This window comes from Saprospiraceae bacterium, from assembly GCA_016716185.1.
Classification (GTDB): domain Bacteria; phylum Bacteroidota; class Bacteroidia; order Chitinophagales; family Saprospiraceae; genus Vicinibacter.
Map to the genome: position 1 here is coordinate 57,672 of JADJWV010000001.1, position 57,671 is coordinate 115,342.

Genomic DNA, 57,671 nt, shown 5'->3' on the forward strand with positions numbered 1-57,671 from the left:
AATCCACGGGAACCTTGGCATCGAAAATAAATTCCTTTCTCCTGCTCAATTCTTTCACCGCTTTCCCCTGATCCCAGATGGCACCATATATTAAACCCGAAGTAAAGTACATGATCCCTTCGCCGTGCGGGGCATGATTGCTCCATTCGCCTTCGTAACGGTCGCCATTAGAATAATAGCAAGTACCTGATCCAACAGGTTCGCCGTCGCGAAAAGAACCCACATATTTTGACCCATCTGCATATTTGAAAACACCGCGTCCGGATTCACAAAATGTAAGATTGCAGTCGGGTAAATCCGATTCGTTTTCCTGATTGTTTTCTAATGCTGATGGCTTAGCCGGATTTTCATGAACTTTAGCGGGTGGTGTTTCCTGTACCTTATTTTCTACAGCGATCTCAACTTGCTGTTCTTTAGAGCTCTCTGTTCTTTCTTGCACTTTTTCTTCTGTTTTTTGCATTTCGCGCGGCACATCTCCAAAAAATCGATCGACATCGGAATTATCTTCAACCACATCGTTGTCGCTTGAATCTTGTGCAGAACCAAATATTTTATCAAAATATTCGTCTTCTTCTGTGAGCTTGGGTTTCGGATTTTCTACGATTTTTTCGCTGTTGTCAGTGCTGACAACAACTTTATGATCCGGCTGTTGCTGATTTGTCGTCGCAACAACAGATGTTGGTTCAAATTGTGGCTCCTGTTTCTTTTCATTCAAATGGACCATTTTATCTGTGTCCCATTCAGCCGCCACTATTTTGCCACTTGCATCGTGAAATTCTCCTGAACCATGCTTTTTACTGGATTTCCATTGGCCGCTGTAATAAGCTCCGGATTTATAGTATAAAGTACCATATCCGGTGAACAATGCATTTTCGAAATCGCCTTCGTAACGTTCTCCGGTTTTAAAATAGTAACTGCCTTTACCATGAGGCTTGTTTGATTTCCAATCCCCGAAATATTTGTCGCCCCGGCCGAATTCCATGGTTCCTTTTCCTTCCATGAAGTTCCTGTTGAATTGGCCCGTATAGACGTCTCCATTGGCAAACTCCATTTTACCTTCGCCATGCCTGGCATCTTTTTGCCACTCGCCCAGGTATTTATTTTGATTTTGATAGTAATAAATGCCTTTTCCCTCGCGGAGTCCGGAGCGGAACTCACCGGTATAGCGACTGCCGTCGGCATAACTCATGGTGCCAAATCCCTGGATGCAATTGCCTCGCAGGCAGACCTGAGCAGATAGTTCAAGTGAAAACAGGAATCCACATAAGATGAAGATGTTCGTATTCATGTTCGGACTGTTTTTAGGTAAAGCTCCGGCTCATAGGCCAATTTATATTAAATAAAAAGCTAATATATAAAATATTTATTTTAACTGCTTAATTACCTTGAAAACACAAATTTGATGCGTATTAGTATCTTTGCGGCCTAAATATTTCGTTAATATGAAACCATATCTTTTCGGGCTGTTCATTTTAGCCCTCGCAAGTTGCAAAAATGAGAAAGCAGCCGAAGCTGCAGGCGAAACCAATCAATCTGGTGTATTGGCCTACTATGGCGACAGTATAAGCATAGAAGGGGCCCTTACTGTTGAAGAAACCATACAGTCACTGGCTGCCAATGACAGCATTATGACTTCTGTAAGCGGTTATGTGACCAGTGTTTGTCAGAAGAAAGGATGTTGGATGGTGCTCAGCCAGAATCCGGACGATTCTACCGGCCTCTTTGTAAAATTCAGAGATTATGAGTTTTTCGTCCCGCTTGATTTCGCCGGAAGTAAAGTGATCATTAAGGGTAAAGCGTTTAAAGAAGTGACCACCGTCGATGAATTGAGACATTATGCGGAAGACGAAGGAAAATCTCCAGAAGAAATTGCAAAAATTACAGAACCATCGGAAGAATTGAAATTTATGGCCGATGGTGTGGCGCATATCGAAAACCCTGCAAAATAATTTGAACTGTAATTTCATAAATGAGCTCGTGAATTTTCTTTAAATTTTTACAAGGAAAATCGGATTTTCTTCGTTTCGTTCATGAATTTATATTTATTCAATTATGCCTAAAACTTCCATTTCAGAATTGTTGGGTAACCAATCGGCTTACTATCTGGATCATGTTTGTAAAACCATTCCAAAATCATCCTTGCATCTTCCCGGAAAAGACCATCTGGATAAAATCTGGTCGGTCAGCAACAGATCCAATCAAACCATTCGCAATCTTGCTCAGCTTCATGATTCCGGACGACTGGGAGGAAGTGGTTATGTAAGCATTTTACCGGTTGACCAGGGAATTGAACACAGTGCCGGAGCTTCGTTTGCTCCAAATCCGGATTATTTTGATCCGGAGAATATCGTTAAACTTGCCATTGAAGGAGGATGCAATGCCGTGGCTTCGACCTATGGAGTCCTCGCAGCGGTTTCCCGCAAATACGCACATAAAATTCCATTCATTGTCAAAGTCAACCACAACGAACTTCTGACTTATCCGAATCGTGCCGATCAAATCATGTATGGTGTGGTGGAAGACGCATGGAACATGGGTGCTGCAGGAATTGGGGCGACTATATATTTCGGATCTGACGAAAGCGCCAGACAAATTGTGGAAGTTGCCGAAGCTTTTGAACATGCGCATCAACTTGGAATGTTCACCGTTTTGTGGTGTTATCTGCGAAATTCATCTTTCAAAAAAGACGGGGTCGATTACCATGCATCTGCAGACCTGACAGGACAAGCCAATCATTTGGGTGTAACGATACAGGCGGACATCATCAAGCAAAAACTTCCAACCAACAACGGTGGATACACCGCTTTGAATATGGGTGGCTCTTCTTATGGGATAACGAATCCAAAAATATACAGCGAACTGACCAGCGATCATCCGATAGATCTTTGCAGGTATCAGGTTGCCAATTGCTATATGGGCCGGGTTGGATTGATCAATAGTGGCGGAGAATCCAAGGGAGCCAGCGATCTATACGAAGCTGTGGTCACCGCAATCATCAACAAGCGTGCCGGTGGAATGGGTTTAATTTCCGGCAGAAAGGCATTTCAAAAACCACTCAAACAGGGAATTGAATTATTGAATGCCATACAGGATGTTTATCTCGATAAAAAAATAAACATTGCCTGATCGGTTCCAATCATATTCTTAATTTCAAAATAAGGCCTGAATGAGCAATTATTAAAGGGGTCAGGTAAAATATATGGGGATTAAGTTGAAATGAAGCAATTTTGGTATCTGAAATAGATAAAATCAGTATGTCCAATTAGTAAACAGATCAGAAATTCAGATCGGCCTTTTTCATTTTAGCTAAAACTGATTTAAAAAGCGTTAAGAACAAAATACTGTTTGAGCTCGCTTAAAGCTATAATAAATCCTTTTTGACAGATAAGCAAAGGGCCAACACGGCAGATCAAGGCGAGTTTATTTTGTTTAGCTTTTTAAGTCAGTTTTAGCGTTAAGAAATGAAAACATATATAATAATAACAGGTCAGCCGCTTCGCGGTTCCTTCACTTCGATGTCCTTTGTGGACATCGATACGCCTTACGGCGTAATCGTTCAGTCATGTATCAAGACAAAAAAGAACAATGAATCTTAGGAATAAGTGAAAGTCAATTGGATAATTTTGGGCTTTTTGAATCCGTGAATTTATTTAAGAATTGACGTCAAAGCTGATTTCTTCCCATATTTTTGATTTGATCCTATTAAAGTCTGTTGTACTTGAAATTGCACAACTGTGATAGCTCAATTCGCTTAAAGAGAAAAGTAAGTCTAATTAAAGTATTGTACCGGTTTCCATATCATCAAACCTGATAAAACAGTACTTGCATTTGAAATTTCAAGTGAGCAAGTCCATTCTTATTTCTTCAAATCTATAAGAGCTACATTCCTACCGATGACCCTGCCTTGTTTGACACCTTGAGCTATGGCAGGCCTGTAATGAATCCCTCCATACAACCTCGAGATGGCAGTTTCTTCGGCAAGATCTGCAAATGAACTGAAGGTCCTGGGACTTCCATTGATATCATTTCTGGAAACATGCGTATTGTCTGTAATTGTATAGTGATAGCCAAAATAATGCTCAAGCACTGTCATTGCAGCACCTGTTTGAACGGAATGACCACTGGTGTGTTCCGGAAATGGAGGCGTTGGTAAAATGGTCGCGAACTGCGGGTCAATAAATTTTTTAATATAAGTTACCGGCCTTACCAAATTATACGCGTATTTACATTTCCAGCAGGACACGAAAGCATCGTGCACCGCCATGCCAACTTTGGAAAATACTTCAGCGGCCATAGCCAGATCTGCATTTTCATTTTGAAGTACAATCGTTGCTATAGACATGGAGTGCCCGGGTGGAGTGCTCGTTATTCCGGGATCATCGCTCCAAAATTTAGCAATATCAGATTGTTCTGCAGTCACATTTAAGACCGCTATATAGACTTCATTGGCTTCTAAATAAAAGACACTTTTAGGATCTGTTGAATAGGTGGTAGGTTGAATAAGAAGATTATCACTGGCGTTCGAACTAACGAATGTTCGTACGTCTCCCCAATAAGGCTGTAAGGGCTTTTGATTAGGAGCTGTAGGTTCCCACTTGCCTGGTATATCTGGTACCGTATAATCCGGAAAATTATTCAAATACGCTTCATCCTGATTGTCTGTTTTTGAATAGTTGTAGACTGCTTCAGCCACTTTTTTCCCAAAATCAACAGAACGATCAATAATGGTCTGATCGGTTTCAGAAGATTGGGCAATGAAACTCTGCTCAAGCTGGTCAATAGCCAACTGATTTGCAGCTGAAGTCGTTTTAAATAAATTTTTCATCATGTAGGCCATGGCTGCATTGGCAGACAGCCCCCAATCGTATTGCTGGTTGGCTTCTACCGCCGGTAAACCAGAGGCATTGAAATTTTGGATCAATCCGGCATACGATACGTTTTCTTTTATTCCAGGGACGACAGATTCATACAAAGCAAGTGCAGCATATCCATAGGCTCTGGCCGCTACAGGGGGTGTAAATCCCGGAGTCGTTTTGACGAGTTCACGCTGCAAAGTCACCCATTGAAGGGCAACATCTGCCGGATAATCGGAAGCCTGGTTGAGTATAAATGGCGTTGCGAGGTCTTCCTTACAAGCCTGGAAGGTAAGCAGGAACCATCCCAGTATAACATAAATGATGTAGCGCATAAACTTGATTTTCAACAAATATATAATCTTAAACCTCACTTGTCAATAAAAAATCGCAATATTTTAGAACTCACAAGTGCAGGTTGATGCATGTTGTTTTTATATAATATAAAAAAACCCGATGCTCAGTACTGTATTCATTGGCACCGGGTGAATCTCGTTCGTTGACCTTTTATTAATTCGGTTTCAAACTTCCTTTAAATTCGTAATTGATGTTATCCTGGCCCTCCTTTCTCCAGACAAATTTTCCCTCAATTGTGTTTTGAGAATAACTTCCTTCGAAATCGATCTCGCCTTCAGACTCACTTTTGGTGGTACATTTAAAGCTCAGTTTTCCATTAACCAATTCCACTGTATAAGGCGCAGGACTAAATCCATATTGATGGCATGCTTCTGAATCCATCTGACCATTTGCAAATGAAACCACATCCGGATCTTGCTTGTCTGGTTTACCTACTTCCCAGGCACCAATCTGAAATGTTTTACCATCCAGACTTTCGGCTTGTTTTTGAGTACAGGACAACAGACTTAATACCAGCAGACTTGTTAATAAATGAAATACTTTTTTCATAATCACAATCATTTAAATTTTATTAAAGTTACCGTTTTCTAGAAACTTCAACAACAATGGCTTTGATGGTGTTTTGGGTTAAGTTCCTTGCAGAGTGCCCTTCTGAGGGGAACACACCTCCAAAACCGCTTTGAAACTCCAGCGTCTCCTTTTTTCCGTCGGCATGGGTGATCTCAAGTATACCCGGAGTTAATACATAAACAGCATGATCCGGATGTTTATGAAAGGCAGCTGACTCACCGGGTTCGAATTCGATCTCAAACAACCGTATTCCAAGCGTATCCGAAATTAGTTTGTAAACATTAGGAGCCGCTTTCGCAACATCCTGTGCTTTCAATTCGATACCAACTGACGATAAACAAAGTACAAAAACAGGCAATAGAAATTTAAATACATTTTTCATAACTTAATTTATTTTAATGACATTATTAATAAAATCTTTTTATTGAATCTTACTTCAATATGTATAACCATTTGGAAGTTATGGCATTCCAACTACATCTCAATTTCTTTGAGTATTTCCCGCGATGAACTTTCCACAAATGGCTTAAATGTTGCATACCAGTTTTTCCAATTGGGTTTTTGCATTTCATTAAACATGGCATTTTCATATTCGCTTAATGACGAAAACCGTGCTTCGAGTATGAGTCGATAAGCATCACCGGTAAAATCGCTTAAGATCCTGAATGATGCTGGTTCAAACAACTTTTCTTCAAAAGCCTTTTTAAGCGTTTGACTAGCCTCCTTGAACATACCAAATTTCAATCTGAATGTGTCTCTAACGATGAACATAAGTTTGTTTTTTAATGATACAAAGATTGGGTGACTTTTAGTTCGGGGCAATCCCATGTATATGGGAATTTGGATTAGCCAAATGGAGATTGCCTGCCAGTATGCTACCGCAAAGAAACGGGCTCAATGGAACAAGAATAAAGTTGTATTGGTCTAAGAAATGGGTTCACTTCTTCAGATGATTCATAATCCCGGGCGAAATACTTTGGCAGCCGCCTCAGTGGCAGAATGTACCTGGAGCTTTTCGTAGATCTTCTTGATATGAGATCGTACGGTTTCGACGGAGACAAAACACTTGTCAGCAATCATTTTATAACTGTGGCCGGTTGTAAGTAACTCTAAAACCTCCATTTCTCTTGGGGTAAGTCCAAATTCATCTGAAGGCTTGACATTTTTCTTTTGAAATGCCTCGATAACTTTACGGGCTATGCTGGAAGTCATAGGAGCACCTCCACTGAGTACATCCCTGATGGCATCAGGAATTAATTTCAATTCTGTACTTTTCAAAAGATAACCTGAAGCACCATTGCAAATGGCTTCCATAATTTTATCGTTATCTTCAAAAACTGTGAGCATGATAACGGGTATTTGCTTATTCAGAATTCTGACTCTTTTCAAACCTTCCAGGCCATCAACACCATTCATCGAAATATCCATGAGCAATACAGATGGATCAAATGATTTTAAATGTTCTGTGATGTGATTGCAGTTTTCAAACGTTCCGCAAACCTCAAAATCCTCAACCCAATTAAGCAAATCTTTCAGAGACTGCCTGTAGTATTCATGATCTTCATAGATGAGGATTCTTATTTTTTTCATTATTCAAAAATATGGAAAATATTCAAAAGGTTTTCAATTTAAACTCCAGAAGGAATTACAGGTTTACAATTTAACTGTTCCCATTGCGTAGCTTAAAAAAAGATCTATCCTATCCATTTTCCTTTTCCGATAAACTGATTTTTATTTTTGTACCATTTCCTATAGAAGTATCCAAATGAAATTCTGCACCCAAATCATCCAAGCGGCTTTTCATATTTTTTAATCCATTTCCCAGTTTAGCAGTGGTCGGGTCGAAACCGATCCCGTTGTCATTAATTTCCAAAACAATTTTATGCTGTGAAATCGAAAAAAGGATAGAACAATATCCCGCTTTTGAATGCTTGGCAATGTTGTTGAGAATCTCTTTATAGACCATTAAAAAATCCTTCCTGACATCCAGGGGTATTGCTTTTCCTGAAAATTGACCGTTTACTTCAAACTTAAAAGGTATTTGGGCTGCTTCTAAAAACTGAGAAGCATACAATCGCATGCGATCAGTCAATTTTTCAATTGAATCGTTTACCGGTTGCAGAGACCAAATGATCTCACTCATCATTTCCATGGAAGACTTGGAAGCATGTTGAATGCGTTCCAGGAATTTTTCCCGCAATGGATTGTCCATGGAACTTTCCAGCATCATCTTACTCGTTAATTGAATTCCACTAATGCTGGATCCCACCTCGTCGTGAAGATCCCTGGCAATTCTAAGGCGCAATTGCTGGATTCGCCTGGCTTCCAGAAATTTTATACGCAGGTAAATTATGCTTATCGCAAGTATAATACCAAAGATCGAAATTATAAAATACTGCGATTTCCAAAATGGAGGAAGAACGCTTAAAATAAGACGGTCTTTACTTTCAAACCACTGGCCATCGTAATTTGCAGCTTTCATCCGGAGCACATACTCACCCCCTTTCAAATTTGTAAAATGCACTTCCGATCTGTTTCCGGTATAGATCCAATCATCGTTTAAGCCCTCGAGTTTATAGGCATAGTTCATCCGGCTGTTGTTTGTAAAATCAATAGCCACAAAATCTACCGAAAATATATTTTGCCGGTAATTTATTTCCACAGGAATCAATTGACCATTCAGACGATTTAAAGGAACATCTTTCCCATAAATCTGAAGATTGGTTATATAGATTTCAGTTGTTTGCTTATTTCTATCGAGCATCGTAGGGTTGCTGATGCTGATTTTACTATGGGTTGAGAAAAGCACTCGGCCATTTTTACTCAGGCAGCTTGCTCCTTCCATCCGGTTTCCTGCAAGTCCGTCCATTTGCGAGAATACCCGGAAACTTCCATCGCTTTGATTAAAATAACACAATCCCCTGCTGGTTGCAAGCCACAAATTTTCCTTGTCATCAGCGGTGATGGAAGATATGTGATTTGCGGGCAATCCTTCATGCGTGGTAAAAGTTCGAAATCTGAAATTCTTTACATCCAAACGAGAAAGCCCGTTTTCTGTGGCGATCCATATCATGCCATCTCTGTCTTCATACAGGTCGAAAATGCTGTTATCGGGAAGGGTATTACTTTCCTTTTTCGAATGTTTGAAATATGTGAATCGATTTTGAACCGTATTCAACATACTGAGTCCGCTGTTTTGAGATCCCAGCCAAATATTTCCCTTGCGGTCCAGCAACATGCAAAATATGGTATTATCCTGTATGCTCTGATCCCCCGATAGGGAGTTGTACCGGAAATTAATACAAGAATTCCCATCCAAAGAAATTCTGAATAATCCCTCCGATGAAGTCGCAATCCAAAAGTAACCTCTCGGATCAAAGATTAATTTTCTGGCAGAACTGAAAAAACAAGGCTCTTTGATTTGCAGCTGGCGGCATTGGGCTGTTCTCCTGTTGTAAATCAATATCGAATGATGAAGCAAAATAAAAAGCGAATCTCCGGCTTCGTGCAATTCATATACACGTTGCCCTAATTCGCAACTCGTATTTTTGCCAAACCTCAGAATGTGTTCAATTTTACCTTGCTCCAAATGCATCTTCATTAAACCCAGACCGGGTACTGTAATAAAAAAACTTTTTCCATCAGCCTGACTCTGGTCTTCATGTATTTGGTAAGGCATTCTGTACACCGATTTTTCATCGCTGAGCACAGGAATGTCGATGGTTGTAAACCTGTGGGAACTTCTGTCGTAACGGTTCAAACCATTATTACTGGCAACCCAGATGATTCCGTCTTTCGCAATCAGGATATCCTGGATATAATCATCCAAAAGACTGAATCCGTTTTCAGGATCGTGCTTAAGTTGATTTACAAATTTCTGAGTGGAAGGTCGGAACCAAAAGACTCCTGCACCAAATGTTCCAACCCACCAAAGGTCTGGCTCGACGATTCCTAAAGATGTTACAATATTAGCTCTGATATCAGTGCTGAATTTATTTTCAAAATGAAGAATGCTCGATTGTAAACCAGGATTTGTAGTGATGAGGTTTAAACCACCCATCCAGGATCCAAGCAAGATGGTATCCTGGGCTAGGGGTACAATAATCCTGCTGGTCGTTGTGCTGGCGATTTTTTTTGAAACAGGAGAATGTACTTCCATAATTTGTATATGGTTTGTGCATAGATCCAGGACATAAACCGTACTTTGATTAGTCCCGATAAACAAATGATCATTTTCATCTGCATAAACAGACTTCAGTGCAATGGAAGGATCATTGGAAACAAAAAAAGATTGAATTGAATGCCCACCATCCAACAATAAATGGACTTTAGTTTTGGTGGAAAACCAAACTCTGTTTTGCTTATCGACATGCAAAGCATGCACTCTGAACAGATCGAGCGATTCAATATTATCCGGTAAATCAATTCTGAAGAACCGGTCTACTCTGTAATCGTAATAACACAAACCTCCATTGGTAGCCACCCATATCCGGTTGGTGCGATCCACCTTGAGATCATTGACTATATCGTTGACCAGACTTGATGGATCGTTTCTATCGCTTTGAAATCTTTTTATTTTTCTTCCATCATACTTTGCCAGTCCATCTGCTGTTCCCAGCCAAATAAACCCCATACTGTCTTGAACAATTTTCCGCACGGGACATGGAACTCCCTGCATCTCCGAAATTCTTTCAAAAGGAACTGAGCCGGATTGTGCATGAATTGAAATTCCACAAAATAAAAGGCTGTAGATGATAAAGAAGATCGTGCATTTTCCTTTTATTTTTGAAAGCATAGGTAGCATAGCGTTTTCAAATGTATTTCTTTTAGACCGGAACCAGAAATTAATTGCCGACTTTTAGGCATTAAGACTTTTGGACCTTTCGACATTTTGGCTTTGAAGCTTCCAGCTTCAAGCTCCATAATAATCACTCTGCACTTTGAATTTTGCTCTATAAACTCTTCGCTTTTCGCTTTAAGCTTTAAGCTTTAAGCTCCAAAATAATCTCTCTGCACTTTGCTCTATTGATATTTCGCCCCTACGGGGCTGGATTTATGATATTTCCATTCTCTATTGACATTCCACCCCTACGGGGCTGGAATTTGGTTAAATTAATGATCCTGTAATCTTTATGTTAATCTCAATTTTCTTCCCGACATAAAGGTGATATATTTCTATTTCAGCAATTTCATGTCGGGACACAATTCTCTATTAATATGTCACCCCTACGGGGCTGGATTTATGTTATTTCCATTCTCTATTAATATGTCGCCCCTATGGGGCTGGGCTTATGATATTTCCATTCTCTATTAATATGTCGCCCCTACGGGGCTGGTTTTTTTATTCTGCATTATCCATTGCTCCTTGCTTTACGCTTATCGCTTTGAGCTTTTCGCTTTAAGCTTCAAGTTCCACAATAATCACTCTGCACTTTGAATTTTGCTCTATAAACTCCTCGCTTTTCGCTTTAAGCTTTGCGCTTTAAGCTCCAAAATAACCTCTCTGCACTTTGAACTTTGCGTTTCGTTCTTCAGCTTTCATGTGTGTATCTAAATCTCAACTCCCCAATCCCTCAATAAATAATCCAACATTTGTGTAGGTTCATTTTTACTTTTGGCCAATTCCACTCCTTTTTTAACAAGTGAAATCGCATCCGATTTTTTTCCATTGTGGTAAAGCATTCGGCCATAGTGAATGCAATATGTTTGATCTTTGCTTAAGGAATACGCTTGCTTTGCTGTTTTTTCAGCCAGAGACATGGTATTTTTGTCATCTTTAAAGTATTTGATGCAGCGCTGCCCGAGGTCTTTGAGTTTTGCAGGATCTTTTTTCGCAACTTTGTCAGCATAGGCTTTTGCTGCCGTATTAAATTTTTCGACATTTCCTGTTTCACCGTAATAGTCAAGGCCGGTTGTCGCTTTAAATTCATCGTATCGCGATGGAATGTTTTTCATTTTTTCCTGAGCCTCTTCGAGAAGAGACTCATTTCTGTAATCCAATGCTTTTCGAACCGTGCGTTTACAGGCCTGATAAATTTTTGATTCGTAGATCTCCAATGATTTCAATTCAACGATGGCTTTTTTATTTTGAACCAGGAAATCAAAGATGCGCGAATCTGCTTCTGTCGTTGCTTCCAAAATGATTTCCAGATTTTCTGATTTGCTCAGATCTGTCTGCGCCGATAAATATTCATTAGCAATGCGCAGGGAAGGTTTTCCAACCTGATTCAGCGACTTGATGTAAGCCAACACCGTTGCGGGTTCGCGGTTGCCTGCTTCGTACAACTTCGCCCAGTCTCCCGAACGGTCAAATTTTTTCAGAGCAGCCCTCCCGAGTTCGATAAATGGTTCTGCAGGACGGGCCCCACCATCTGAATGAACCACTTTTCCATCAGATCCTAAATACAGAAATGTTGGATAGGATCTGACGCCGTATTTTTTGGACAATTCAGGACCTTCCCCTTTTTCCATGTCGACTTTGAGATTTATAAAATTAGCATTGTAGAATTCTCCAACGGCATCATCGGGGAATACATTGGATGACATTCGTCTGCATGGGCCACACCAGGTTGTATATGCATCCATAAAGACGAGTTTGCCTTCTTTCTCCGCTTTGGCTAGTGCTTCTTTAAAGGTACCATGGAAGAAATCGATACCTTTCAATCCGCTGGGTTGCTCCTGGGCAAGGAGCTTGCTATCACAGGTATATACAAAACATAAGCAAATAACTACCATGAACGATGCGATGCTTTTCATGTCTTCTCTTATTTTTACCGCAAATATGATTGAAATCCTCTTATTAAAGCTATTTTGAGTGGGTTGAATTCCCTTAAGAAAATTATAAATGTTGATCAGGCGACAATTTCTTGAACTTATAAGTCAGACCAGTGAAATTCCACAGGGCTTCCAGATCTCCAGGGCTCAAGGTTGTTATCTATTCGACAAAAAAGGGGAATCTTACCTCGATTTGATCTCGGGCTTTGGAGTCAGTAATATCGGGCATGGTGTGCCTGAAGTTTTAGCAGCAATCCGGCATCAGTCACAAAATTATCTTCACAGCAATGTTTATGGCGAACATATCCAGGAAACGCAGGTGAAGCTTGCCGAACGATTGGCCGATCTGCTGCCTCCGGATTTCAATAGTTTTTATTTTCTAAATTCCGGTAGTGAAGCTGTGGATGCCGCGATCAAATTATCGAGACTCGCCACCGGAAGGCCTGAAATCGTCGTTTGCAGAAATGCCTATCACGGCAGCACCATAGGAGCAGAATCTCTGAGGTCGGACGAAGCTCACCGAAATCACTTTCTTCCATTGATACCGGGAATCAGGTTTATCGACTTTGGAAATTTGGATGACCTGGACCAGATTAATCATCGCACTGCGGCAGTGCTCACCGAGTTCATTCAGGCTGAGGCAGGTGTACGCGAGGCCTCCGCATTATATTGGCAGGCTCTGCGCAATAGATGCTCGGGTTGTGGAAGTTTGCTCGTATTCGACGAAATTCAAACCGGAATGGGACGAACCGGAAAACTGTTTGCCTTTATGCATTCAAAGATCAAACCGGACATCCTGCTGAGTGGAAAAGCACTGGGAGCCGGAATGCCACTTTCGGCAGTCATCTCAAACCGGAATTTGATGCAGCAACTTTTCAAAAAACTTCCATTGGCGCATATTTCTACGTTTGGAGGACATCCGGTGTCTTGCGCTGCCGGACTTGCAGGATTAAATTTTCTTCTATCAAATCAGCTGGTTGAAAAAGTTGAAGAACTTGGGCGCTGTTTTGAATCGCTGCTTGACCGTTCAAAATGGAAGGCAATTCGCAGGGCCGGCTTATTTATGGCTCTTGATTTTCAAAGTAAAACAGAACTCTTTCATGCGATTGGTCAACTCTACCGGCACAGGATTCTGGCCGAAGGATTTTTATTTTCTCCATGCAGCCTGAGAGTAGCCCCACCTTTGTGCATTTCCGAAAAAGAACTTGCAGAAGTTGCCGAAAAAATCAACAATTTACCTTCCTAAGCAGAACCGGGGACGGTATTCATCTAAGAAGTAATTCTCCAGGTTTAAAAATACCCGCTTGATTAATGAGAGCAGTACGAACAACTGTTAGTTCATTTTAGAATATTCATAAAATGCATGATGAGCATCAGACGTTTCGACTTTTCGTCCTTTAGACATTTCGACCTTTCGTCCTTTCGACTTTTCGACGTTTCGACTTTTCGTCCTTTCGACCTTTCGACTTTTCGACGTTTCGTCCTTTAGACGTTTCGACGTTTCGTCCTTTAGACGTTTCGTCCTTTAGATTATACTCTATACTCCTCCCGGCATTTAGGTGATGTATTTCTATTTCAGCAATTTCATGTCGGGACTCCATCATCTATCATCTATTCTCTATCATCTATCATCCAACATCTATCATCTATTCTTCTTCATCTATCATCCAACATCTATCATCCAACAACTATCTTTGTCCTCCCATGAAAATACTTAAACAGCTCGAACACCTGGCTTCAGACCGCATTTTATTGCTGGACGGCGCCATGGGCAGTCTGATCCAGACTTTTCAACTGACTGAAAAGGATTTCAGGGGCGAACGATTTTCTGAACATCTGAGGGATGTGAAAGGAAATAATGATCTCCTCTCCATAACCCGCCCGGACGTGATTAAAAAGATCCATTTGATGTATCTCGATGCAGGATCTGACATCATCGAAACAAATACGTTTAATGCCAACGCCATCTCCCAGGCTGATTACGGAATGGAATCCCTCTCGTATGAGATGAATTTTGAATCGGCCCGGGTTGCGAAAGAAGCCGTTCAGGAATACATGTTGAAATTTCCGGGTGCGCTCAGGTTTGTAGCCGGGGCATTGGGACCAACCAACCGAACCGCGAGTTTAAGTCCCGATGTAAACCGTCCGGGATTCCGCAATGCATATTTTGACGATTTTGTAGAAGCTTATTACCAGCAAGCAAAAGGATTGATGGATGGTGGCGCAGATATTTTGCTGGTAGAGACCATTTTTGATACCTTAAATGCCAAAGCCGCACTTTATGCAATTGATCAGTTGTTTGAAGAAACAGGCAAGACTTTACCACTCATGGTTTCGGGGACCATCACCGATGCCAGCGGAAGAACATTATCGGGGCAAACTGTAGAAGCCTTTTATATTTCGGTTTCGCATCTTCCCATGTTTTCGATTGGTTTGAATTGTGCATTGGGAGCACGAGAAATGAGACCTCACCTCGAAGTGTTGAGTAAAATTGCAGATTGCAGAATCAGTGCTTATCCAAACGCCGGATTACCCAATGAACTGGGAGGCTACGATCAAACTGCTGAAGAAATGCAGGTACTCATCGCCGATTTTGCAAAAAGTGGATATGTAAATATCGTGGGAGGGTGTTGCGGAACTACCCCCGAACATATACGGAGTATGTCTCAGGCCATACACGGAATTCAACCGAGGAAAATACCCCATATCGAACCTTTGACAAGCTTATCTGGACTGGAGTCTATGGTATTCCGCCCCGACCTGAATTTTGTAAATGTGGGTGAACGGACCAACGTGACGGGATCCAAACAATTTGCCAAGCTCATCCTACAGAAGAATTTTGATGAAGCACTTCAGGTTGCGAGACAACAAGTCGAAGCCGGAGCTCAGATTATCGACGTGAACATGGATGAAGCATTGCTCAATGGAGAAGAGGCCATGTCTGAATTTTTAAATTTACTCAGCTCCGAACCCGATATCGTAAAGGTTCCGGTGATGATCGATTCTTCCAAATGGAAAGTGATTGAAGCCGGATTGAAATGTATCCAGGGAAAGTGTGTGGTCAACTCCATTTCATTAAAGGAAGGCGAACAGGCATTTTTAGAGCAGGCCAGAAAAGTTCGGCGATATGGAGCAGCGGTTGTGGTGATGGCCTTCGATGAAAATGGACAAGCTGATACCATCGGGCGTAAGTTTGAGATTTGCAAAAGAGCTTATGAGTTGCTCACTGAAAAATTACATTTTAAAGCAGAAGACATCATTTTCGATCCCAATATTTTCGCCGTTGCAACGGGAATCGAAGAGCACAATGAATATGCCATTGCTTTTATAGAAGCTACGAAACTGATTAAGAAAAACCTACCGGGTGTCAAAGTCAGCGGAGGTGTCAGCAATCTTTCCTTTTCCTACCGGGGTAACGAAGTGGTGCGCCAGGCCATGCACACCGCTTTTTTGTACCACGCCATCCAGGCAGGAATGGATATGGGTATTGTCAACGCCGGACAAATGGATGTGTACGACGAGATTCCACCCGAGTTACTGATGCGCGTGGAAGATGTATTGTTCAACAGAAGGCCGGATGCAACCGAAAGATTGACAGCGTATGCCGAACAGATAAAAAATAAAGGGAAAAAAGAAATTCAAAACGATGTACAGGAATGGAGAAAAGAAGCCGTCGAAGGCCGGCTCAGACATGCCCTGGTAAAAGGGATCACAGAATACATCCTGGAAGATGCGGAAGAAGCGCGTATTAAACTGGGCAGTCCGATCCGCGTAATCGAGGGCCCATTGATGGATGGCATGAATGAAGTGGGAGACCTATTCGGCGCAGGTAAAATGTTTTTACCCCAGGTTGTAAAAAGTGCCCGGGTCATGAAACAGGCTGTTGCATATCTCACCCCTTTTATGGAACAGGGTAAACATGCGGCTGCTCGTGCAAAAGGAAAAGTATTGCTTGCAACAGTCAAAGGCGATGTACACGATATCGGAAAAAATATTGTAGGCGTAGTACTTGCCTGCAACAACTATGAAATCATCGATCTCGGAGTGATGGTTCCCTGTGAAAAAATATTGACTAACGCTCGTTCGTTAGGTGTGGATATCATCGGCCTCAGTGGACTGATCACGCCTTCTTTGGATGAAATGGTCCATGTAGCTGAAGAAATGCAATTGGCGGGATTTGATACGCCCCTGTTGATCGGGGGTGCGACCACATCCAAGTTGCACACGGCATTGCGCATTGAGCCCCGGTATAATCAACCAGTCGTGCATGTACTCGATGCCTCCAGGGCTGTCCATGTAGTAAGTCAGTTGCTGAGCGACGACCAGGAGCAGCGAGAGTTGTATTTGAAAAACATCCGGGATGATTACGAACGCACACGCATTCAAAGATTGCAAAGACAACAGGCTAAAACATTGCTGGAATTTGACAGGGCACGAGAAAACCGGTGGACCTGCGATTGGGAAAATTACCAAGTCCCCAAACCGGTTCATTCCGGAATCCATGTTTTGGACAATATAGATTTAAATGTTCTTAAAAATTTTATCGACTGGACACCCTTTTTCCAAAGCTGGGAACTTGCAGGTAAATATCCGGCGATTTTTGAGGACCCCATCGTTGGTACAGAAGCCAAACGTTTGTTTGACGATGCCAGTGCATTGCTCGATGAAATTATTGCGCTTCAAAAAATTCAGGCGAAAGCTGTCATTGGCATATTTCCAGCAGGATCGGTGAATGAAGACATCCATGTTTTTTCTCCGGTAGTTCCCAATTCAAAATGTATGGTACTCCATCATTTAAGACAGCAGGTAAAAAAGACTGAAGGCCAGGCCAATCTTTGCCTTTCAGATTTTATCAAACCTTTGAACAAAGTTCCGGAGGATTTCATTGGCGCATTTGCGGTTTGTGCAGGATATGGGGTTGAAGAGCTGGTGGCTTATTATGAAAGCAAACACGATGATTATCACGCCATCCTTGTGAAAGCATTGGCAGACCGGCTTGCCGAGGCTGGTGCTGAATATTTACACCAACAGGTTCGCAAGGTGTATTGGGGATATGCCATTGGAGAACAACTTTCCAACGAAGAATTGATCTCCGAACAGTATACAGGTATCCGTCCTGCCCCTGGTTATCCGGCTTGTCCTGAACACACCGAAAAACTAAATTTATGGAAATTGCTGGATGTCGAAAAAAATATTGGTCTGACTCTGACGGAGAGTATGGCCATGTACCCAACAGCCGCCGTGAGTGGTTGGTATTTCGCACATCCGGAATCCAGATATTTTCCTGTCAGCGAAATTGCGGAAGACCAGTTTAAGAATTATGCAGAGCGAAAAGGATGGGATGTTAAAACGGCGCAAAAGTGGCTGGGGACATTGTGGCATAGTTGAAGGATTATGGAGTAAGGATTATGGAGAATAGAGATTCTAAATCCAGCCCCGTAGGGGCGAAATATCAATAGAGCAAAGTGCAGAGTGATTATTATGGAGCTTGAAGCTTAAAGCGAAAAGCTCAAAGCGATAAGCGTAAAGCGAGGAGCAATGGTTAATGCAGAATAGAAATTCCAGCCCCGTAGGGGCGAAATATCAATAGAGCAAAGTGCAGAATGATTATTATGGAGCTTGAAGCTTAAAGCGAAAAGCTCAAAGCGATAAGCGTAAAGCAAGGAGCATTGGATAATGCAGAATAGAAATACCAGCCCCGTAGGGGCGAAATATCAATAGAGTAAAGTGCAGAGTGATTATTATGGAGCTTAAAGCGAAAAGCTCAAAGCGATAAGCGTAAAGCGAGGAGCAATGGATAATGCAGAATAGAAATTCCAGCCCCATAGGGGTGACATATTAATAGAGAATGGAAATATCATAAATCCAGCCCCGTAGGGGCGACACATTAATAGAGAATGGAAATAACATAAATCCAGCCCCGTAGGGGTGACATATTAATAGAGAATTGTGTCCCGACTTGAAATTGCTGAAATAGAAAAACATCACCTTTATGTCGGGAAGAAAATGGAGATTAACGTAAAGATTATAGGAACATTAATTTAACCAAAATCCAGCCCCGTAGGGGTGACATCTTAATAGGGAATGGAAATATCATAATTCCAGCCCCGTAGGGGCGACACATTAATAGAGAATGGAAATATCATAAATCCAGCCCCGTAGGGGTGACATCTTAATAGAGAATTGTGTCCCGACATGAAATTGCTGAAATATAAAAACATCACCTTTATGTCGGGAAGAAAATGGAGATTAACGTAAAGATTATAGGAACATTAATTTAACCAAATTCCAGCCCCGTAGGGGTGACATATTAATAGAGAATGGAAATATCATAAATCCAGCCCCGTAGGGGTGGAATGTCAATAAAGAATAGATTATGGATAATAAAAGCAAAACTAACAATCGTTCGTTTTTTTAACATTTTGGCATTTCGACATCCCGATAAAATGTTCGTGATTATTCATTTTGTAAAAACCTATTACATTTTATCGGGACGGCTTTTCGGCAATGAAATTAATTTACGATACTAAAATATCTGGCATTTTACGCTACAAGCCAAAATGATCATGATATTGGTATCTCATATATAATAATCCAAATAACAATTCTTCAGCCTTCAGTCTTTGGCCTTCCGATATCCGCCTTCAGTCCTGAATATTTCTCCTCATAAGCTGCTTCCAGTTGATTGTAAAATTCTTCTCCGAAGCGCCTGATCAGGGCAGATTTCACAAATCTGAATAAAGGCATTTTGTTTTCTTCACCAAACCGGCAGGCAGCCTTACAGATATCCCAGGTATCGTAATTGAGTGCTGTAAATCCGCGCTTTGGGTTTTCGTTTACCCGAACAGGATAAAGGTGACAGGAAATGGGTTTTTGAAAATCCGTTTTTCCATCTTTCCAGGCTTGTTCGATACCGCACTTGGCTATTCCTTTTTCATCGCGGATCATAAACACACAGGAACCATCGGGACGAAGTTGTGTCCCCCAGGACTGCATTTCGCGATAAAACTTGTACGGCCCCGATTTCTGAATGATTTCATATGCCGCAGGATCCAGGTAGTTCTTGAGATTTTTCCAGACGGAGGTGAGGACCGGCAATTCATCCTTAGACAGCGGTGCCCCAAAGTCGCCTTCGTAGCAACAGGCCCCTTTACAAGCATCGAGTTTGCAAACAAAATAGGATTCGAGCAGCTCATCGCTGATGAGTATGTCATCGATCATCAACATAGAAAGGAATTTACTTCAAAGGGATCCATAAAGGGCTGCAATTTATTGGCTTTCAGCTTGCTCATCAAAGTTATTGTTAAAATAATTGTTTTTATTGGAGATCCCTGAAAACATTATACATTTGCGCTTTGTTTTTTGGAAGGAAAGTACCTTAGGTTCATGGATAAGTTAAAAGCCCGATTCAAAGAGCGTTTCAACGCCTCTGCCGAGCAGATTAAAGCCCTGGTAAAATCCCACGGGGATTTAGTTATCGATCAGGTGCAGATTGACCAAATATATGGAGGCATGAGAGGCATCCAAAGTATGGTTTGGGAAACTTCGTCTCTCGATGCACAGGAAGGAATTCGCTTCAGAGGTTACTCCATTCCGGAGTTGCGCAAATTATTGCCTAAAATTAATGGAGCTACAGAACCCTTACCGGAAGGATTATTCTGGCTTATGCTTACCGATGAGATGCCTACAGAGGACGATGTAACCTGGTTGAGCCAGGAATGGTGCAAACGCGCTCACCTGACATCTGCAGATTACGAACTGCTCGACCATTTGGATTCCGCTATTCATCCAATGACTCAATTCAGCATAGCCATCATGGCCATGCAATCGACCAGCCTTTTTGCAAAGGCTTATGAGAATGGAATTACCAAGCATACTTACTGGGAATATATGTATGAAGATTGCATGAACCTTATTGCAAAGCTTCCCCTTGTAGCTGCTTACGTTTACCGGAAAACTTTCTATAACGGAAATCATATCCCTGCTGATCCTCAATTGGACTGGAGTGCAAATTTTGCACATATGCTTGGCAAAGATTCTCAGGAATTTAAAGATCTCATGCGATTGTACATGACCATACATGCAGATCACGAAGGTGGAAACGCATCGGCGCATGCTGTTCACCTGGTGGGTTCGACCCTCAGCGATGCTTATCTGTCTCTGGCTGGTGGAATGAACGCACTTGCAGGACCCCTGCACGGACTAGCCAATCAGGAAGTCATGGACTGGATCTACGACATGATCAGAGATCTTGGCACGAACACGCCTACGAAAGAACAAATTTCAGAATACGTAAAATCAACTTTGGCCAACGGAATCGTCGTGCCTGGATACGGACATGCTGTTTTACGGAAACCCGATCCCAGGTTCCTGGCTCAAAAAGATTTTGCCCAGAAACACTGTCCGAATGATCCAATGGTCCAAATTGTTTGGCATGTTTTTGAAGTGGTCCCAGAAATTTTAGAAGGATTGGGTAAAGTTAAAAATCCCTGGCCAAATGTGGATGCACATTCCGGAGCCCTGCTCGAACATTATGGTCTAAAAGAACACAATTTCTATACAGTGATGTTTGGGGTATCCAGAGCACTGGGTGTATTGGCTCAACTCTGCTGGGACCGGGCCTACAACCTTCCGCTGGAAAGACCAAAATCACTTACCTCTGAGGAGATCCAGACCTTTGTTGCCAGTCAAACAGTCAAAAACATAGTAAACGTATGAACTTTCCAGACCAACTGAAATACACAAAAGAACACGAATGGATTCTGGTGGAAGGCGATCAGGCTACCATAGGAATTACTGAATTTGCTCAATCCGAATTAGGCGATATCGTTTATGTCGAAGTCGATACCGTCGGTGAGGAAATTGCCAAAGACGAAATTTTTGGCACCGTTGAAGCGGTCAAGACAACTTCAGATCTTTTCATGCCTGTTACCGCAAAAGTCCTCGAGTTTAATCCTGCCCTCGATGAGAAATCAGGCAATGATCCAACACTTATCAACTCAGATCCTTACGGAAATGGGTGGATCATCAAGGTAACTATTGTAAATCCATCTGAACTGGATGGGTTGCTGGATGCAGCTGCTTACAAAGAGCTGACCGGACATTAATAATGTTCGTTAAACCCGGAACTTACCGGAAACTGGGATACTTGATCACCGGTTGTATTTGTTTCGGTTCGCTAATACCGGGTAATACCCTTCCCCGTTTGAGTTGGGATCAATTAATTGGCATTGATAAAGTGCTCCATTTGTTGGCATATGGTTCTGCTAGCTATTGCTTTTTAAGCGCACAAATTCAAAAAACTTATTTTAGAATAGCGGCCTTCCTGTTTATGCTTGGGTTACTGTTGGAAGTTTTACAAAAATTGTTACCCGGCGGCAGGTACTTTGATTTAGGAGACTTGCTGGCCAATTTAGCTGGCATCTTATTATCTGTGGTTTACATCCATAGTCAATCCAAACGCATAACATAAGAATAGCGGTTTACTCCATTGAATTCTTATTCAGCTTTTAGTACTTTGCAGTTTCTTAAATCATATGAATCTTAAGTTCAGTCCCTCATTTATTAGTTTTTTATTACTCACTGCTCTTCTTGTGTTCTCGAACTTCAATATTGCCCGTTGGAACGGCTTAAGGGTCATTGATTGGGATGTAGTCGGATTTTATGCATACCTCCCGGCTACTTTCATCCATCACGATTACAAACTGGGATTTGTTAAAGAACGGCCGGAATATGCAGCCGAAAAAAAATTCTGGCCACATACCGCACCGAACGGTGGTATGGTCATCAAACCAACCATGGGATTGTCTTTGTTATACCTTCCTTTCTTTTTTCTTGCCCACTTACATAGTCAGATTGCAGATCTTGAGGCGGATGGTTTCAGCATCCTGTATCATAAATACATCCACCTGTCTGCGCTTTTCTATCTGATCATCGGATTTTATTTTTTAAGACAACTGCTTTTAAAATGGTTTTCAGAGTGGGCTGTAGTTTTCAGTCTTGTCAGTATCGCTTTGGGTACGAATTTATTTTATTATAGCACCACCGAAGCCAGTATGTCCCATGCTTATACTTTTGCACTCTCTTGCCTGTTCCTTTATGCTGTGGTTCGCTGGTACGAAACCTATCAACTCAGATTTGTAATGCAAGCTGGATTTATTTTGGGAATGATGATCCTGATCAGACCAGTCAATATCCTATTTGGACTTTTCCCATTACTTTATGGCATCCCTGCTTTGAGTGCACTAAAGGAGCGAATCCATTTTTTTTGGATGCATAAAAAGCAAATCCTGTTGTTTATTATTTTTGTTTTTTTACCGCTGATCCCTCAATTGCTGTACTGGAAATCCGTTACCGGACAATTTGTTTTTTATTCCTACTTCGACGAACATTTTTTCTTTTTAAAACCTGAAATTTTCAAAGGACTATTCAGTTTTCGCAACGGATGGCTCATTTATACGCCCATGATGATATTTTCTATAGTCGGATTGTATTTTGTGAAATCAAAACACAAAGAATTGTTGTTTCCGATAAGATTTTTATTCATTACCTACATTTACATAGTTTTCTCCTGGTGGTGCTGGTGGTATGTGGGTTTTAGCAACCGTGCCATGATCGATGTATATGCTTTTCTTTCGATCCCTCTGGCTGTTTATTACGAACAGTTGTTAGCTTTTCGGAAAACGTTAAAATTCATGGCTTTCATTGTCGCTTTTTTCTTTTTATGCCTCAACCTGTTTCAAACCTTACAATACCGCCATGGCTTAGTCCATTTTGACAGCATGAATTTCAAAGCATATAAATCATCTTTTGGGACTTTGAAATACAACGATGCTTACAAGCAGGCCTTGCAATCGCCCGACTATGATAAGGCAAAATTAGGGAAAGAATAATTGAATGGTGGTTTGGTGAATTTTTTACCCTGAATCATGGAAAGCACTTCAGAGCTATTTGAATAATCTGAGTTTTGATTGCATTTATTCAATGTAAAGAACCAGTCCTTTTAAATAATTCCCTTCCGGATGAAAAAGATTGACCGGATGATCCGGTGCCTGAGTTAATTTATGTAAAACGCGAATATTCCGCCCCGATTCAATCCCCGCTGAAACAATGGTATTGTAAAACAAGGCTTCATCTACGACCTGAGAACAAGAAAAAGTAAACAGATATGATCCGTTCCTGATTTTTTTCAATGCCAGGTGGTTGAGCCTTTTGTATGCCTGGACCGCCTGATGCCTTTTATCGATAGTCTTGGCGAAAGCCGGAGGATCTAAAACAATCAGGTCATAAACATCCTGAGGAGTTTGTTTCAGAAAATCATAAACATCGGCACAAATTTCACGGTGGTCTTTGAACTCGGGGAAATTATGCTCCATATTTCGAGTACACACCTCCACTGCCTTTTGACTGATGTCGACTGAATCCACATGAAAAGCGCCGTTGCTTGCAGCATAAACACTGAAACCTCCGGTATAGCAAAAGGCATTCAGCAGAGATTTGCCGGAAGCATAGCTCCCCAGGAGTTTGCGGTTATCCCTTTGGTCCAGAAAAAAACCAGTCTTTTGACCATGTAAAGGATCCATTTCAAATTTTAATCCATTCTCCATGGCAATCAGCGGTTGTCCTTCGCCTTTGATGAGCTGATTTTCGATCGTTCTTCCGTAGTTTGGAGGAAGACTTTCTTTGCTTTTGTCCACAATATTCAATTCGATCCAACTAAAACAAAACTCACATGCTTCAGAGATCAGTCTGATTTGTCTGTGCATACCGATGCTGTGACACTGAATCACGACCGTATTCGAATAGACATCTATGACCAATCCGGGAAGCCCGTCGCCTTCTCCATGTATCCAACGAAAACAATCGGTCCCAGGCGCTGTTAAAAGAATTTTTTGTCTGAGATCCAGAGCGGATTTAAGCTTATTTCTCCAAAAATGTTCGTCGTAAACTTCGGACACAAAGCCAAGAATTTTTACCGCTATGCTTCCGTGGTGAAAATGCCCAAATCCCAGTCGGTTTTTTTTGAAATCGAATAATTCCACCAGGTCTCCATCTTCCAGCCCGTCAGTTTTTTCCTGGATGGCTCCTGAAAATAGCCAGGGATGTCTTCTCAACATGTTTTGTTCTCTCCCCTTTTTAAGAATAATGCTGCCCTTAAAGCTCATTTGTAATTTATTCTGGAAGGCAATATACGAAGAAGGGAGAATGGATAGGAAGTGAAGGCTCAAAGCGAGAAGCGTAAAGCGAGGAGCAATGGATTATGAAGTAAATTCAGCCCCGTAGGGGTGGAATGTCAATAGGGAATGGATAAGAAGCTTAAAGCGATAAGCGATAAGCTGAAAGCGAGGAGTGATTTAATGAACATTAATTTAACCAAAATCCAGCCCCGTAGGGGTGGAATGTCAATCGGGAATGGATAAGAAGCTTAAAGCGCAAAGCGATAAGCTGAAAGCGAGGAGTGATTTAATGAACATTAATTTAACCAAAATCCAGCCCCGTAGGGGTGGAATGTCAATAGAGCAAAGTGAAGAGTGATTATTTTGGAGCTTGCAGCTTAAAGCAGGAAGCCTGAACGCCAAAATGTCGTCCCGATAAAATGAAATAGGTTTTTAATAAAATGAATAATCACGAACATTTTATCGGGATGTCGAAATGCCGATAATAGATAATAAATAAAAATCAGATATTTAACTACTTAAGTTGTCTCATGAGGATCAATACACGATTGAACGAGATGTGTACGTACAAACGAAATCGTTCCCTTCTCCACTTTGGTGGAAAAGGCCTGGGGATGAGGGCAAGGACTAACGAGCCGGCCCCGTTTTGCTGTAAGCCATGATTTTTTTAAGGCTGTCCGGATGTGCTGAAAAAAGCACATCAGGCAAGGCATTTTTTGCAGCCAAGAGTTGTTTAAGTTCAATCTGCATTTCAGGCTCTGCCAGAAGACATTCCTCTAAAATCAACTTTTCTGTGGAATCGCTTTCCCGGTAAACGTAACGAATAAATTGTAAACTTGTAAATGTATCTACCATAGGCATAAATAGTTCTTTATTCAAATAACTGACATATGCCTGTTTATATTGTCCTGCCTATTTGTTTTTTGACTTTCGCCAGATCTGGGTCTTGCCAAAGGTTTTTAGCTTGAAATATCCCCGCACTTTTAAGGTTTCTGACGAACCCGGGCTTATTGCACAATCGTATATTTTACCACTGGAGGGGTCTAAAATCTTACCATGAACTAAACTTCCATGGTCTTCTTCCAGATCCCAGATGATATCCATGCCTAAAAGTGCCTGATTTTTCAAAGGAGGGCTGCACAATTCACAAATTTTGACTGGGGCATATTCAGGTAGTTTGACCACCCTGGCATTCATTTTATCATTCTTAACATATAATTCGGCTGTAAAGCTCCACTGCGATGTGCGGTCATCAAAAGCATCCCAATAACCTGTATAACTGTCCCATTTTACGGGCTTTTCTGTGAATTGTAGCGCGGCTAATATGCAAATCAGACCTAAGGACATTTTATGAAAATAAATAAAAAAATGAAAAATTTTTTCGGTTTTCGCAAAAAGTTGGCATAGTATTAGAATAATACCATATGTGAATGCAAAACAACAAAAAGTTTAAGATATAAAAGATGTAGTTTTCTTTATTTGAGACCTTTAGACACCTGTAAATACGCCGGTATTTACAGGTTTTTTTGCATACAGAATATAAAATGGAAAAATGAATGTTAAGGAGTTAATCAAAGACTTTTTGACTTTGTACCACTTCACACTTTTTTTGAAGAAGTCCGAAGGCGTAAGGACTAAGTCTAATGGAAGTAAATTTAAAGTCCTTTCTTTCTCTTGTAAAATTTGGATTCAACCGTGTTGTGGTTGGATATTTTTCACCGACGATGGGCTATGATCCAATTTTTAGAAACAATAATTGGATCTTAAACCGATTTGCGGTTTGCGGATTGGGTTTACTTCATTGAGTAAATACGGAGAGCTCTCGCGGCTATAAGTTTGTCCCTATTTTATTTTGCTTCTTGCACTCTGATTTAAAGCTTTTGGCTTTTCGCTCACTCAACTCCTTACTTCCCCATTCTTTTCCATTCCTGTTCGATGATAAAGGGTACTTGTTCGACTTTGAGGTTTTTACCGATGATTTTTCGTTCTTTATTCAATACGTATAGCTCGGGAGTGATATCTACATAATATTTTGCATAAATGCTACGATTGGTTGGGTCGTGTACATTGATCCAATCCTGTATGTTGTTTTTGTGAACGAATGCCCTCCATTCCTCATCTGAGGTATTGAGCACGATTGCAAATACTTCAACCCCCTTTTGTTTCCACTTCTTGTAAAACTCACGAAGTAAAGGAGTTTCCTTTTGACAATGGTCGCAATCGGGGTCGTACATAAAAACAATCACGAAATCTTCTTTTAATTCATAAATGGATCGCGTGTTGCCATAAAAGTCAGTAGAGATGACGTCGGGTCCTTTTCTATTCAGCAGACTGGCTTTCATTTCAAAAACCTTCTTTTTAAAATCAGCAAGATCCTTATCTGAAGCCCAGAAAGCCTTTTCTTTTGTATCAAAATAATTTTCGAGTATGTGAACGAAGACCGCCTCTCCATCCATGACTTTGGTTTGAGTAGGCTGAAATTTCAATGCAATCCAGTTGCTTACAAACTTGAACATCTCTTTGTTGACCATGGATTTCTTAATGACATAATCAGCTTGCCTGATGATTGAATCGGGTTGTTGAGGGGTTAGTTCCAATATCAATCTTTTCAATTTGTTGGCTATTACCGGAGTGCGCAACAATCGTTCGTCGCTAAAATCCACCTGATCCCAGAATGATTTGCGAAATAATTCCAGCTGCTGTTCGCGATCCACCTCGCCATTGGGCAATCGGACATCAACCAGGTCCGGGTTTTGCCCTGCTGTTTTGAATTTCGTATACAGGGCATTAGGATATTTTTTTCGGAAATCAGAAAGTTGGTTTTTTCTTTCTTTTTGCATGACATCCAGCAAACTGTCAATTTTCTGAATCGTTTCGGGGGGAGTTCCTGCAGCATTTCTCAATTCCTGAAGAGGTTTTGCATCTTCATCGTGACGGGTTTGCATTCTGAAGTTTTCGTACAGCATAAAGTTGTCGATCGAATTCGTAACCTCCATGGTACCAACGATGTCATTTTTATTGGCTTTCATGGAAAAAAATACCTCATCGCCGATCATAAAATGAAAATTGCTGTAATCCGGCAGAATCGCATAAAAGTATCCGCTCGGAATTTTAGTTTTACTTCTCAGTTCAAATTTGCCGGAAGCATCTGCCAGGGTAGAATCAATGATATAATTCTGGTCGGCAAAGACGGCGATAAACTTGACTTTACCTTCCTGAATGCCCTCTATCTGGAATTTGATGTGGCAACTATCGGACTGCGCAAAAAGGCCATTAACCAGAAATAAACTTAAAATTGCAATGTAACGCATGATTTCCTGATGAATTATCCGACAAAATAAATAAAGCCCCGGCACATTCGCATAACGATTCCAAAAGCTTTCAAAAACTTAAGTTTTTATTAAGAAAATTCATTTGTTTTTAAACAATCTTCCCCAGAGCCGTACATTTTATCTGGAAAATCCTGTTTGTTTTTAAAGTTATCCTCTACTCCTCTGCACCATCGGAAAAATAGTGTTGAAGTTTCTCATAAATCAGCTCGACAATTCGACCTTATTTTATACCTTGCCAACATGACATGGACCTGGAAAAATATGATCCTGTTTTCAAGTGTTATCTGCATTTTGTACCTGGTTGGGGTCCTTTCTGTTTACATATTCATCAATCCGATTCTATTCAAAACTGAACGAACAAGTCAATACGACACTCCTGTTTCGCAAAGAATTGAGCAAATGCAGATATCTCTGCCTGGCAATCAGGAATTGTCTGCCATGCTTTATCATACAAGGTATAAAGAAAAGGGCATTGTCTTATTCCTCCATGGGGTTCGGGGCAATCTCGACCGGTTTCAGCAACAAAGCCAGCTTTTTCTCTCCATGGGATATAAAGTGTTGCTCCCGGACTACAGAGGGTTCGGAAAAAGCAGCGGCCAGCTTACGGAAACAAGTCTTACTGAAGATGTCACATCCTGCATGGATTGGCTGTTGAAACGATACAGGGAAGACAGCATCATCGTATATGCCATGGATTTTTTAGTTCCTGTAGCCTGTTATGTAAACACCATGCTCCCAGCCCGACTGCTGATCCTTGAAAATCCTGTTTATTCCTTGCGCAGCTGGATCAAAAAACGATATCCTGCTTTCTTTCTGCCATATGAATTGAAATATGATTTTAATACCGATGAATTTCTCCACGATTGCCTGAGTCCGGTTTACATTCTAAGACCTTTACAAAAAACAGCTTGCACTGCGGCTGAAGCCCAAAAGCTAAAAATGCTACTGAAAGATCCGGAAACCTTTATCCAATTAGATGACAGGCCTAATGAAAATTTATACGATCTCGAAAACTTTCAAAACCAACTGGAACGGATTCTGAATTTTGAAACACAATGAGTAAAAGAAGCAAACTCGAAAAATTCGCAGAAAATCTAAGCCTTTCCAACGTATTTGAGAATTTCAGCTTTGAGGAACCCTATCTGTTTTCAAACGCAGAAACCAAAGTTGATTTTAAATCATCGTGGAAGGAAAAATATTTTAACAACACGAATCCACTGGTTTTGGAATTGGCATGCGGAAGAGGCGAATATTGCGTATCGCTTGCCAAATCATTTCCATTAAAAAATTTCATCGGTGTGGATATTAAGGGTGCCCGGATCTGGAAAGGAGCTAAAGCTGCTTTGACTGAAGACTTAAACAATGTTGCATTTGTAAGGACACGCATTGAGCTGCTTCCACATTTTTTTGGGATCTCTGAAGTCGATGAAATCTGGATCACTTTCCCCGATCCTTTCCTCCAAAAAAGCAAGTCCGAAAAAAGACTGACTTCCACAAGTTTTTTGAATTTATACAAAGATGTACTTAAACCCGGTGCATTGTTGCATTTGAAAACGGATGACCCGGTTCTATACGAATTCAGTTTAGAAACGATTGAAAAGCATCCGCTTTATGAACTCCTCACGTGGAACGCATCCATTTATGAATCGGCATTAGACCTTCCGGAATTGGATATCAAAACTTACTACGAGCGTATGCATTTGGAAATAGGAAAAAAAATAAAGTATGTGGGGTTTAGGTATTCAGGGGAGACAAAGCTTTAAGCGAGAAGCTCAAAGCTAAAAGTGGAAAGTGCAATCCCGGCTGATGAAATTGAAATAAAAATTGAACAACTTGATGTCGGGAGCAAGGAGCAAAGAGCAAAGGATGACATCATAAACCCAGCCCCGTAGGGGTGACATATTCATTGGGAATGGAGTCCCTACATGAAATAGCTAAAAATGGAAATACATCACCTTGATGTCGGGAGGAGCAAAGTTTCTGAAGCAATAAGGAAAGATTCTATTGATTGCTTATTGGTAAAATAAAGTTCCGCGTAAATCTGCGTCATCCCCGCCTGACCGAACATGTTTTCCATTATTTTAAAACAAAATATCAGTCGGACAGGTGCGGGAAATTTCAGAACTCTTATTTCAATACTAACATTTGTTAGTTTAAAACTAATATGAGAAAAATATCAATGATTTCAATGACATTTTCTAGGCTTTGAGTTTACAGCTTTGAGCTTTTGGGCTGTATGCGTCATTTACCCTATTTGTAAATTTCTATCACAGCTTCTTCGTCCATTTTCCTGTAGGCCCTGTACATGCCTTCGGTATTGAACACCAGACTCAGATTACCTTTTTTATCTACAGCAATCAGTCCGCCATCGCCTTGTATTCCCGGCAAGAGATCGAATACAATTTTGCGGGTAGCTTGTTCGAGGCTCATCTTTCCATACTTCATCATACAAGCCACATGAAAAGCCACATTCATGCGCATAAAGTATTCTCCGGAGCCGGTACAAGATATCGCACAGGTTGTGTTGTCGGCCCAGGTGCCTGAACCAATGATGGGTGTATCCCCAATGCGTCCGAATTTTTTATTGGTCATGCCCCCTGTGGAAGTTGCAGCCGCCAAATTTCCAGTCTGATCCAGGGCAACCGCACCCACCGTGCCGAATTTTCTGGAGTCGTGATCCAGAATGATCTCTTTATTTTTTTTGGCCAGCAACAATTGTTTATATCTATGCTCTGTAAAAAAATAATCGTCAGCCATTTTTTTAAAACCATGCTTTTTTGCAAATTGCTCTGCCCCCTTTCCAGCAAGCATCAGGTGTTCTGATTTTTCCATTACAGCGCGTGCTAGTAATACAGGGTTTTTAATCCTTCTTATCATGGCTACAGAACCGCCATCCAAACTTTTTCCATCCATAATAGATGCATCCATTTCCTGTGTTCCTTTTGAAGTAAACACCGAACCCTTACCTGCATTAAAAAGTGGACAGTCCTCCAGGGAAACCACGCTTGCAGTCACCGCATCCAAAGCCGTTCCATTATTTTTTAAAATTTCAAAGCCTTTGTTCAAAGCCTTTTCCAAAGCTTTGCTGTATTTTTTTTCAATTTTGGCGTCCATATCCGATCTGATCAGGGTGCCGGCTCCTCCGTGTATGGCGATGCTATACATGTTTTCTGTTTTTATTAATTTGCGTAAAGTTAAGCTTTCTGTTCAGATGCGCTTTTGAATAAATTACTACTTCATTCGAATTACAATTTGAATTTTTATAAATAATTTAAGCCATCATCGAGCTTCCATAAATGAACATCTCATGTCATGCAGATGAATCTTACAATTTAGTTTATCCAATGCCCGCAGTATCTACAAAGTATATTAACTTTCGATTTAATTTAATACGATGAGAGACCTTATCTTGTTGCATGGGGCATTGGGTGACCAAAAACAATTGGAAAAATTAGCGTCCGAACTTAGGTCTCAATTTACTATCAATTTGTTGGAATTTAAAGGCCACGGTCAAACATCGGGATCAGTTCATTCCCTTGGCATTCCGGAAATGGCTGAAGAGCTCGATCGTTATATAAAAGAATATCAGCTGAAAGATGTTCAGGTATTTGGCTACAGCATGGGGGGCTATGTTGCCTTATATCACAATCTCATTTATCCCGGTAGAATTCAAAAAATAGCTTGTCTCGCAACAAAATTTGCCTGGGATCCGGAAACAGCAGTTAAGGAAACTTCTGTACTTTCGCCTGCAGTTGTTATTGAAAAATTTCCCGGATTTGCCGCCTTACTTGAAAAAAGACATGGCACTTATTGGAAGCATGTTCTTGAAAATACAGCATCCATGATGATCGCACTCGGAAATAATCCCTTACTGAATGAAATTTCGCTGTCACAATTGGATGCAAAGTGTTTGTTGTTGCTTGGAGATAAAGATCATATGGTAAGCCTGGAAGAAACCCTTGCAACGGCAGGGATTATCCCCAATGCTCAATTTAAACTGCTTGAAAATACGATACATCCAATTGAAAAAGTAGATACCAAAAAAATTGCGGACCTGTTGTCCGGTTTTTTCAGCTAAGTTCTATTATTGTTATTATCCAAAATAATATATTTAAACAGAACTCAGCTTACATTCCAGAATAAAAATTTTAAATGGAGCCATTGATTTGACCAGAATGCCCAGAAAATAATCTTCGAGTTTTTACTATTTTTTCTTTCCCATTCATCAAGATTACTCTGGATCCCAATGACATTTATTAATTTTACAAAATCAAGTCTGAGTTCGAATTTAGGTTTTTCAATTAAAACTATTTTTTAAAAGTCATTTATTTTATTCAAATATGGATATGAAATTTTTCATTGCTTTTTGCATGTTTCTGCATTTATTTTCAACTGCCCTTTCGCAGCGGATTCTGAATGTAGGGCCCGGCAGAACTTATGCAAATCCAGCTGCAGCAGCTGCAGTGGCCTTACCCGGTGATACCATACTTTTGCATCCTGCTACGTACACAGGCCCTTATTTTATCAGCAATCTGAAAGGCCACAGGAATGCCTGGATCACCATCAAAGGAACCACAAAAGAACAGGTAATTTTTAGCGGGGGAAGCGAATCCATGCATTTTAGTGACGCAGAATTTTTACACATAGAAAATCTGACGGTGCGCGCTCAAACCGGAAACGGTATGAACATCGATGATGCAGGAAGTATGGAAAGTCCCACCAAACATGTCGTGATTGAAAATTGCATCTTCAGGGATATGGCTGCAAGCGGTAATAACGATTTGCTGAAACTGTCAGGACTGGATTCCTTCATCATCAGGAATTGCCATTTTGAAAACGGAGCCACAGGTGGCAGTGGGATCGATATGGTTGGATGCCATGCCGGAACCATTTACAACAACCGATTTATACAACTGGGAAGTAATAGCATCCAGGCAAAAGGCGGTTCCAGCGAAATCGAAATCCTGGCCAATCATTTTACCAACGGTGGTCAACGAACCTTAAACCTGGGAGGAAGTACAGGAGCAGCTTTTTTTAGACCGTTTGGCATCAATTACGAAGCAAGAAACATCACAGCTGCTGCAAACATCATTGAAGGATCCGTAACCCCGGTTGCTTTTGTAGGAAGTCGAAACATCCGGTTTATCAACAACACCATCATCCGGCCGGAAAGATGGATTTTGCGAATTCTTCAGGAGAGCGCAGATACCAGTTTTTATTTAAGCAGTGCCAACAATCATTTCATCAACAACATTGTTGTGGTAAATAATTCTCTTTCTACGGATGTGAATATCGGTCCCAATACCAGCCCATCCACTTTTAAATTTTCAAACAACCTCTGGTATCATCTTGATAATGCAAATTGGCGGGGACCCCAATTGCCGGTAATGGAAACACAGGGGATTATTCAGATGAATCCTCAGTTCATGAGTCTGGCAAATGGCGATTACCGTTTGTTGTCAATTTCACCTGCAATAGGAAAAGGAAAACCAGAGCCTTCAGTAAAAACCGATCGAACAGGCAAGCTCTATCTAAATCCGCCTTCCATAGGAGCCTATGAAGGTGGGGTAACTACGTTCACTGAACAGAACCAACCTGATAAATTGATTATTTATCCCAATCCGTTTAAAGATGCTTTAAATATTGAACATGATTTCACTCAAGGAAAAATACATATCTATGATCTTCGTGGAAATTTACATTTTAAAACGGATTTAGAACCCAATGATCAAATTATAGACCTTGATAAATTGAGTGATGGATTGTATATTCTTCAGCTAGAATCCAGAGCAGGCTTCTTTTTCAGGAAGATCTGTAAATATTGAGTGTTTATGTAAATGGAATAGACTTGGTCGTGTGAAGACTACGATGAGCATGGTCGTGTGAAGACTAGGATGAGCATACGACTAAGTTGTCCTTTTGTTGTACCATTCTTCCAGTTTCCAAAAAATGTCTTTAGAAGTGAAATTATAATTGACACGTGAAAATTCGTTCATAATAAATAACATGAAAAAAAATGAACCAATGTTGTAGCTTCTGATAAAAGTTAGTAAAAAAATTATAAATCCCAACACCAACAATATATTCAAACTTTTTAATCCCGGACTCAGATAATAAGATAGTCCCGTTAAAAATATTGAATCAATCAATATGCAATATTCCAAATAAGTATTTGTATATTCCGTTTCACCGTTATACTTTACAAACGCGATCCATCCTATGAAAAAAAGTCCAAGGATCAACAGGTTTCTTTGGGTCCGTTTGAAATTATATTCTTCCATAAGTGAAATTCGATTTTTCTGTCACACGCCAAAATTAAAAAGGCCAGGTATTAAAATCTTCACGAAAGATACAAAAGCGCAGATTCTTGCAATCAGGAATAACCCGTATAAAAAACAGGAAAAACACCCTTTTTGAAACCCAAATTTAACAAGAAATTTGTCTGACACAAATAGATTTCGTAACTTCCATTTTCTTACGATGAACGAAATACAATATAAAATTGGGTTTTGGGTACTGATTCTGGGATTGGTCACCTTTACGATTATGTCGATATTTACGCAAAGTAAACTGACCAAAGCCATCAAGGAAATTGAAAAGGCCAAAGATCTGATCGACTCCGCCCAACTTACCATACGGACCATCGATGCTACTGTACTTGGATTGAAGACACAGACTGATCTTTTTAAAACTGAACTTGAATTGTACCATCAGAAATCCCTTAAAATAGACAGTGCCCTGCTGGGAAGAGAAAGAGATATTCTAAACAAGGTTTCGGGCATTCAGAAGCAGGTCGATAAGCTTCAAATTCAAAGGAAGGATATTCTGGACTTGCTCAAGGAGTTGCCCCGGGAAATTGAAACCAAACCTTTAATTCCGAACAGACAATGAACAATTCACGCGTGTTTTTGGCAATTGGATTTCTTTGCTTGAGTATTACGGGGAATACCCAGCTCAGAGATCCTATTGCAATTAGAGATAGTATGAATGTCAATGTTTATTACATCACCCGCGGCATTCAACTGGACAATCAACTGGATACACTTTGGTTATTCAATAAACCAACGTTTGAAAAATACAATAAGGCCTACCGCTTGTTATTCAGTTCGAGCGACACCTATGAAGACCTGATTAAGAACATGGAAACCCGCGACTCGCTGGTTCTTACATTATACGAAGAGCGGAAATCCGCATATGAAGCCTTATTCAAATTGAACCAGGATTTTTATAAAACTACAGGAACTTACATTAAAACCACACAAGATTCGCTGACCAGCATGAATGTTCAGCTGCATGCTCTGAGCGGACAATTGGACCGGGCCAATCTGCATCTCGACCAGGCACTGGAGTACATTAAAAGCGCCAAACGAGACCGGTACAAGTATTTCATCATTGGATTCCTGGCCGGAGGAATCATTGGTTATGTCTTACATTAGATCGTATCTCTAGCAAACTAAATATATATACATATGGTTGAATACGAAAATGCAGAACACAACAAACAACAACAGAAAACGTCCGGTCTGAAAAAGTTAAAGTACTTTCTGCTCTTCTGGAATGGGTTTTGGTCGATACCGCTCGCTTTGCTTGCTTTTTTTGGCCTCGGTATTCTGGGTCAATATCTTTTTGGAGAAGGCGTTGGATTTTACGATCCGTCTTTTTGGCAAGCCGCTTTATTGGCCACTGGTGAATTTTTATTTTTTAACAGCATTGCATTCTTTACTTTGCGATTTTGCTTCAGGCATCTATGGAAATATTACAAGGGATCAAAGGAATTCGATCAGCGCTCACAAAAAATTCAGGTTAACAATCGTTCCAAAGAAGATTTTGATAATTTACAATCATGGCAAAAATTATTTTTACTTGTGTTTTTATATTGCTTTTTCATTGCTGCTTTGGTCAGTCTGTACAAAGCCCATGTATAAGTTGCATCTATCTCGATGAACTTGGAGTCGTTGAGCAGGGAGGGGCCAACAAAGGAGCCAGAGTCGAAGAGTATTTGAAAGCAGCCGGCGGAAAAGCAGGTCAGCCCTGGTGTGCAGCGTTTGTGAAGTGGGTATTTGATCAGGCTGGAATCCAGACTCCAATCAATGTATACAGTCCGACAGCTCAAAACAAAAAGAACCTGGTTTGGTCCAAAAAACAATCTTTAAAAACTCCAAAAAGCGGAGATGTATTTTGCTTGTATTATCCCAAACTCAAACGCATCGGGCATACCGGATTTTTTCATCGCCAGGTGAACAAAAGCATATATGAATCGGTAGAAGGAAATTCGAACGACAATGGTAGCCGGGAAGGGATCGGAGTATTTAAACTCAAAAAGAGAAGTCTGAATGCAACGTATTCGATCAGCCGGTGGACGGGGGATTGAAAGGGACTAAACGGGCAAGGCTTAAAGCGAAAAGCAAATAAATTTGATATTTCTCCTTTTAAACAACTAACGTATGTTAGGTTTTTTGCATACACCCTAAAAAATGTCTGCAAGAAAAAGTACAGGTGAATTTAAAATTATAACATTTTAGTCGGCTCCATGAAGCCATATCAGGTTTTATAATTAGCCCTTCAAATTATTTTGTATTTTTGGTTAAATGCTCCGATTCCATGAATATGAATTGCATTCAGGTAAAGGAATTTTAGATAAATCTGTCTAAAATGTAAACTAAACTAACGATCGTTATTAAAACAATTGTTTCAATACTTCTTGATTTAGAGGAAGTGATATAAGAAATACCGGCCGGATTTGAAATACCGGAAAATCCCTGAATTATTATACTTTTGCAGCTGGTTTCGGAAACAATTTTATTTTCAATTAAATTTCAGCATGGAAATAGCGAACAGTAAAATTCTGGTCATCGGTGGCGGAGGATTTATCGGCAGTTTTGTCGTTGAAGAATTACTAAAACACCCGGTTGCCGAAGTAGTGGTGTATGACAATTTTACACGGGGAAAACGGGAATACCTCGATAAAGCACTGACCGACAGTCGTTGTTCTTTATTTCCTTTTGGAGGCGACATCCGGGATGTGGACATCCTCGATACCGCTGTTCAGGGCAAAGATTACGTCATTTGTCTTGCGGCCATGTGGCTGCTGCATTGTAAGGATTACCCCAGAACGGCCTTTGAAGTCAATATAGCAGGAACCTTCAATGTGCTGGAAGCCTGTGTAAAACATAAAGTCAAAAAGCTGATCTGGTCTTCGTCTGCTTCAGTATATGGCGATGCTGTTGAAATCCCGATGACCGAAAATCATCCATTCAACAATAAAAATTTTTACGGGGCTACAAAAATTGCAGGTGAAGCCATGTGTACGGCTTTCAACGACCGTTACGGATTAGCCGTCATCGGACTCCGCTATATGAATGTTTACGGTCCACACCAGGACCAGACTGCTGCTTATACGGGAGTGATTCCCATCATGTTGAACAAGATCGATGCCAACGAATCCCCGGTAATCAATGGAGACGGATCACAGGCTTACGATTTTATTTATGTGGAAGACGTGGCGCGTGCTAACGTCTGTGCACTAATATCCGATACTCAATCCGGATTTTACAACGTGGGTACCGAAGTCCAAACTTCCATCCGGGAATTATGCGATTTGATTCTCGAACTCAAAAACTCAGATCTGACGGTTCAATACAAACCTTATTCAGCAGACGATGCACGGGCCCTGGTGCAGAACCGGATCGGCTCGAGACAAAAAGCAGAAGCAGAGCTTGGATTTAAATATAACTACTCGTTGAGAGAAGGCCTGATGAAGTTAATTGACTGGAGAGAGGCTTCAAAAATATCGTGAATCGCAACTACATTTGCGTTTCAAATTCTATTATTTTGAGTCAAAGAAAATACATTCAAATTTCGCAACCTTCCATGGGCCAGGAAGAATGGGAAGCCTGTAAAGGACCCATATTCTCGGGATGGATGACGCAGGGCCCACAAGTAGCGGCATTTGAAAAACGATTTGCTGAAATCCATCAGGTGAAAAATGCAATTGCCGTTTCCAATTGTACAACAGCCTTGCATCTGGCATTGCTTGCCGTGGGAATTAAACAGGGAGATGAGGTCCTCGTTCCGGCTTTTACCTGGGTTTCTACAGCCAATGCAGCCATGTATTGTGGTGCCAAACCCGTGTTTGTCGATATCGATCTTCACACTTTTAATGTAGACCCCTTAAAAATTCACGAAAAAAGGAATTCAAAAACAAAAGCAATTATACCGGTACATCTGTTTGGTCTTTGTGCCGATATGGATGCTGTAAAAGCCGTTAGTGAAGGATTGTCGATCATCGAAGATGGAGCTTGTGCTGCCGGAGCTCATTACAAGAACAAACCCGCCGGAGGATTGGGCGATGTGGGTTGCTTTTCGTTTCATCCCCGCAAATCGGTGACCACAGGAGAAGGAGGCATGCTGACTACAGATGACGACAACATCGCAGAAACCCTCAACAGACTTCGAAATCACGGTGCTTCCATTTCAGAAGAGCAAAGGCACAAAGGACCTAAACCCTACATTCTTCCCGAATTCGAAATGGTGGGTTACAACTACCGGATGACGGATCTGCAAGGTGCTGTCGGGAATGTACAACTCGAAAAACTGGATGGATTCATTCAGTACAGAAATCAGTGGGCCGCCTATTATGAAGAAGCCTTTAAAAATATTTCCTGGATCAGAACTCCGAAAACACCCGATGGATACAGACACGGATGGCAATCCTATGTCTTGTTTATCGATGAAGAAAAGGCGCCTGTACGCCGCAACGAATTGATGGAATTTCTACAAAACAAGGGAATTGCCACACGACCAGGAACGCATGCCGTGCACATGCTTCAGTTTTATAGGAACACATTTGGAATTCAAGCTGAGGACTTTCCTAACGCCCGTAAGGCTGACCAACAATCAATGTCCATACCACTCCATAATTTGATGGAACCAGAAGATTTTCATTACATCGCAGATTGTATTCAATCAGTAAAATAATCCATCATCCATGTGCGGACTCACCGGCATCTTTCATTTAGACGGTCAACGCGTTTCAGAAACTGCGTTGAACCAGATGACCGACGCGCTCGCACACAGGGGTCCGGATGGTAGAGGAACATATATCCACGAAAACATCGGACTGGGCCACAGACGGCTTTCCATACTCGATGTAAGTCATCTTGGAGCTCAACCCATGTTGTCTGCTGATCAAGACTGGGTTTTGGTGTTTAATGGCTGTGTTTACAATTTTAAATCGCTCAGACAAGAACTGATCTCTCTGGGATACCGGTTTAAATCGAATTCGGATACAGAAGTTATTGTCGAAGGCCTCAGCCGCTTTGGCCCGGATTATTTTCAACTCTTCGACGGCATGTTTGCGATCGCCGCACTCCATAAAAAATCAAAAACACTTTATTTATCCAGAGACCGGTTCGGTGTAAAACCCCTGTATTACTTTTTTGGCAATCAAACTTTATTGTTTGGATCTGAAATCAAAGCCATACTTCAGCATCCCTCATACCAGATTAATCTAAATATTCCGGCGCTCAACGAATATTTTACTTTTCAAAATTTATTCAGATATCACACCTTGTTTGAAGGGATCTACATGCTTCCGGCAGCAAATACTCTGGCTATAAATCAAAGCACAAAACAGTTGCAGCACCAGGCCTGGTGGGATTACAATTTTACAGCTACGGACGAATCTATGGATTTTGAAGAAGCCAAATTGGAAACCGAGCGCTTACTTCAAAATGCAGTTACGAGACAAATGGTGTCCGATGTTCCCATCGGAAGTTATTTGTCCGGAGGAATGGATTCCGGGGCCATTACAGCTTTGGCCAGTAAACAAGTACCCAGGATTACCACGTTTACCTGTGGATTTGACATGAGCAGTGTTACGGGTGTGGAAGCCAATTACGACGAGCGACGCGATGCTGAACTCATGGCCAATCATTTTAAAACAGAGCATTACGAGCAGGTGATCAACGCAGGAGATCTTTCCTGGTCCTTGCCGCGCGTGGTCTGGCATCTCGAAGACCTGCGGGTAGGAATGAGTTATCCCAATTATTACATCAGCAGACTGGCTTCGAAATTTGTAAAAGTTTGCTTGCAGGGAACAGGAGGAGATGAATTGTACGGCGGATATCCGTGGAGATATTACCGCGTATTTCAATCTATCGACAAACAGGATTATTTTGATCAGTATTACGGATTTTGGCAGAGACTGGTCCCCGAAGAGCAAAAAAATCAACTATTCAACGAATCTTTAATTCCAAATATTGATCAGGATGGTCCTCGGACAGCTTTCGAAAGGGTTTTTCTCTTTAACGATCGCTTGCGGTACGATACTCCGGAACAACATATTCAGAACAGTCTTTATTTCGAAATCAAAACCTTTCTCACCGGGTTGTTGGTCGTTGGCGATAAACTGTCTATGGCTAATGGATTGGAGGAAAGATTTCCGTTTTTGGACAATGCCCTGGTGGATTTTGCACAAAAAATTCCGGTCAGGCATAAACTTGCCGACCTGGAGAAATTGAAAAAAATGGACGAGGATGTTTTTGGAAATAAGAAACAGCTTTACAAAGAATTTAAGGATGGCAAGAATGTACTCAGGAAAGCACTCGAAGATTTTATACCTGAGAAAATCATAAATCGTCCAAAGCAGGGATTCAGTGCTCCCGATGAAAGCTGGTACCGGGGAGAAAATGCACACTACATCCGAGAATTGCTCTTGAATAAAAAAACGGTTTCAACCGATTATATCAACAAAGATTATATAGCCAGGATCCTGGATGAACATTTTCATCATCGGATCAATCACCGCTTATTGATCTGGAGTCTGATGAACTTTGAATGGTGGTGCAGAATTTTTCTGCATGGCGAAAAAATTTAAGCCCGACTGCTTTTTCCACGGCCGGGCCTAAATATCCTAAATCAGAAAATTGTATTAATTTCTGTTATAACCCAGCATCCAGCCAATCGCTCCACCGGTAAGAGCGCCCATCAAAGAGGACACGATCAGGTTGATAAAAACGATTCCATAGCCTGTGTAAAAAGTGGTACTGGCCAGAAATTGAAAATCAAAACCCAGAGAAATACAGGCACTGACTACAGCACCGGCAATGGCTCCAGTCTGGAACGTTCTGATATTTGCCCAACGTTCAAAAATGATCGCTATGGAAAGCGACATAAAGATCCCGCTGATAAAATAAAACAGGATGTTTTGCTGGTCTTCGGGAAGCATCATGGCTTTAGCCGCATCAGAAATATTGGCTTCCATCAAATTTTTAAAAGCAATGGCATATACCGCCCATCCTGCTAAAAAGTTTACCAGGGCTCCCACGAGGGTCGCCAAAAGCAATTTCGTTGTGTTCATTTTGTTTGAGTTTTTAAAATTTTTGAAAATTAAAAATAAGACTTTTTTAATTACATAAAGTATTTTTTGAATTGCACCAAATTTGTCTTCCTTGGATGGGAATTAAATTAGGTCGTATATTGGCTGGCGATTTGAGTCTATCTGTATGATCCTCAGAATTTTCGGAAAAATACTCCAGAAATGGATCGCTCAGCGTCAGCGTGCAATTCGAGCAAAATTTCATCGGACCTTACCGGCTAATGAACTCATGGTGGATCGGTGGGAAAAAGCCCGGCAATTGGGATTTGGGGAAGGCACCAGTATTTATGACAGTGCATTGGTTTTTGGAGATGTTCAGATTGGTTCTCAAACCTGGGTCGGTCCTTTTGTAATCCTTGAAGGCACAGGCGGATTAAAAATTGGCAACAATTGTTCGATTTCTGCTTCCGTACACATTTATACACACGACACCGTACAATGGGCTATAAGCGGTGGACGGTCAAGTTACGAATATGCTCCCGTCGAAATTGGGAACAACTGTTATATTGGTCCGCATTGCGTTATAGCGAAAGGTGTTACTTTAGGAGATGGCTGCGTGGTTGGAGCCAACAGCTTTGTAAACAGTTCATTTGGACCCGGGATTAAATTAGCAGGAAATCCGGCAAAAGAAATTTAATACATGACATTGCATTTACAGGAATTATTTGAAATGCCCATCGGGATCGAAGGCAACCTCATTGAAACTACGAAATCCGGAACCGCCATTCAGGACAACCAACTTCAGACCAAAGATGTATTTTCTGAAAAATGGAGCTCAACGCACAGTCTGGAAGAAGTAGAAAAATTGTTTGAAACTCAAAGGGAATGGTTTCTTAAGTTGTATGGATTTGACAGCGAAGAAAATCTCCAAAATTATTTACAAAACAAAAAACTAATTATCGATACGGGATGTGGTTTGGGTTATAAGGCAGCCTGGTTTGCAAAACTCGCACCTCATGCAACGGTCATCGGCATTGACATTTCAGATGCAGCTCAAATTGCAGCTGAAAGTTATCAATCTATTCCTAATCTCTTTTTCTTACAAGCCGACATTGCTGCGACTGGTCTTCGGCCTCATTCCTGCGATGTGGTCGTTTGCGATCAGGTCATCATGCATACAGAAAATCCCGAGTACACTTTTAAGCATTTATCCTTATGTACTGCTGAAAATGGTGAATTCCTCTGCTACTTCTACCGGAAAAAAGCATTACCACGCGAATTGATAGACGATTATTTCCGCAAAGGCACCCATGAAATATCTAATGAAGAGATGTGGAAATTTTCTGAGCAGCTGACCGAATTGGGAAAAAGGCTTTCTGAATTGAATGTCCGATTCGAATGCCCTGATATTCCGCTCATAGGAATCAAGGGTGGCGAATACGATATTCAAAGATTTATTTATTGGAACTTTTTGAAATGTTTTTGGAGAGAAGACTGGGGCTTTGATCTTTCAAAAATCACCAACTACGATTGGTATGCACCCAGCAATGCCAGGCGTTTCAGTAAGGAAGAAGTCATGAATCTTGCCCGGGAAAACAACATGGAAGCAAGATTTTTCCACGAAGAAGAAGCTTGTTATTCGGCATGTTTCAGGCCTGTACACGGATTCATCTAAAAATAAATAGAATCACATTATGACCTTACAGCAATTTTTCAACTGGATTCAGGAAAATCCCATGATGATTTTGTATTATTTTGCTTTGATTTTTCTGTTCACCATTTTGTTAAACACGCTTGCAGAAAACAAAGGACAGCTTTACCCCTGGAATTGGATGTACAGCATTGTGCTTTATCTGGTTTGCATTCCCGGAATCTTCGCGATCACGCTCAATATTTATTTTTTTTTATTTGAAAAGAGAAGCATTATGGAAACTGAGTTGCTTCTGCAAATTTTTCCGGTATTCATGATGTTTGCCATCATTTACTTTATAAGGAAAAATGTACAACTTGGCGATATTCCAGGATTTGAACGATTGTCAGGTCTTATGTGGATTATTTCCATTCTTTTGTGCCTGATGTGGGTCATCGACAGGACTCATCTTTATGCCATCAGTTTTGTACCTTTTTATTATGTTCTGATATTCCTGATGATATCCATTTTTTTACTTCGGTATTTTTCAAGAAGTTTATCAAAATAAAACACCTTCCACAGATATTAAAATAAAAAGACCACTCAACCTGATGCTGAATGGTCTTTAACGCCGGTAAAATAGTTTTCTCTATTTAAGGACGGTCAATGCCAGACGCTCATTGATTCCGCCTGCCTTTAGATCTATTGAGTACAATCCGCCTGGGATCAGATTCAAGTCAATAAAGATTTTCTTAGCATTTGCATTTTTATCTAAAGAATACTCGCGATTCATAAACTCGCGACCATAGATATCGGTCAATTTCATATGAACAGTTCCATAAATCTTTTCATCAAAATTTATAGTTACATATTCCTTTGTTGGATTGGGATAAATCCATGCCATTGCAGCTGGTAAGCGATCCTGGCTACTGATGTCCGATTCATTGCTCATGGTGTAACCACCATCCGGACGCAAGGCAATGATGCGATAGATATATTTCCCTTTTGTTGTACCCCCGGGCGCGTTAAAATTGAATAAACACCGATTTTGATTCTCCGTTGATTTTTCGTTTCGATACACAGCCAGATATTCAAATTGGCTGGAGCCCGGTAATTTTCTTTCAATTCTAAAAGCAGATGCACAAAGGTTATCTTCCATTGTCCAAACTAACGTATGTTTGTTTGGATCGATTCCCGTTTCGCTAATACTTGTTTCCAAATGTATGAATCCGGTATGAGATTGCGAAACTTCCAGATCCTGCTGATAAAGAACCAGATCTTTGGTGTTAACTTTTAGCCCAAAAGCCGGATTGTACATGGCTGCACCAATATCTTTTATAGTGTCACAGGAACTTCCCGTGAGTTTATAAGAAGTCCATTCGCCGTAATCTTCAGTTAAATCTGAATCTCTGGATGGGTCGCTTCCCTGCAATACCGGAGAAAGCACAAAATCATTCAGACGTGCGACTTTAACATAGTACTCTCCTGGTTCAGCACAGAAACTATAGAATCCATCGTGTACGAACCTGGAGTTGTTGGAATAAGTTTTTACACGTGCATACAGGGTATTGGATGGCAATTTGAACAAATAAACATAGAGTCCATTGATCCCGTTTTCTGTATTTTGTTGTATCCCGTCTTTATTTCCATCATAGAAAACAAATCCCGAGATCGGAATACATTTGTACAAGCCCAGGTCCCAGCTAAGATCTTCCTCTCCTGCAGTCAGATTTGTATTGGGTGTAGCATTGGTACCATTATCAGATCCCGGATCGCTGTCTTTGTCGTCCGTGCCTACGTCTCTTTTGGTCATGGTATATCCTGGAGGGATAATAAATTTTATAAAATAATTTCCAGGTAGAATATTATCAAATAGATATTTTCCGGAACTATTAGTTTTTGTAGATTTTACAAAAATCTTTGTATTCGCATTATAAAGCTCGACCATAACATTGGCTATGCCTTCCTCACCTGTTTCCTGAATTCCATTTGCATTTTTATCGTGCCAGACACAGTCACCAATTTTTGCACGCAATCCAAATCCTGCCACATCGTGATCATCTTCATCCTGGTTGACAGACAAACCACCTCCAATAATATTATTATCATCCGGGTCACCAGGTTTTATAGCTCTTTCGTGGGGCCCATCAGAACCCGGTTTGCTGTCGGCATCCAGCATACTGATATCCATTCCGGTTGTATCAAATGCCTGTAATATTTCTGCCCAGTTAAAAAAGTCAGACAATTCGTTACTGGGCAACGAAAGTAAACGGATATCCACAGAATCAATATCTCCTTGATTGAAAACCCGGTTAAATCTGTATTCAGCTCTGGATCCGTTTAAGGTCCAACCCGGATTCTTAGTAGGCAACCACTGATATCCGATATTCAAATAATCACCTATGAGGATAGAAGTAGCCGGTAGATTTCCCTGATTAAATACTTTAATCCTGAAAATAGCCGTGTCCCCGTTCGGTTCGAGACTTTCCTTTCGCAAAGCCAAATCATGTATAAGTATCATGGCCGGATCATGATCGTCTTCATCCATCACACCATCGCCATCAGAATCCTGTCCATCATCATCAATAAAATTATCAGTGACAGTATTTGGAATTCCTCCAGGGTCGTTGTTCCGGTTAAAATCGTATTTAGAATCGAGATCCAGCAAATAAATTCTGTTTTCAAAATCTACGGCCCTGACAATTTCTGAAAGGTTTACCAAATTGAAAACTCCGCCTGGATATTGGTGAATTTTCAAATTAATAAATAACCTGACGCTATCACCTGGATTGAGCAATGTATCTTTTGTATAAGTTGCTGTATGAGTACCTGCATCGTAAATCCACCCCGGGTTGTCAATCCAACTCAGGCCATTCGGTAAATAGTCGACAACAGAAAATTGGATGGCCGGTACATTTCCCTGATTGTAAACATTGATGGAAAACAAAGCGGTATCTCCATATTTTACAGGGAGTGCCCCGTGATATAATTTACATAAGGCCAAATCAAAAATGCTCGGTGCAGCCGGATCGTGATCATCTTCTTCTCCTCCCAGATCCTGCGAATTGATGTCGTTGTCTTCCGGAGAACCTGGTAAAACAGAGCGTTCCACAACATTGTCCGAACCCTCCCTACTGTCAAAATCCTGGCCTGTTCTGTCAAGCGAATCCAGATTTTGGGATCCAACAATTTCGGCAAAGTTTATCCAATTATTAAAATCGTGAGTAGCCTTCAATTTCAGGTAAATACTAACCTTCAGGCTGTCTCCTGGATTGATTCGATCCATCATGATATGTTCTGCATGATCGCCGTCTAATTTCCAGTGTGTATTTTTTGCATGAACAAATTCATATCCAGAAGGGATGTGATCGCGAATGCCCACGCGTCCTGCTGAGTCCGTTCCCTGGTTATATACCGTAATTTCAAATTCAAGCTCTTGTCCAATGACATGGGGTTGTGGATTTAATAATACTTTCTTCAAAGCCAAATCCCAAACAAATGTACTTGCCGGATCTTTGTCGTCTTCATCTGTGATGCCATCTTTATTGGAATCCATGCCATCATCGTCAATATGATCATCTGATGGCGTTGAAATATTTCCACCGGCATCATTATTAATATCCATATCGTGTTCGCTGTCAAAATCATCCTGTAAAATATTCAGAATATGATGGAGCGTAACAATAAATGCATTTTTAACCTCGGCCATGTTGACCCAATCTGCCGGATCCGTCGTTGGCAATACTTCAAGGGTAATGGTTTTTACCACAGAATCTCCCGGATTGATAATAATTGGAATTTCAGTAGTTACCATGTTATTTCCGATCGGATTCCACTCCGGATTATCTGCCTGATGAAAAACATACCCTTTCGGTATATAATCTACCAAAGTAATATTCTGCGAAGGCACATTGCCCTGATTATATAACCAGATATTGAAATCAATTTTTTGATGGTATCCTGTTGCCAATGCATTCGCTTTGACTTTGCGCAAAGCCAAATCAAAAATAATCGTAGTCGCTACGTCGTGATCATCTTCGTCTTCGTTTGGATTCGTTCTGCGATGCCCCTTTAGAAAATCATCTTCCGGGTCAAATGGCTTTACCTGATTATCATTTCTGCGATCGCGGTCAGGATTTGAATCTTTATCAACCGGTGGAATGTGATTTGGCGATTCGAATTGCGTAATTTCAGCCGCATTGATGACATCATTGACATTTTTGAAACCGGCGTGAATTCTGATGATCAGATCTGTGATTACACTATCTCCGGGTTTAATAGAATCGATGACATGCGTCAAGGTGCTATCATTAATAAAATTCCATTCCGGATTGAGAATCGGGTCAAATGTATAAGTCAAAGGCATGTAATCCGTGACTTCAATCTGATGAGCGGTAATGCTACCCTGATTGTAAACGGCGATCCTGAAAGCAACGTAATCGCCATTTTTTGCTGTTGTAGAAGTGATTTCGTATTTTCGAAGGGCCAGATCAAAAAAGTCGAAATCTGTACAAACCGTATCCTTTTGATCCGGAATTCCATCGCTGTTGATGTCCAGAGTTGATTCATTAAAAATTCCAAAACCCGCAAGAAATTCACCTTGCTGATTCTTTTTGCAGGCCTGGTAATAATTATCACCTGAACTTCCACTGCTATAATCCAGATCTAAATGTATTTCTATGTAAAAACTATCTGTAGAAAACGCATTCAGATTTCTACCATTGGCCAGTAACCAGCCAGTAATACCAGGATTTGTAGATAAATTGTTCGGTGCTCCCTGATTTATTTGGAATCCTGCATGTTTAATGACGAGATCATCCTCAAAATTTGGAATGTCGTACAAATCATAAGTTCCTGTTGCCCCTCCTTTATTCTGCACGACGATCAGATAATTCGCGATGATAGATTCATCTGCCTGTTTTATTTTGGACAGCAATACTTTTTCGTGTTTAATCTGCGGCAGGTCCCCACAAGATGTATCTCTTTTTTCCGGACGAAAATCGTTGTTTAAATCGAGCATGACCGCGTTAAAAAGGCCTTCACCAATTCGTGGAATAAGACTGTTTTGAAATCCGCAGACCCGATATATATTATTTCCCAGTGTATTGAGATCAAAATCCATCAGTACTTTCAAATCCATTTCAAAACTATCCGTTTCTCCAACGAGGATTTCCTGATTGCTGGCAAGGAGCCAACCATCAACGGGCACTATGTTTGGCAATAATCCTCCTGCACCGGTATTAGAAATAAAAGATGCATTTTGAATAATGATATCGTCTTCGAATGTTGGCCTGTCTAATAAATTATATTGTCCGGCTGCTCCTCCTTTGTTCTTGATTGTGACCAAATATTTTAAAGTATAAGCTTCAAGACTTGTCTGCTCAACATCTGTTAATGTCTTATTCAATTCCAGATAAGGTATATCAGTACATATAGTATCTGCAAGATCGAATTGACCATCACCATCAAAATCCAGTAAGGCACGGTTAAATAAACCCTGACCGGATTGTAGTAAATTTCCTGCTGAACCACAGGAGGTGTAAATATTGTCGCCATCAGAACCGGGATGTAAATCGATACGGACATTCACAGTAAGAAACACCGTATGTTTTACACCTGGTGCGATGAGTTGGTTGGAAATAATAGTCCATGGTCCTGTTCCGAACAATGCTCCTCCCCCTTTTCCCGGAATGTTGGTGGTATAAAAAGCTGCCAAAACTTTGATATCATTATCAAAGCCCGGAATATCCTGCAATGTATAAGTTCCGGTTTCATTTCCATGATTTTCAATTTCAATCCGGTAGACAATGTTATGTGAAGCATCAGATTGAATCGTATTAGAGACCAGATTTTTTTGTACGCTGATATTGGGCCTTGGACAAATTGAGGGAGTGGTAAACAGTGAATCCAGACAATCAAAATTATCCGCATCTCTGATCTCAACTTTGTAGGTGGTCACTCCGTCCGCATGAAATTCCGAATTGGGTGCCATGCCGACCAGAATGGCAGAACCATAAGACGCACTACCTAAAACATTTCCATTCAACAACACTTCATACCTGCTGGTAGGCCCTGCCTGTGCATTATCAGCGCTTACCAGAACTGCAAACCAATCGTCAGCAGGATCATTTACTGTACCATTGTTGTTGCATTCTGTTTGTAAAAATGTATTTACCTGCAATCCGCAGCATTCAACAATTTGGACTCTGTAATTGCATTGTTGCCAGATAGTGTCGCCATATTGGTCGATGGCATAATAATAATAAGCTTCATAATTATCATCCAGACCCAAAAATGTTTTATCAAACAGCAAGCTTTCTGTATTTCCAACGATGGTTTGGGTAGTACTGTCAAACCAGCAATAGTGAACCATTCCGGGTATAGCTAAAAGTTGTACCAGCGCATCTCGATTGCTGCACAGCTTTTGAACCGGCGGACAACAATTTGCAGGTTGATCGTAGGCAGCCACAGAATCAACCCTGCAGTGCTGATCAAAAATGTAATAGGCTCTGATATTCACATCCTGGATTCCATGGGAAGCCAGATTTTTGAATTGAACTTGAATCTGTCCATCTGGTTTTCCTTTGACAATTTTAGTTTCACCTGTTGACAGTTCAATAAAAATATCACCGACCGGACAATTGCTTGCGTCAAGTTGAAATTGGAGATCAAATCCGTTGGTTAATGGGTTGCAAGCGGAAATGACCAGTCCAGACAACGATACTTTTCCGGGCCTGGTCTGAAAAAATCCAAAATCAAATGAATGATCGTTTTGTCCGCTGATACCGGTTTGGAGATCAAGAATAACATCGCCATTTAAATCAGTTTTTCCATCTGAATCTGTCTGATCGTTATTGGGAACACCATCATCCGGTGGTGACAATACAAAACCATTCAAAGCAGCCTGAGTGGCTGGCGATGGGATTTTTAGTTGAAAAGCTGTTTGCGGAGTAAGCTCTGTTAAACCATAAACAAAAGCATTGGGATAAGGATTTATTGGAGGTGCAGGTTGGTTTGAAAAAATATAATGACCAAATTCATTGGTGGTAGCAGTGGCAATCAGCAGGTTGTTTTTATAAAGTTCAATTTCAACGCCTGGAATTGGTGGTTCAGTTGGATCCTGAATTCCATTATTATTCCGGTCGGACCAGATGTAATTACCAATTTCCAACGGAGCTGCTTTGCTGAAAATTTTCATGTCTCCCAACGCATTGCTTTTTCCTACGAGCAAACCAAAATCTTTTGGGATGATGACATATCTTTTTTCCCAATCACCGGAGGTATTATTTAAATGCATCACCCCACTGGTAAAGGGTCCAAATGGATCGACACAACTGGTGACCACATTTCTGAATCCAGGACACAAACTCAAAGCGCCGTTTACACTTTCGCGTTCGACTGTAACTCCTGCCACTGAAATAGCATGATCGCCGAAATAAAATTCACCACTACCCGGACCAAAGCCGGTGTTTCTTCCCGCAGTTTCTATAACGCCATCATTCGCATTATTTTCTAATATAAATTGTTGTTGGTTGTTGTCGTACCGGGCCCGAAGTATATCACCAAAGCTGATTATGGTATGGATTCCATTACCATTGAGATCGTGTTGATTGATTCCACCTTGCATGGAATATCTATCCATAATTCCCAAAATCATTACATCCTCACTTTCAAATTCAATATCAGACAACACTGGTTGAGGATACTGACAGAAAATATCGCCTCCGTCAGGACAGTCCCCATTCCATGTATCAAGCCAGGGATTAAAATTGATTTTATTGGTAAATGCGGGATAGTCTAATGGGAAACTGAGCACTTCTGTAAAAATTTCGGTGGAAGGATCAAATGCATACACATAAGCCTGCAAATCAGCAGCTGTTCCCGCAGCTCCGGAAGCATCACATACGACCCCTACGTACAGAATACCCCGGTGCATTTTTACTGCCCAGGGTCTGAAAGTTCCATTTGCACAACCGGGATCCGGTATGGCAAAAGAATCTACATCACTGGCATTCGGTGTTTCATAGGGCAAATTAATAAACACGGAATACAACTTCCGTGTATGTAAACTTACAATATATAAGGTTTTTTCATCTTCTGAAATTTCCATCCCGCCATAGGAAATCTTGCCAACAAAACTGTATGATAATGAGTCGGTAGATACCGGAGGAATTTGTAAAGGCAAATTCCTTTGGGTATTGTCTGGAAAATTCCCGGATGGCACACCAATGGAATTTAAATCTATAAGAGGCATGGCACTATTGGCCTGCATGTTCAATTCGTAAAGCCCTCCATAAGAAAGGGGGCCGATGCCACTATGCCTTTTTAGAGCGGCAGAAGTAAAAATTTTACCACTGGATTTTTGGACTGCAACTCCCCAACAGCTACCAATCTGGCTACCGGTTCCCAAACTTACAGCATTGCTGGCAAGTCCGCCATGCTGTGCTTGAATGATCTCGGTATTGGTTTTACCCCCGGCCTGATAATCGAATTTGATGAATGCATCAAAATTCACGAATGCAGACTGCGGATCGAGTGGATCTCCCATTACATAACAAGGCGTTACAATTTGAGGATCCACGCAATAATCACCAGGATAGTTTATGCCATAAGAAAGACTTGCAGGATTGGTTAGAATGAACTGGACCGAAGTGCTGCTTGAATTTTGCAAGGCGTTGGCGGGGGCAGAAAAATCAAAGGCTTTTGTTTGCCTGAATTCAACCCGGTAAGGAGCCTGATCAATGGGATTTGCAATAAATCTCCCCCATTCATCCGTAAAACTGATGCTGGTGTTTCCCTGGAGTCCGGTGATGATTACCTGTACACCTTCAATCCCGGGTTCATAATAACTTAGGCTTGAATCTCTTGAACTATTTGCATTGTAATCCCTGTAAACGGTTCCTGAGATTTGCGAGTTAAGTGCTGAATAACAACACATTAAAGCAAGAAGGATCTTGAATCTGAATGGGGATTTTAGGTACATGACAATCTATTAGGCACAATACAGGAAGCAAAAACTGTACCATATATTTTAAATTAATATAATATCATCGTCCCCTTCCAAAGACATGAAGTCTCTAAAAGCTTAGAATCTAAAGAACTAATATGTTGGAATTTGACTTGAAAATTAATAGGATGCGATCAATCTGGCCAGGTATTCACCATAGGGGCTTTTCCCCAACAGAACAGCTTGTTCTTTTAGTTTTTCTTTATCTATATAGCCCATCAAAAAGGCCACCTCTTCGGGGCAACCTATCTTCAGACCCTGCCTTTGCTCAATAACCTGAATGAATTGAGAGGCCTGCATTAATGACTCGTGAGTACCTGTATCCAACCAGGCGATACCACGTCCCATGACGCCTACCGTTAATTTTCCCCGATTTAAATATTCTTTATTGACATCGGTAATTTCATATTCACCCCTGGAGGAGGGTTTTAAATTTTCAGCTATTTCGACGACGGAGTGATCGTAAAAATAAATACCGGGTACAGCAAAGTTTGATTTTGGATTTTTGGGCTTTTCTTCAAGCGAAAGCACGCGATTGTCTGCATCAAATTCAACAACGCCATAACGTTCAGGATCTGCTACCGGATAAGCAAAAATGACAGCCCCATCTGGTGATGCTTTGCTTCGAAGCAATTCTGGAAATTTACTCCCATAGAAAATATTATCTCCAAGAATCAAACAAACAGGATCTCCGCCGATAAATTCTTTCCCCAATACAAAAGCCTGAGCCAGACCGTTAGGGACCAACTGTTCTTTATAGGATAAGCGGATTCCAAACTGGTCGCCGTCTTTGAGCAATTCTTTAAATTTAGGAAGATCAGCCGGAGTTGAAATGATGAGAATATCTTTTATCCCCGCCAACATTAAAGTTGAAAGAGGATAATAAATCATAGGCTTGTCGTAGACTGGCATCAACTGTTTACTCATAGCCAGTGTAAGAGGATACAATCTTGTACCATGACCTCCAGCTAATATGATTCCTTTCATTTTTCTCTTTTTTTATGCTACCGAAATAAATGATTCAAACCGACATTATTTTTTTTCAATTAATTTCACTATGGCATTAATCATATCCAAGACCGGCTTAAATTCTTCATTTGTAATTAAGGCTCCCTTTTCCAGCTTATGCAACAATGCATCTGATTCCCTGATGGCTTTGCCGCAGTGCAACATGGTAAAATTCGTCTTCAATTCATGCAAACTGTTAAAAATTCTCCTGACATCGCCTTCGCCAATTCTTTTTACAATTTCATCCGATTTCGATCTGGCATCAGAAATCCATTCATGTAACATTTCTTCCAGCAATTTTTCATCCTGAAATGTCAATCCTTTAATAAATCTGGTGTCAATTGAGATTTCCATATGATGTATAGAGTTGCTCATCTCTCGGATAAAAAATAAACTGTGCTCCCAATTCCGACAATACAAAAAGGCAAAAATGTCCCTGGTGTTCGTTGAATACTTTTTGGAAATCAGCAATTTTATCTTCCAAAATGATATTTTTAACAGAAAACTCTTCGAGACTTGATGCATGCACCGACCACAATCCTGAATCGGGACCCGCCTCGATCAACATAACACCCATTTCGAGTTCCTGTTGATGCAAAATAAAGATTGGGTAGTTCGTTAGTTCCTGATCCAGCATGATCTCCAACGCATGATTCAGAGCCTTTCTGTACCTTTTCAGATCCTCTTCCAGCTGCAAATATTTTTCTATAGACCCACTCATGTTCGCAAAGATAATAAGGTCACACTTTCGACGTGATTGGTATGCGGAAACATATCCACCGCTCTGATCTTAATCACCTGATACACTGAAGAAAGCCTGTCGAGGTCTCTGGCCAGGGTAGATGGATTACAACTTACATAGATCAATTTCGAAACCTTAAGTTTGTTCAATTCTAAGCACACACTTTCGTGCAGGCCCATTCTTGGTGGATCTACTACTACAATATCGGGGTCCCCCTTCCCGAGTATCCAATTCGATAATTCAACTGTCTCCGCAACTGCGGTGTGAAACTCGCAATTCTGCAATTGATTGATTGCCGCGTTTTTTTGCGCATCCTCCACTGCCGAAGGCACTGTTTCCAGGCCAATGAGCTTCTTTGCAGTATGGGCCAGATAAATTCCAATACTTCCTACTCCGCAATAGAGATCAACGATCGTTTCACCACCTTTCAAATCACAATAAGATTCTATCAAATTAAACAATACCTGGGCTTGTTTGGGGTTTGTTTGAAAGAAGGACTTCGGCCCAATTAAAAATTTAACGCGATCCCAGACTTCAGTTAAAAATGCATCGCCAAATTTTAATTCCAGATCCAGGTCATATAAACTATCGTTGTATTTGTTATTGATGGCAATGTAAATACTTTTGATTTCCGGAAATTTATCAACCAAAGCTTTTGTAAGCAAATTGATTTTTATGGAATCGGCATATCCAAAACTCAGGATGCACATGATCTCATGGCGGCTTGTGCTCCGAACAGTGAGATTTCTCAAAAATCCATGATGAGTTTTAATATCGTAATATTCCCAATTTTGTTCAAGGCTGAAACTGCGAATAAAATTCCGGATCTCATTCGACTTCCCTCCCTGATGAAAGCAATGATGAATGTCTACTACTTTCTGGAAATGTCCTGGTCTGTGAAATCCTACTGCTTTATTTGAATCGGATTCAGCTTGGGTTTCTCCGCCCAATTTCCATCGATGTTCAGAAAAAGTAAATTCAAGTTTATTTCTGTAATATTCGGTTTCGTTGGCGGCCAGGATAGGTTCAAACACCGCTTCGCGAATTTTCGCAATACGCATAACCGCATCTTTAACCCATTGTTCTTTTTGCAACAATTGTTCTTCGTAACTGATGTTTTGCCAGCTGCAACCTCCACAAACCCCAAAGTGCCGACAGTGTGGAGAAACCCGGGATTTCGAGGGGACGAGTAATTCGTGAATTTTACCGAACCAATTTCCTTTTTTCTTAGCAAAATAGGCCACTTCAATTTCGTCACCGGGCACCGCACCTTCAACAAATACGACCATTCCTTCGCGTGTTCTTCCAACTGCAAAGCCGTTGTTGGCGATGGAGTGAATTTTAACAAACTCATTTTCTCTGTTTCTTCTCGCCATCAATCAATAATTGTAAATTCTATCCTTCTGTTGAGCCTCCTTCCTTCTGATGTTGCATTGTCTGCAACTGGCCGGGATTCGCCAAGCCCTTTTAATTCCAGGCGGTTGAATGCGATGCTTTTTGACACCAAGTAATTGGAAACAGCCTGTGCTCTGAGTTGAGATAGATTTTGATTGTCTGATTCTGTTCCAACATCATCTGTATGGGCTTCAATTCGCATTCTGATTTGACTATTCTTGATTAAAAATTGAGCCAGGGCATCGAGCTCGAACCTGCTTTCCGGCAATAGAACATCAGAGCCGGTTTCAAAAAATATATTTTTAAGAACAAACGGGATTTCCCTGGATGTTTCTGTTTTTGCTAAACCCACTTTTAAGAGCAATGGCTTGTAAATAGATTTGTATTCTGCACAAAGAAACTGATCGGAAAAAAAGTTATAAAGTTCGCGATGTACCTGAATGCCATAATCGGAGCCAGTGGGAAGTGAAAAAATGATCAAGCCTTTGGAATCCGTAGATTGATCCATGACTTTTTTTTGTGTACTGAGATTAAAAATCTTAATATTTGCCTGAAGAGGAGTATTTGTCTGCTTATCGAATACGGCAATCTGAACATAACTCGCAGGAGTAATCTGAAGCGACACGGGCAATTCAATTTCATACAAATCGAGATGAGGTTTCAACTCTGGTTGGTTTACATATTCCTTATCGCTGGCCATCCACGCTGTTTTGCCATCAGGCAATACGATCCATGAAGATTCGTCGCCAATAGAATTAATGGGGAACCCAAGATTTACGGGAGGGGTCCAATGATTGAACGAATCCAATTTACTTACATACAAATCTTTTCCACCCATACCGGTGTGGGCATCGGATGCAAAATACAACGTGTTTCCATTGGGATGTACAAATGGGCTTACATCATCACCAGTCGTATTGACGGGTTCGCCCAGATTCTTGGGGAAACTCCAACTCCCATCTTTTTTTCTGTGTGAAACCCAAAGATCGTGACCTCCCAAAGTACCTTTCCGGTTACTTACAAAATGAAGGGTTCTGCCATTGTTGGAAAGGCAGGCTTGCGATTCATAGGCCGGAGTATTGATTTGTTCTCCCAAATTTCGCGGAGCACTCCATTGCATGCCGTCCCACTGCGTATAATATAAATCGCATCCTCCCAAACCATCCCTCCTGTCGCATGAGGTAAATACCATAAAATTACCGTCAGCCGATACCGTCGGCGAGCCTTCGTTGAATGGACTGTTTAATTCGGTGAGCGCTTGTGGCTGGGACCATCCTGTATCTAAACGGACAGAGACATAAATATCTTCATCGCCCATTGGCGTTCTTCGGGTGAAATAAGCTCTTTGACCTGCTGCATCGATACTGGGCATGTATTCAGAAAAATTTGTACAAAAAGCGCGAATGGTTTTCATTTCGACATTCATCATTTGTTTCACGGCTTCCTTTCCAAAATTTATATTTTTATAAAGCTCCCTTGCTTTCACCAGCAAGTCTTTATTTTCCTTCTCATGAAACAAGAAAACTTCCATGTTACCGGCTGCTTGTAAAAATTTTTCCAAACGGTACTGGACCAGAGCCAAGGTATAATAGACTTTAATTTTGTAAAATGAATCAAGTCTGATGGAATTCTCAAAAGCAATTTCAGCTTTTGAGTAATTTTTTAACTCATAATTTACAGAACCCAGCTGAATAAAAGCATCGATAAATGTGGGAGACTGAGCCGATAGTTTTTCAAATAAAGTTTGGGCTTTGCTCAGATGACCACTCCGGTATTCGTGTTGCGCTTCTTCGTATTTTTTGCGCATCTTGCCTGAAATAGATTTAATCGAATAGACTTCCTGTGCGTAAAGTCCATTTAAAAAAAATAAAAAAACAGGTAAATAAAAAATCCGAAGCATTTCCTTTTTAGATCAAAACGATAAACATCCCGTTTAACGTGTACCTATCAGGCTTGTTGTTCCAAAAATAAGGTGGCGGATGCATCGCCAAGCTCGGCAGCTTTCTTAAGATCCAGGATATAATCTGCTTTTCCGGCGGCCTTTCTGGCCATACCCCGGTGCATAAAGACTTCCGCGGTAATATGAAGATCGGCTTGTTCGTTGGTTTCAAGACTTTTATCAAATGCATCGAGAGCAGCATCTACCTCACCGAGTGCAAACAGGGTCTTGCCGTAATTAAACCAGGTCTTGGAGATGTGTTTGAAATTGGGGTCGGATTCAACAAAATTTTTGGCAACGATCAGTTTAAACTCAAATTTAGCTTTCTCAAATTCCTTAAGCTCCAGATGACAATTTCCTTTAGCCCTTCTGGCAGCCCAGTGAAGAGGCTGAAGAGCGATGGATTGTTTTATAGCATTGTCAAAATTTTCCAGCGCTGAAGCAAAGTCCTTTTTGATCATCAGGGTGCGCCCGATGCCATAATGAGAAGAAGCATTCATGTGATCGAAGTTTACAGACTTTCTGAAATCATATAAAGCATCTTCGTAATTTTTCAAATGGTAATTCACA

Annotated in this window: 44 protein-coding genes (2 of these 44 cut by a window edge); 22 read left to right on the forward strand and 22 right to left on the reverse strand. The window is 40.9% G+C overall.

Going from position 1 to position 57,671, the window contains the following annotated elements:
* A protein-coding gene (locus IPM34_00210; GenBank protein ID MBK8953966.1) for a caspase family protein crosses the window boundary here: on the reverse strand, positions 1 to 1,288 show its 5' portion. 728 nt of this gene lie to the left of the window's left edge; only the first 1,288 of its 2,016 coding nucleotides appear in the window; the start codon lies at positions 1,286 to 1,288; its stop codon lies off the left edge, out of view.
* Between the two features lie 154 nt (positions 1,289 to 1,442).
* On the opposite strand from IPM34_00210, the gene IPM34_00215 reads away from it, so the two are divergent.
* Both IPM34_00215 and IPM34_00220 read left to right on the forward strand, forming a co-directional pair.
* On the forward strand, positions 1,443 to 1,949 hold the full coding sequence (locus IPM34_00215) for a DUF4920 domain-containing protein (GenBank protein ID MBK8953967.1): 507 nt from the start codon (positions 1,443 to 1,445) through the stop codon (positions 1,947 to 1,949).
* A 103-nt stretch (positions 1,950 to 2,052) separates the two neighbouring features.
* Entirely contained in the window at positions 2,053 to 3,126 is a 1,074-nt protein-coding gene (locus IPM34_00220; GenBank protein MBK8953968.1) for a class I fructose-bisphosphate aldolase, read from the forward strand.
* 730 nt (positions 3,127 to 3,856) lie between these two features.
* Here the strand turns inward: IPM34_00220 and IPM34_00225 are convergent.
* The 7 genes from IPM34_00225 to IPM34_00255 form a co-directional block, all read right to left on the reverse strand.
* Positions 3,857 to 5,188 (reverse strand): vanadium-dependent haloperoxidase, encoded by a 1,332-nt coding sequence (locus tag IPM34_00225; GenBank protein ID MBK8953969.1) that lies wholly within the window; start codon positions 5,186 to 5,188, stop codon positions 3,857 to 3,859.
* Between the two features lie 175 nt (positions 5,189 to 5,363).
* Positions 5,364 to 5,759, reverse strand: a complete 396-nt coding sequence (locus IPM34_00230; GenBank protein MBK8953970.1) for a hypothetical protein — start codon at positions 5,757 to 5,759, stop codon at positions 5,364 to 5,366.
* Between the two features lie 28 nt (positions 5,760 to 5,787).
* Positions 5,788 to 6,162: a hypothetical protein gene (locus IPM34_00235; GenBank protein ID MBK8953971.1), complete on the reverse strand. Its 375-nt coding sequence runs from the start codon at positions 6,160 to 6,162 to the stop codon at positions 5,788 to 5,790.
* Between the two features lie 92 nt (positions 6,163 to 6,254).
* The gene (locus IPM34_00240; protein MBK8953972.1) at positions 6,255 to 6,551 is read right to left on the reverse strand and encodes a hypothetical protein; all 297 of its coding nucleotides are present in this window, start codon (positions 6,549 to 6,551) and stop codon (positions 6,255 to 6,257) included.
* A 183-nt stretch (positions 6,552 to 6,734) separates the two neighbouring features.
* A complete protein-coding gene (locus IPM34_00245; GenBank protein MBK8953973.1) occupies positions 6,735 to 7,370 on the reverse strand; it encodes a response regulator transcription factor in 636 nt (211 codons plus the stop codon).
* A gap of 109 nt (positions 7,371 to 7,479) precedes the next feature.
* Positions 7,480 to 10,575 (reverse strand): hypothetical protein, encoded by a 3,096-nt coding sequence (locus tag IPM34_00250; protein ID MBK8953974.1) that lies wholly within the window; start codon positions 10,573 to 10,575, stop codon positions 7,480 to 7,482.
* A gap of 755 nt (positions 10,576 to 11,330) precedes the next feature.
* Complete coding sequence (locus tag IPM34_00255; protein MBK8953975.1) at positions 11,331 to 12,536, reverse strand: DUF255 domain-containing protein; 1,206 nt, start codon at positions 12,534 to 12,536, stop codon at positions 11,331 to 11,333.
* A gap of 88 nt (positions 12,537 to 12,624) precedes the next feature.
* On the opposite strand from IPM34_00255, the gene IPM34_00260 reads away from it, so the two are divergent.
* Positions 12,625 to 13,800, forward strand: a complete 1,176-nt coding sequence (locus tag IPM34_00260) for an aspartate aminotransferase family protein (protein MBK8953976.1) — start codon at positions 12,625 to 12,627, stop codon at positions 13,798 to 13,800.
* 458 nt (positions 13,801 to 14,258) lie between these two features.
* Positions 14,259 to 17,942: a methionine synthase gene (gene metH / locus IPM34_00265; protein MBK8953977.1), complete on the forward strand. Its 3,684-nt coding sequence runs from the start codon at positions 14,259 to 14,261 to the stop codon at positions 17,940 to 17,942.
* 1,221 nt (positions 17,943 to 19,163) lie between these two features.
* Here metH and IPM34_00270 read toward each other — a convergent pair.
* Positions 19,164 to 19,781, reverse strand: a complete 618-nt coding sequence (locus IPM34_00270) for a DUF3109 family protein (GenBank protein ID MBK8953978.1) — start codon at positions 19,779 to 19,781, stop codon at positions 19,164 to 19,166.
* 159 nt (positions 19,782 to 19,940) lie between these two features.
* Between IPM34_00270 and IPM34_00275 the strand changes: the two genes are divergently transcribed.
* The 4 genes from IPM34_00275 to IPM34_00290 all read left to right on the forward strand — a co-directional run bounded on the left by IPM34_00275 (position 19,941) and on the right by IPM34_00290 (position 23,446).
* Positions 19,941 to 21,272 (forward strand): citrate (Si)-synthase, eukaryotic, encoded by a 1,332-nt coding sequence (locus tag IPM34_00275; GenBank protein ID MBK8953979.1) that lies wholly within the window; start codon positions 19,941 to 19,943, stop codon positions 21,270 to 21,272.
* Positions 21,269 to 21,661, forward strand: a complete 393-nt coding sequence (gcvH, locus tag IPM34_00280) for a glycine cleavage system protein GcvH (GenBank protein MBK8953980.1) — start codon at positions 21,269 to 21,271, stop codon at positions 21,659 to 21,661. Before IPM34_00275 ends, gcvH begins: the two co-directional genes overlap by 4 nt.
* Before the next feature lie 2 nt (positions 21,662 to 21,663).
* Positions 21,664 to 22,026: a VanZ family protein gene (locus IPM34_00285; GenBank protein ID MBK8953981.1), complete on the forward strand. Its 363-nt coding sequence runs from the start codon at positions 21,664 to 21,666 to the stop codon at positions 22,024 to 22,026.
* Positions 22,027 to 22,090: 64 nt separating this feature from the next.
* Positions 22,091 to 23,446, forward strand: a complete 1,356-nt coding sequence (locus IPM34_00290; GenBank protein MBK8953982.1) for a hypothetical protein — start codon at positions 22,091 to 22,093, stop codon at positions 23,444 to 23,446.
* An 84-nt stretch (positions 23,447 to 23,530) separates the two neighbouring features.
* Here the strand turns inward: IPM34_00290 and IPM34_00295 are convergent, their stop codons facing one another.
* The 4 genes from IPM34_00295 to IPM34_00310 form a co-directional block, all read right to left on the reverse strand.
* A complete protein-coding gene (locus IPM34_00295) occupies positions 23,531 to 24,718 on the reverse strand; it encodes a class I SAM-dependent rRNA methyltransferase (GenBank protein ID MBK8953983.1) in 1,188 nt (395 codons plus the stop codon).
* 639 nt (positions 24,719 to 25,357) lie between these two features.
* Complete coding sequence (locus tag IPM34_00300) at positions 25,358 to 25,609, reverse strand: hypothetical protein (protein MBK8953984.1); 252 nt, start codon at positions 25,607 to 25,609, stop codon at positions 25,358 to 25,360.
* 33 nt (positions 25,610 to 25,642) lie between these two features.
* Positions 25,643 to 26,077 (reverse strand): DUF2147 domain-containing protein, encoded by a 435-nt coding sequence (locus IPM34_00305; protein ID MBK8953985.1) that lies wholly within the window; start codon positions 26,075 to 26,077, stop codon positions 25,643 to 25,645.
* 557 nt (positions 26,078 to 26,634) lie between these two features.
* Positions 26,635 to 28,041: a redoxin domain-containing protein gene (locus IPM34_00310; GenBank protein MBK8953986.1), complete on the reverse strand. Its 1,407-nt coding sequence runs from the start codon at positions 28,039 to 28,041 to the stop codon at positions 26,635 to 26,637.
* Positions 28,042 to 28,323: 282 nt separating this feature from the next.
* Here IPM34_00310 and IPM34_00315 point away from each other — a divergent pair, with 282 nt between their 5' ends.
* Both IPM34_00315 and trmB read left to right on the forward strand, forming a co-directional pair.
* Positions 28,324 to 29,121: an alpha/beta hydrolase gene (locus IPM34_00315; GenBank protein ID MBK8953987.1), complete on the forward strand. Its 798-nt coding sequence runs from the start codon at positions 28,324 to 28,326 to the stop codon at positions 29,119 to 29,121.
* Entirely contained in the window at positions 29,118 to 29,825 is a 708-nt protein-coding gene (trmB, locus tag IPM34_00320) for a tRNA (guanosine(46)-N7)-methyltransferase TrmB (protein ID MBK8953988.1), read from the forward strand. The genes IPM34_00315 and trmB overlap by 4 nt, the downstream gene beginning before the upstream one ends.
* 487 nt (positions 29,826 to 30,312) lie before the next feature.
* On the opposite strand, the gene IPM34_00325 is transcribed toward trmB, so the two are convergent.
* A complete protein-coding gene (locus tag IPM34_00325) occupies positions 30,313 to 31,227 on the reverse strand; it encodes an isoaspartyl peptidase/L-asparaginase (protein ID MBK8953989.1) in 915 nt (304 codons plus the stop codon).
* A 229-nt stretch (positions 31,228 to 31,456) separates the two neighbouring features.
* Between IPM34_00325 and IPM34_00330 the strand changes: the two genes are divergently transcribed.
* From IPM34_00330 to asnB, 9 genes are all read left to right on the forward strand, one after another.
* Complete coding sequence (locus IPM34_00330; GenBank protein MBK8953990.1) at positions 31,457 to 32,140, forward strand: alpha/beta fold hydrolase; 684 nt, start codon at positions 31,457 to 31,459, stop codon at positions 32,138 to 32,140.
* A gap of 268 nt (positions 32,141 to 32,408) precedes the next feature.
* Positions 32,409 to 33,887, forward strand: a complete 1,479-nt coding sequence (locus IPM34_00335) for a right-handed parallel beta-helix repeat-containing protein (GenBank protein ID MBK8953991.1) — start codon at positions 32,409 to 32,411, stop codon at positions 33,885 to 33,887.
* 655 nt (positions 33,888 to 34,542) lie between these two features.
* Positions 34,543 to 34,953 (forward strand): hypothetical protein, encoded by a 411-nt coding sequence (locus IPM34_00340; protein MBK8953992.1) that lies wholly within the window; start codon positions 34,543 to 34,545, stop codon positions 34,951 to 34,953.
* The gene (locus IPM34_00345; protein MBK8953993.1) at positions 34,950 to 35,498 is read left to right on the forward strand and encodes a hypothetical protein; all 549 of its coding nucleotides are present in this window, start codon (positions 34,950 to 34,952) and stop codon (positions 35,496 to 35,498) included. The genes IPM34_00340 and IPM34_00345 overlap by 4 nt, the downstream gene beginning before the upstream one ends.
* A gap of 33 nt (positions 35,499 to 35,531) precedes the next feature.
* The gene (locus IPM34_00350) at positions 35,532 to 35,987 is read left to right on the forward strand and encodes a hypothetical protein (GenBank protein ID MBK8953994.1); all 456 of its coding nucleotides are present in this window, start codon (positions 35,532 to 35,534) and stop codon (positions 35,985 to 35,987) included.
* Positions 35,906 to 36,433, forward strand: a complete 528-nt coding sequence (locus IPM34_00355; protein ID MBK8953995.1) for a CHAP domain-containing protein — start codon at positions 35,906 to 35,908, stop codon at positions 36,431 to 36,433. Before IPM34_00350 ends, IPM34_00355 begins: the two co-directional genes overlap by 82 nt.
* Positions 36,434 to 36,883: 450 nt before the next feature.
* Positions 36,884 to 37,858, forward strand: coding sequence for an NAD-dependent epimerase/dehydratase family protein (locus IPM34_00360; GenBank protein MBK8953996.1), 975 nt, complete (start codon positions 36,884 to 36,886; stop codon positions 37,856 to 37,858).
* Positions 37,859 to 37,932: 74 nt separating this feature from the next.
* Complete coding sequence (locus IPM34_00365; protein ID MBK8953997.1) at positions 37,933 to 39,039, forward strand: DegT/DnrJ/EryC1/StrS family aminotransferase; 1,107 nt, start codon at positions 37,933 to 37,935, stop codon at positions 39,037 to 39,039.
* Positions 39,040 to 39,049: 10 nt separating this feature from the next.
* Positions 39,050 to 40,939, forward strand: a complete 1,890-nt coding sequence (gene asnB, locus IPM34_00370; GenBank protein MBK8953998.1) for an asparagine synthase (glutamine-hydrolyzing) — start codon at positions 39,050 to 39,052, stop codon at positions 40,937 to 40,939.
* Between the two features lie 54 nt (positions 40,940 to 40,993).
* Here the strand turns inward: asnB and IPM34_00375 are convergent, their stop codons facing one another.
* Positions 40,994 to 41,422, reverse strand: a complete 429-nt coding sequence (locus IPM34_00375; GenBank protein ID MBK8953999.1) for a hypothetical protein — start codon at positions 41,420 to 41,422, stop codon at positions 40,994 to 40,996.
* 145 nt (positions 41,423 to 41,567) lie between these two features.
* On the opposite strand from IPM34_00375, the gene IPM34_00380 reads away from it, so the two are divergent.
* From IPM34_00380 to IPM34_00390, 3 genes are read left to right on the forward strand one after another with little or no spacing between them, the layout of a single operon-like run.
* A complete protein-coding gene (locus tag IPM34_00380) occupies positions 41,568 to 42,077 on the forward strand; it encodes an acyltransferase (GenBank protein ID MBK8954000.1) in 510 nt (169 codons plus the stop codon).
* A 3-nt stretch (positions 42,078 to 42,080) separates the two neighbouring features.
* Complete coding sequence (locus tag IPM34_00385; protein ID MBK8954001.1) at positions 42,081 to 43,055, forward strand: class I SAM-dependent methyltransferase; 975 nt, start codon at positions 42,081 to 42,083, stop codon at positions 43,053 to 43,055.
* Between the two features lie 19 nt (positions 43,056 to 43,074).
* The gene (locus IPM34_00390) at positions 43,075 to 43,578 is read left to right on the forward strand and encodes a hypothetical protein (protein MBK8954002.1); all 504 of its coding nucleotides are present in this window, start codon (positions 43,075 to 43,077) and stop codon (positions 43,576 to 43,578) included.
* Between the two features lie 81 nt (positions 43,579 to 43,659).
* Here the strand turns inward: IPM34_00390 and IPM34_00395 are convergent, their stop codons facing one another.
* The 7 genes from IPM34_00395 to IPM34_00425 all read right to left on the reverse strand — a co-directional run.
* A complete protein-coding gene (locus tag IPM34_00395) occupies positions 43,660 to 51,993 on the reverse strand; it encodes a DUF11 domain-containing protein (protein ID MBK8954003.1) in 8,334 nt (2,777 codons plus the stop codon).
* Positions 51,994 to 52,137: 144 nt separating this feature from the next.
* Positions 52,138 to 53,004: a glucose-1-phosphate thymidylyltransferase RfbA gene (gene rfbA / locus IPM34_00400; GenBank protein ID MBK8954004.1), complete on the reverse strand. Its 867-nt coding sequence runs from the start codon at positions 53,002 to 53,004 to the stop codon at positions 52,138 to 52,140.
* 45 nt (positions 53,005 to 53,049) lie between these two features.
* Positions 53,050 to 53,379: a hypothetical protein gene (locus IPM34_00405; GenBank protein MBK8954005.1), complete on the reverse strand. Its 330-nt coding sequence runs from the start codon at positions 53,377 to 53,379 to the stop codon at positions 53,050 to 53,052.
* Positions 53,363 to 53,746, reverse strand: a complete 384-nt coding sequence (locus IPM34_00410; GenBank protein ID MBK8954006.1) for a hypothetical protein — start codon at positions 53,744 to 53,746, stop codon at positions 53,363 to 53,365. Before IPM34_00410 ends, IPM34_00405 begins: the two co-directional genes overlap by 17 nt.
* Positions 53,743 to 55,143: a 23S rRNA (uracil(1939)-C(5))-methyltransferase RlmD gene (rlmD, locus tag IPM34_00415; protein ID MBK8954007.1), complete on the reverse strand. Its 1,401-nt coding sequence runs from the start codon at positions 55,141 to 55,143 to the stop codon at positions 53,743 to 53,745. Before rlmD ends, IPM34_00410 begins: the two co-directional genes overlap by 4 nt.
* Positions 55,143 to 57,062: a PD40 domain-containing protein gene (locus tag IPM34_00420; protein MBK8954008.1), complete on the reverse strand. Its 1,920-nt coding sequence runs from the start codon at positions 57,060 to 57,062 to the stop codon at positions 55,143 to 55,145. Before IPM34_00420 ends, rlmD begins: the two co-directional genes overlap by 1 nt.
* Positions 57,063 to 57,109: 47 nt before the next feature.
* Positions 57,110 to 57,671: the 3' portion of a tetratricopeptide repeat protein gene (locus IPM34_00425; protein ID MBK8954009.1), read on the reverse strand. The gene runs 473 nt beyond the window's last position; only the last 562 of its 1,035 coding nucleotides appear in the window; its start codon lies beyond the right edge, outside the window; it ends in the stop codon at positions 57,110 to 57,112.

Excerpts from the sequence above, each read along its gene's own strand:
- IPM34_00410 (MBK8954006.1), bottom strand. The coding sequence starts at position 53,746 with ATGAGTGGGTCTATAGAAAAATATTTGCAGCTGGAAGAGGATCTGAAA.
- IPM34_00235 (MBK8953971.1), bottom strand. The coding sequence starts at position 6,162 with ATGAAAAATGTATTTAAATTTCTATTGCCTGTTTTTGTACTTTGTTTA.
- IPM34_00345 (MBK8953993.1), top strand. The coding sequence starts at position 34,950 with ATGAACAATTCACGCGTGTTTTTGGCAATTGGATTTCTTTGCTTGAGT.
- IPM34_00330 (MBK8953990.1), top strand. The coding sequence starts at position 31,457 with ATGAGAGACCTTATCTTGTTGCATGGGGCATTGGGTGACCAAAAACAA.
- gcvH (MBK8953980.1), top strand. The coding sequence starts at position 21,269 with ATGAACTTTCCAGACCAACTGAAATACACAAAAGAACACGAATGGATT.
- IPM34_00385 (MBK8954001.1), top strand. The coding sequence starts at position 42,081 with ATGACATTGCATTTACAGGAATTATTTGAAATGCCCATCGGGATCGAA.
- IPM34_00395 (MBK8954003.1), bottom strand. The coding sequence starts at position 51,993 with ATGTACCTAAAATCCCCATTCAGATTCAAGATCCTTCTTGCTTTAATG.
- IPM34_00240 (MBK8953972.1), bottom strand. The coding sequence starts at position 6,551 with ATGTTCATCGTTAGAGACACATTCAGATTGAAATTTGGTATGTTCAAG.
- IPM34_00380 (MBK8954000.1), top strand. The coding sequence starts at position 41,568 with ATGATCCTCAGAATTTTCGGAAAAATACTCCAGAAATGGATCGCTCAG.
- IPM34_00260 (MBK8953976.1), top strand. The coding sequence starts at position 12,625 with ATGTTGATCAGGCGACAATTTCTTGAACTTATAAGTCAGACCAGTGAA.
- IPM34_00350 (MBK8953994.1), top strand. The coding sequence starts at position 35,532 with ATGGTTGAATACGAAAATGCAGAACACAACAAACAACAACAGAAAACG.
- IPM34_00230 (MBK8953970.1), bottom strand. The coding sequence starts at position 5,759 with ATGAAAAAAGTATTTCATTTATTAACAAGTCTGCTGGTATTAAGTCTG.
- IPM34_00340 (MBK8953992.1), top strand. The coding sequence starts at position 34,543 with ATGAACGAAATACAATATAAAATTGGGTTTTGGGTACTGATTCTGGGA.
- IPM34_00390 (MBK8954002.1), top strand. The coding sequence starts at position 43,075 with ATGACCTTACAGCAATTTTTCAACTGGATTCAGGAAAATCCCATGATG.
- IPM34_00285 (MBK8953981.1), top strand. The coding sequence starts at position 21,664 with ATGTTCGTTAAACCCGGAACTTACCGGAAACTGGGATACTTGATCACC.
- IPM34_00375 (MBK8953999.1), bottom strand. The coding sequence starts at position 41,422 with ATGAACACAACGAAATTGCTTTTGGCGACCCTCGTGGGAGCCCTGGTA.
- IPM34_00315 (MBK8953987.1), top strand. The coding sequence starts at position 28,324 with ATGATCCTGTTTTCAAGTGTTATCTGCATTTTGTACCTGGTTGGGGTC.
- trmB (MBK8953988.1), top strand. The coding sequence starts at position 29,118 with ATGAGTAAAAGAAGCAAACTCGAAAAATTCGCAGAAAATCTAAGCCTT.
- rfbA (MBK8954004.1), bottom strand. The coding sequence starts at position 53,004 with ATGAAAGGAATCATATTAGCTGGAGGTCATGGTACAAGATTGTATCCT.
- IPM34_00305 (MBK8953985.1), bottom strand. The coding sequence starts at position 26,077 with ATGTCCTTAGGTCTGATTTGCATATTAGCCGCGCTACAATTCACAGAA.
- IPM34_00245 (MBK8953973.1), bottom strand. The coding sequence starts at position 7,370 with ATGAAAAAAATAAGAATCCTCATCTATGAAGATCATGAATACTACAGG.
- IPM34_00275 (MBK8953979.1), top strand. The coding sequence starts at position 19,941 with ATGGATAAGTTAAAAGCCCGATTCAAAGAGCGTTTCAACGCCTCTGCC.
- asnB (MBK8953998.1), top strand. The coding sequence starts at position 39,050 with ATGTGCGGACTCACCGGCATCTTTCATTTAGACGGTCAACGCGTTTCA.
- IPM34_00420 (MBK8954008.1), bottom strand. The coding sequence starts at position 57,062 with ATGCTTCGGATTTTTTATTTACCTGTTTTTTTATTTTTTTTAAATGGA.
- IPM34_00295 (MBK8953983.1), bottom strand. The coding sequence starts at position 24,718 with ATGAGCTTTAAGGGCAGCATTATTCTTAAAAAGGGGAGAGAACAAAAC.
- IPM34_00250 (MBK8953974.1), bottom strand. The coding sequence starts at position 10,575 with ATGCTTTCAAAAATAAAAGGAAAATGCACGATCTTCTTTATCATCTAC.
- IPM34_00405 (MBK8954005.1), bottom strand. The coding sequence starts at position 53,379 with ATGGAAATCTCAATTGACACCAGATTTATTAAAGGATTGACATTTCAG.
- IPM34_00220 (MBK8953968.1), top strand. The coding sequence starts at position 2,053 with ATGCCTAAAACTTCCATTTCAGAATTGTTGGGTAACCAATCGGCTTAC.
- metH (MBK8953977.1), top strand. The coding sequence starts at position 14,259 with ATGAAAATACTTAAACAGCTCGAACACCTGGCTTCAGACCGCATTTTA.
- IPM34_00290 (MBK8953982.1), top strand. The coding sequence starts at position 22,091 with ATGAATCTTAAGTTCAGTCCCTCATTTATTAGTTTTTTATTACTCACT.
- IPM34_00335 (MBK8953991.1), top strand. The coding sequence starts at position 32,409 with ATGAAATTTTTCATTGCTTTTTGCATGTTTCTGCATTTATTTTCAACT.
- IPM34_00310 (MBK8953986.1), bottom strand. The coding sequence starts at position 28,041 with ATGCGTTACATTGCAATTTTAAGTTTATTTCTGGTTAATGGCCTTTTT.
- IPM34_00215 (MBK8953967.1), top strand. The coding sequence starts at position 1,443 with ATGAAACCATATCTTTTCGGGCTGTTCATTTTAGCCCTCGCAAGTTGC.
- IPM34_00225 (MBK8953969.1), bottom strand. The coding sequence starts at position 5,188 with ATGCGCTACATCATTTATGTTATACTGGGATGGTTCCTGCTTACCTTC.
- IPM34_00360 (MBK8953996.1), top strand. The coding sequence starts at position 36,884 with ATGGAAATAGCGAACAGTAAAATTCTGGTCATCGGTGGCGGAGGATTT.
- IPM34_00325 (MBK8953989.1), bottom strand. The coding sequence starts at position 31,227 with ATGTATAGCATCGCCATACACGGAGGAGCCGGCACCCTGATCAGATCG.
- IPM34_00255 (MBK8953975.1), bottom strand. The coding sequence starts at position 12,536 with ATGAAAAGCATCGCATCGTTCATGGTAGTTATTTGCTTATGTTTTGTA.
- IPM34_00355 (MBK8953995.1), top strand. The coding sequence starts at position 35,906 with ATGGCAAAAATTATTTTTACTTGTGTTTTTATATTGCTTTTTCATTGC.
- IPM34_00365 (MBK8953997.1), top strand. The coding sequence starts at position 37,933 with ATGGGCCAGGAAGAATGGGAAGCCTGTAAAGGACCCATATTCTCGGGA.
- IPM34_00270 (MBK8953978.1), bottom strand. The coding sequence starts at position 19,781 with ATGTTGATGATCGATGACATACTCATCAGCGATGAGCTGCTCGAATCC.
- rlmD (MBK8954007.1), bottom strand. The coding sequence starts at position 55,143 with ATGGCGAGAAGAAACAGAGAAAATGAGTTTGTTAAAATTCACTCCATC.